Source organism: Candidatus Zixiibacteriota bacterium (assembly GCA_019038695.1).
Taxonomy (GTDB): Bacteria; Zixibacteria; MSB-5A5; order GN15; family FEB-12; genus B120-G9.
The window spans coordinates 1-51,411 of sequence record JAHOYZ010000053.1 but is presented as its reverse complement, the minus strand read 5'-3'; the positions used below and the strand labels follow the sequence as shown (position 1 = coordinate 51,411).

Sequence of the window (51,411 nt, the reverse complement as noted above, 5' to 3'; positions counted from 1 at the left end):
ATACTGCTGGGCAATGGCGACGGAACCTTCCAAAGTACGGTTAATTATGCCGTCGGAGATCACGCAGTATCTGTTTTCTCGATTGATTTTGACGACGATGGTAACAATGATCTGGCGACTGCGAACCAAAAGTCTGACAATGTTTCGATACTGCTGGGCAATGGCGACGGAACCTTCCAGTCTGAGGTGAACTATGCCGCCGGAGATGGCCCTATCTCTGTTTTTTCGATTGATTTTAACGACGATGGCAACAATGATCTGGCCACTGCGAACTGGTACTCTGACAATGTTTCGATACTGCTGGGCAATGGCGACGGAACATTCCAGAGTGCCGTTAACTATGCCGTAGGAGATTATCCTCGCTCTGTTTTCTCGATTGATTATAACGGTGATGGCGACAATGATCTGGCCACTGCGAACTGGTACTCTGACAATGTTTCGATACTACTGGGCAATGGCGACGGAACATTCCAGAGTGCCGTTAACTATGCCGTCGGAACTTGGCCTGCCTCTGTTTTCTCGATTGATTTTAACGGCGATGGCAACAATGATCTGGTGACTGCGAACAGAAACTCTGACGATGTTTCGATACTGCTGAACACAACCATAACGGACACCGATGGCGATGGGATAAGCGACGACGATGATAACTGCCCAACCGATTACAACCCCGGACAGGAAGATACTGACGGTGACACAGTAGGTGACGCTTGTGACCTTGACGACGATAACGATGGTGTCGAAGACCTTGTAGATTTAGACCCTTTTGATCCCAATATTTGTGAAGATTTAGATAGCGATGGGTGTGATGACTGCTCCATAGGCACAGATGGTTTTGGACCACTTGCGGACAACCTTCCCAACAATGATGGCACGGATACAGACAGTGATGGTATCTGTGATGCTGGCGACAACTGTCCTGACTCAGTCAATACTGATCAGTCTGATGTAGACAGTGACACGGTAGGCGATGTTTGTGACAACTGCCCTGATGATCCGAATCCCAATCAACTCGATACCAATGGTGACGGAGTTGGGGATATATGCTGCTGCATTGGCTTGCGTGGCAATGTCGACTACTTATTGCCCGATGAAATCAACATTGCTGACCTGACTTACCTGGTGGCCTATCTGTTCACAGGAGGGGCGGAGCCTCCGTGCTTTGAAGAAGCTGACATAGATGGTAATGGCGAGATCAATATCGCTGACTTGACCTATCTGGTTTCGTATTTGTTCACTGGAGGTATACCGCCGGTGGCATGTCCGTAGGCTCATGGATCCCACAGCAAGCTGATGGGCCACCCAGTCTACAGGACTGGATGCCGGATCAAGTCCGGCATGACAAGTATTTGTAGGTCAGGACCCCTTGCGGTCCTGATACTTCGAGATGGCGGAACCGCTAAGAGGGTTTCGCCCTACAAGAATAATCATGCCCAAACAAGTTTGAGCATGCCACCCGGGGCTCCTGCACTACCAGAAACAGGCGATGCCTGCATGCCCAAACAAGTTTGAGCATGCCACCCGACGGGGAGATCAAGTCCGGCATGACATATGGTTAGGGCAGACGGGGGCGTCTGCCGCCCATGGCAATATGGTTAGGGCAGACGAGGGCGTCTGCCGCTGGCGGGAGCGCGGGGCTCTTGCCCTACCAAAGACTCATCCCACGGAGGTGATAAAGAGGGTAAATTACCCCCTACCAGCCGAGGATTTGTTCGAGATTGGTGTTGAGTTTCTCGATCCGTCCCTGGTAATCTGATTTTTTGGTCTTTTCCCGTTCGATGACATCAGCCGGAGCGTTGGCCAGGAAATCGGCGTTAGCTAGTTTTTTAGAGACCTTTTCAAGCTGTTTGGTCAGATTGGCCAGTTCTTTCTGAAGGCGTTTTTTCTCGACCTCAATGTCGATCAGACCTTCCAGCGGGATGAAAATCTCCGCTCCGGAAATAATAGCCGAGGCAGCCAGGGCAGGTTTCTTGATGTCAGTATCGGTGTACAGGTTCTCTACTCGTACCAAGGATCGAAAATACTCAAGGTGATCTTGAAGCAGGTCACCAAGAGCCTTATTGTCAACTCGAATGTACAGATCGGACTTTTTCCCCGGTGGAACATTCAACTCGGCCCGCACCGAGCGCACGGCTGTGACCACTGTCTGAATCTGGCTGAGGTCGTGCTCCAGGGCATCATTCTTGAAATGCCCATCGGTAGTTGGCCAGGCACTTGAGGACAAAGTTGTGCCGCTGGTTTCGTCCAGCCCCTGTATTTCAAGACCGATTTTCTCGGTGACAAACGGCGCAAACGGGTGTAGCAGGCTGATGATTTTCCACAGTACGTAAGTGGCGACGTTTAGTGATCCCTCGCGAATCGGCTCGCCCGGAGAGTCCGGTTTGATCAGTTCAACATACCACGAACAGTAGTCATTCCAGATGAAGTTGTACAGATTCTTGGACGCATTCGAAAGCTGGTAATTATCGAACGCCTTATCCGTAGTTTCGATAGTCCTATCCAGCCGCGATAAAATCCAGCGGTCGAAGATTACGAGGTCATCTTCATCAACTTTATCAATAACAGCCGGCCGACCATCGAGACGCATCATGACAAACCGCGAAACCTGGTGCAGTTTATTAATGAAATTGCGCCCCATCTCAAATGTGTTCTTGCCTATCCAGGGGTCCTGGCCGTCGGGAGTGGCCAGCACCATCGAGATACGCAAAGCATCGGTGCCGTACTTATCAATTATCTCCAGGGGATCAATACCATTGCCGAGAGATTTGGACATTTTAACGCCATTGGCGTCGCGCACGGTGCCATGGATATAGACATCACTAAAAGGAGCTTCGCCCATGAATTCGTAACCCGACATTACCATTCGGGCAACCCACAGGAAGATGATCTCTGAGGCGGTTACGAGCACCTTGGTTGGGTAGAAATGCTCCAGCTCGGCAGTTTTGTCGGGCCATCCCATCGTGGAAAATGGCCAGAGCCAGGAAGAGAACCAGGTATCAAGAACGTCTTCGTCCTGCACCAAAGTTTCCGGATCATACCCCGGGCAATCCTTGGCGGTGGGACGGTCGGCGGATACAAACATGGTGCCGTCCTCAGCATACCAGATGGGAATACGATGTCCCCACCAGAGTTGCCGTGAGATACACCAGTCGCGAATATTTTCCATCCAGTGGAGGTAAGTCTTGGACCAGTAATCGGGATGAAACCGAATCTTGCCGGTCTTGACGGCTTCGATAGCTGGAGCGGCCAACTCGTCCATTTTTACAAACCACTGATTAGACAAGTACGGTTCTATCACCGTATGGCAACGATAACAAGTTCCAGCGCTGAGTTGGTACTTTTCGGTCTTCTCCAGCAAGCCTTTCTTTTCGAGCTCCTCAACCACTTGTTTGCGACCTTCGTAGCGATCCAGACCCTTAAATTTACCGGTGTTACCGTTGAGGCTACCGTCGGTGTTGAGGATATTGATTTCCTCCAGGTCATGACGTCTCCCGATTTCGAAATCGTTGGGATCGTGGGCCGGAGTGACTTTGACTACGCCCGTGCCGAACTCAGGGTCAACAAAGTTGTCGGCCACAATCGGGATTTCCCGTTCAAGAATGGGGAGGATAACGGTTTTACCTACATACTTCTTGTAGCGGGTATCCTTGGGGGCGACGGCCAGAGCAGTATCACCCAGCATTGTTTCGGGCCGGGTGGTGGCAACGGTCAGGAATTCATCGGAGCCTTTGAGTTTGTACTTGATGTACCACAGAAAGCTATCGCTTTCTTGGTGTTCGACCTCATCGTCCGAGAGGGCTGTCTGGCACGACGGACACCAGTTGACGATACGATGTCCGCGATATATCCAGCCTTTTTCATACAGGTGTTTGAAGACCTCAAACACACCTCGCGACAAACCTTCATCGAGGGTGAATCTGGTCCGGCTCCAGTCACAACTACAACCGATCTTTCTCAGTTGGTTGAGGATTTTGTCTTTATTACCGTAAGCCCACTCACTGGTTCGTTCGAGGAATTTCTCGCGGCCCATTTCGCGGCGGGTAGTGCCCTCTTTGGTGAGCTGTTTTTCGACCATTACCTGGGTTGCAATGCCGGCATGGTCCGCGCCCGGAATCCAGACTGCCTCGCAGCCCTGCATTCGGTGACGCCGGATAAGAATGTCCTGGATGACGTTATTAAGCGCGTGGCCCAGATGCAGCACATCGGTGACATTGGGGGGCGGAATAACAATTGAATACGGTGGCCGACTGGATCCGGCATCGCCGGTGAAAGTGCCCATTTCGAGCCATCGTTCGTACAGACGGTTCTCAATTTCGGTGGGCGAGTATGCCGCCGACTTCTTTGTCTTGGTCTGGTTTTCCTTGCTCATCCTCAGTTCTTTCTATACCATACACGAACCAAAAAAATAGGCTCGGTCAGTGATAATCGAGCTTTTAATTATAGACCAACAACGTCGCTTTGTCAAGTAGGCAGCCCACGACCTTTGGGGCGACACTGACAGGTAAGAGTACTATCGTCACGTATGACTGATTTCAAGAGCAAAGTTCTGGACCGCAATGTCCCACCTATTGAGCGTTTGACTACCCTTATGGCTTTCCTGCGGTCGTCGGAGGGCTGTGCCTGGGACCGCAAGCAAACTCACAGCAGCCTCCTACCTTATCTTATCGAGGAGGCTTATGAAGTTGTAGAAGCGGTTGAATCGGGCGATTTTGGAGCTCTCAGGGAGGAATTGGGGGATCTTCTGTGTCAGGTTGTATTTCATGCTCAGTTGGCTTCGGAGGCGGGGTATTTTGTTCTGGATGATTCCATCACGCAGTTGGTTGAGAAGCTGATTGCCAGACACCCGCATGTCTTTGGCGACAAGAAGGAGCTATCGCCCCAGGAAGTCCGCGACCAATGGGAACAGATCAAGATCGAATCTGAGGAGAAAAAATCTGTCCTGGGCGGAATTCCACGCGGTATGCCGGCTCTGACGATGGCCTATCGAATCGGCGAAAAAGCTGCTGGGATTGGATTCGACTGGAAAGAAGCGACTGACGTAGTGGAGAAACTGGACGAAGAGATCACCGAGATAAAAGAGGCGCTGGCAGCGGGGGATACAGATCAAGCGATTGACGAAGTTGGCGATCTGTTGTTTGCGGCTTCATCCCTGTCTCGAAAGTTGGGGACCGACCCGGAGTTGGTGCTCAAGAAAGCCTTGAACAAGTTCCACCGGCGTTTTGAGAGGCTTGAGGAACGGGTACGCCAGTCTGGCAAGCGTTTTCAAGAATTGAGCCTGGAACAGCTTGAGGCGATTTGGCAGGAAATCAAGTAGTAAGCGGGATTTCGGTTCGTCATTTTTTTGTTGTGTTGAATTTCCCCCTCCTGTAGACTTGATTTGATCATGCGATGAAAACCGTGTGGTATTGTCTGTCTGAGGTTGGATGTGAAAATAAAATTCGAGTCGCAATAAATATAGATGTTAGATATGATAGTTGACAGGATGTCACTTGACACCAAGGAGGATGCCAATGGCTTGAATGGAGCCAGGCAACTGTCTGGCTGGCACAGGTTCCACGGGGGAACTGCGAGATATTGACCACCAATTTATATAGAGGATGAAACACGATGAAGAAGATGATAACAATTTTTTGTGTGATGATGCTGCTGATGTCATCTATGGCATTTTCTGAGACTCGGCCGCTGACAATGGGTGACAACAATAATGTGATGCTGGATGACGCCAATATTTGGGTCTACCCCTCGCGCATCAATGATTACCCCAATATCGCTCGCGGTGAGTTTGGTTGGGACGGAGGAGACGGAGAGTTCTCCAATTTTGGTATTCACTGGCAGTTCAACGAGGACAATCCCTGGGTGCTGGGAACATACTTCTCAATACTTCCGGCGTATGTCCCAATGGATCTGTTTGGAAACGACCTGGTACCGTTTGGTGACCTCTTTGATGAGGGTGAAGGTAACAATAATCGTCGAATCGATCTGCTGTATGGACGGCGTTTAGGGGCATACGATTTCGGTTTCGGTTTGTCATTCCTGCATTCCAGTATGACCACTGATGCCCCGGGTGATCAGTCCAAGGAAGCTTTTGGCTACTACAAGTTCTCCTTCGGTCTGACTCCGGACAACGGTGTCTGGGACCTTGCTGCAGTTATAGGCATGGGTTCCTGGACCGATGAGAACGGTGCTGGCGAAGCCGAGACGGAGAAAGACGGTTTCAGCGATCTGGCTCTCAAGGGTAGATATTTCTACCAAATGAACCCGACTTGCACTTTCATTCCTCACGTTGGATTGGCTCACAGCAAGCGTGGTCTCAAGAACAATGTGATGGATGGCGTTGGAATCGCTGGCAATGCGAGTAGTTTGGACTACACTCTTAGCGATAAGAGCACGATGATCGATTTGGGTGTTGGGCTCAACTATACTCCCGCGAATAATGTATTTGGAGTCTTTGACTTTGGCTTCATGCTCAGTAAGCAAAAGCGTGAGATGGATACTACGGCTTCTTTCGTGGCGGATCCAGGCTTCACATATGTGAACGAGCAGGATATCACTACCTGGTTCTTCCCGTATCTCAAGATCGGTCTTGATGCTGATATTTTCAAATGGCTCGATATCCGTATGGGTGCCACCAGTTACTGGACGAGTGAGAGCGACGAAATCGGTGTAGCCAAAGTGAATGCCCGCTATCCCGAGAATGCAACTTATCTCGGCTTCGGGTTCCATTTCAACCGTCTGCATATTGACACGCAGGCCGATCCGGAACTGTTCCTAAATGGCTTCAACTTCATCTCTGGTGAAAACAAGGCGATGAACTTCCGCATCTCGGCGACTTATGAAATGATGTAGACTACTGATCTGTAGTTGATAATAAAAGCCCGGCCGTATTGGCCGGGCTTTTTCTTTGGGCCTGATGGAAATTCGGCAGGAGCTGCCCTACAACGACTTTATCCTACTTAATCTCCCGGTCAGGAGGACCGTCATATTCGAACGGAGGTGGACCAAGCTTACGCATAGGTCGTTCACGCGTCATTTCTTCGTAGGCATGAGCCAGCAATCCCGGTACGCGAGAAATGATGAAAAAGCCTTTCCCCAGACGCCAGTCAAAGCCCATATCGGAAATCACAGCTGCGATGGCTCCATCGACGTTGATCGGCAGTTTCTTTCCCAGTTTCTCAGCCAGCGCTGTTTCAATTGCTTTGCACAGCTCTATGTGCTGGCCGCTGTAGCCATGACGGGCAGCGATCTCAAACAGTTTGCCGGTGCGGGGGTCAACATTGTGCAGACGGTGGCCAAAACCGGGCATGCGTTTTTTGTTTTCTTTGAGCCAGGCAACAAGTTGTGATGCCAATTCAGCGGGATCGTCATCTTTCTTAGCCCATTCCTGCATTATTTTAGCTGATTGCTCAATCGCACCACCGTGAGTATCGCCAATTACGAGCACACCACCCGCAATAGCCGCATTGAGCGAATTGCCACCGGACATGACTGTCCGTGTGCCCAGGACCGACGGAGGAGAAGAACCGTGGTCAATCGAAGCGACCAGAACAGCATTCATCAGTTCTGCTTCTGCTTTGGAAGGCAGTTCCCCTTTGAGAATCAGGAATACAGTCTCCGCATAGGAGAGGTTTTCCATGATATCAGTGATGCCGTAGCCGCGAACATTGATCTTGCCGGGTCCTATGTCGGTGATAGCTGTTTTCCAGTTTTGGTCTGCCATAATAGGCCTATCCTTCCTGTTCCAGTATATATCGACGATAGCCTGCGGTATCGAGTTTGGCTGCCTCTCCAGACATCTCCAGCCACTGTTCCTGAAGACTATCGAGTGAAAGATCCAGCATGTTTCTCACCTCATCTTCAAACGAGCGTTGGCTGAGATACAGGGAATCAAAAGTCTTGATACCATATGTGTAAATAATGTAATCTACAAAAGACGCACTCATGGCCGATTCGTAACGTTCGGTGTCGCTATTTACATTAATAGTTACAGCCAATTCAGCCAACGGAATGAAACGGTCCGTGTGAATGTGTCTGGCTGTGGATGTATGGTAGTTCTGGCCTGAGAAATCCAGCAGGGCAATGAGTCCGTGTTTGAGGAAAATATGTCGCGGTTCCTCCGGATGCCAACGAGGTATGAGATATTGCATGAGGGTCGGGCCGTAAAAACTTGGGAGCCAAAAGAAAATGGTGTCCCCGGTGGCATAAGGGTACTCGTGTCCCGTCAACTCACGTCCCTGCCCAAAACCGGTGTGATAGATGATCCGGAGAGTATCGCCAGGGACATTGATGTGTAGAAGACCGCACGCACGTTTTATCATCGTCTGATAAACTCGTGAGATATCTTCAAAAGTGCCCTCTTGCAGATGCCCGACCGGGTAGCGTATTTCTATGTTTTGATAGGAGTAAGTTTTCCAGTCATCATATGGCGTTTTGAGTTTGGAGGATGACTCCTGCTCTTCTCCAGAGCAGCCCCACAATAACACAACGATCATCAAGGTTGCCGCAAATTTCATTATTAAGACAGTGTTTTTCATACAAATCACATCCGAGAAAATACTAGTGCTGTCCGGCTAACTTCAAATACGAAAAGAATATAATTACCACTATCTGGGGTGTCAAATCGAATCATTAGTTATTTTTTTCACAAAGATCACTCTTGACTTACTGTCCGTCGAAGGGCATATTTCAGTCGAAATCATACGACTCATGTAAAATGGGGTCGATTTAGTATTGTTTGTAACCGTTCCGGCAACTTCGCTGGATGTTTGCATATATCTGAGCATCATAAGTGACGACTATTTCGATGGTTAAAGAGCCCATATCTTTCAAATCCCCGGTTTTTTCAAAGCGGGTGCTTGTTATTGTGGGTGGGTATGGTACCGGCAAGTCGGAAGTGTCGGTGAATCTGGCCTGTCTGCTGGCAAGCAAACGCGAAGATCCGGTGGCAATTGCCGATTTGGATATCGTCAATCCGTATTTTCGATCGCGGGAAGCGGCCGAACAATTGACGCAACTCGGCGTCGAATCCATCCATCCCCCGGGTAGTCAAGCCTATGCGGATCTTCCCATAATCATTCCCCGGGTTAAATCGGCGATTGAGGGGTATGAGGGAACGCTGATTCTCGATGTAGGTGGTGATGATGCTGGTGCCCGGGTTCTCAGTTCGCTGGCGGGGTCATTCCCTATCGATGATCACGATGTGTTGTTTGTGCTGAACGCCAATCGACCGTTCAACACCGATGTAGACAGTTGTCTTCAGATGATGCGGAAGATAGAGGTTGCAGCGCGTCTTCAGTTTACCGGTATCATTTCCAATACCCATATGATTGAACATACGACTGATCAGGATGTTCTCAAGGGTTTGGACCTGACCCGGAAATTAAGCAAGACGACTTCGTTGCCGGTATCGTTTGTGGCCGCGATGCGGTCCCAGTTAAGAGAAATAGATCCTGAGAATATTGATGTGCCGATCCTGCCGCTGGATCGACTCCTGCTAAGACCGTGGGAGAAGGCCAGCGACGATGGAGCGCCATCGGCACCAACAGAGGAACAGTGAATGCCGGGAATACTGATAGATAAGAATCACTGCAAAGGATGCGAGATGTGTGCCCAGGTGTGCCCGCAGAAGATTATATCAATGTCCAAGGATATCACAGTCCGGGGTTATTACTACGCCCAGGTTCATGATCCTTCGCGGTGTATCGGTTGCCAGCTGTGTGCGATAATGTGTCCCGATATTGCTATCGAAGTACACGTACACGGAACGATTTTCAACCTGGTTGACTATCAAGGGATTGGAAAAAATAGCTAATGGCAAGAATACTAATGAAGGGTAACGAAGCTATCGCCGAGGCCGCTATTCGAGCCGGAGCCGAGGGTTATTTCTGCTATCCGATTACTCCACAATCCGAAGTGGCGGAATATCTCACGAAACGGATGCCTGAGGTGGGAGGGGTTTTTCTGCAGGGTGAGAGCGAAGTAGCAGTCGGAAATATGCTTTTTGGCGCAGCCTCAACAGGCAAGCGTGTATTTACTACTTCATCCAGTCCCGGAATCTCGCTGATGCAGGAGGCTATCTCATATATGGCTGGAGCCCATTTGCCGGCCGTTCTGGTGAATATCATGCGTGGCGGACCCGGGCTTGGCGGAATCCTTCCCGCCCAATCAGATTACTTTCAAGCGGTCAAAGGAGGAGGGCACGGTGATTATCGGTTGCTGGTACTGGCTCCCTCGACCGTTCAAGAAGCCGTTGATCTCATGGGATTGGCTTTTGACCTGGCCGACAAGTATCTCAATCCGGTTATGATGATCGGTGACGGAATGATTGGCCAGATGATGGAAGCGGTCGAGTTTCCCGAAGGTGATGTGAAGCAAAATCGTGTCAATCCCGAAGACCGCGCCTGGGCTGCAACCGGGGCTAAGGGACGCAAACCGGTAATAATCAAATCTCTCTTTCTCGACCCGCACCAACTCGAAGATAATTCCTGGCTGCTGGACAAAAAATATGAGCAGATGAAGAAGGAAGAGGTACGTTTCGAGCATTACAAGGTCAGTCCGAAAAACAAGCTTCTCATCGTTTCCTATGGAACGATGGCTCGTATTTGTCAGACCGTGATTGATGATCTCGAAAGCGAAGGGGTTTCCGTCGGGCTGTTCCGGCCGATTACCCTGTTTCCGTTCCCGGAGAAGGAAGTTCTTCGCGAGGCGAAAAAGAAAAACATCAAGACTGTATTAACCGTCGAAATGAGCACAGCCCAGATGGTGGAAGATGTTCAGAGGGCGGTTCTGGGTGTGAAACCGATTGAGTTCTTTGGCCGCACGGGAGGTATTGTTCCTACGCCTGAGGAGGTTCGGGATGAAGTGCTTAAGCTAATTCGGCCAAAGAAGAAACGTTCCACCTCCGGCAGGAAAGGGAAGTGAGGTTGTTATGACGATAAGCAGTACGACGTTATTTTCCCGGCCGGAATCAATGCAGGAGACAGTTACTCACTATTGTCCCGGTTGTACGCATGGGATAATCCACCGACTGGTAGCTGAAGCCCTCGATGAGCTTGGAGTCCGCGATCGGACCGTTGGAGTAGCTCCGGTGGGTTGTTCTGTCTTGGCTTATAACTATTTCAATTGTGATTTCATGGAAGCTCCACACGGTCGTGCACCGGCGTTGGCGACCGGGTTCAAGCGGTTGCGTCCCGATATGATGGTCTTCACTTACCAGGGGGATGGAGACCTGGCTTCGATAGGGATGGGTGAGATTGTCCACGCTGCTAACCGTGGTGAGAAGTTTACGACAATCTTTGTCAATAATGCCATTTATGGTATGACCGGCGGGCAAATGGCTCCCACCACTCTCCCTATGCAGGTCTCGACAACTTGCCCCATGGGTCGCGATGTCGCCCTGACAGGGCACCCGATACGGATGGCCGAACTGCTATCGTCCCTGGTGACTCCGAGCTATATTGAACGAGTGGCGGTGCATACGCCACGACATATTATCAATGCGAAAAGAGCAATCCGCAAAGCGTTCCAATATCAGGCTGAGGGGCGATGTTATGGAATGGTGGAAGTCCTGTCAACCTGTCCCACCAATTGGGGAAAGACACCGGAAGAGTCGAACAAGTGGCTGGATGAACAGATGACAGCTTACTATCCGATCAAGTGTTTTAAGGACCCAGCCCGGGAGGAGAGCAAATGACAGGGCAGTATGAAGTTACTTTTGCGGGTTTCGGAGGACAGGGCATAATGACCGCCGGGCAACTGTTGGCCTACGCCGGTATCCGCGAGGAAAAACAGGTTGCCTGGATACCCTCCTACGGTCCTGAGATGCGCGGTGGTACCGCCTACTGTACGGTAGTAGTGTCGGACAAACGGATTGGTTCTCCCATCGTGACTACGCCGCAATGCATTTGTGTTTTCAACCGTCCATCGTTTGACAAGTTTGGCCCAACAGTCAGACAGGGTGGTTTGTTTCTGGTGAATAGCACCTTGATCAATGTCACCAGTGACCGAACCGATTTCACCCAGATGCTGATCCCGGCCAATGAGATGGCGCTAAAGGCCGGCAATGCTAAAGCGGCCAATGTCGCTATTCTGGGAGCGTTTATTGGTGCCTCGGGAATCGTTGACATCAAGACAGTCTCCGAGACATTGAAGGAAAAACTGGGTAAGAAGAAAAGTATGCTGGACCTGAATCTGCAAGTGCTCAAGGAAGGCTACAAACTGGGCTGTAAAATCATCCGACAGAAGGACAGCGCATGAATCACGACATGAGTAAGCTGCCGGAGATTTTCGGTCGCTACCCCCAGACACCGCAATCGCTGATTGCGGTTCTTCAGGACATTCAGAAGGAGTTCAATTTCCTTCCTTGCGATGCGCTCAAGCAGACGGCCGAATATCTGAGCGTACCGATGAGCAAGGTGTTTTCGGTCTCGACTTTCTATAACGCATTCAGTCTCAATCCGAAAGGTGACCGTGTGATCCGGGTCTGTATGGGCACTACCTGTCACATCCGGGGGGCGGGGCAGATTCTCGAACAACTGGAGACCAGGCTCAATATCAAGTCCGGCGAAACTACACCTGATCTCAAGTTCACGGTTGAAGTCGTCAACTGTGTAGGCGCCTGTGCGATGGCTCCGGTAGTCATTGTCAACGAGAAGTATTATGGCTCGGTCAAAGTCACCGCGACCAAGAAACTGTTGAAGGGAGGTTGAGATGCGAGTCAATAAACCTGCCCAATTAACCAAACTTCGCAAGGAACTGGTCGCGGCTGAGAAGAAGCACGCTAAGAAAATCATGGTCTGCTGTGGACCGGGATGTCTGGCCAACGGCGCGGCCAGGATAGTTGAAGAGTTACACAAAGTTCTCAAGAAGAAACGGATCAAGGGTTTTAAGGTAGAGGCTCTCAAAGAAACCGGCTGTCATGGTTTCTGTCAGCAAGGCCCGATGGTTGTGATCGAGCCGAAAGGCACTTTCTACACGCATGTGAAGCCGAAGGATGTGGAAAAGATAGTCGATATGTCAATCCGCAAAGACGAAACGATCAAGCGGTTACTGTACGATGATCCGTCCAACGGTCACAAGATCGAACGCTATCACGACATTCCTTTCTACGCCCGTCAACAACGCATCGCTCTGCGTAACCTGGGGCAGATTGATCAATACAAAATTGAAGAATACATCGTAGTTGGTGGATACAAAGCGCTGGCTAAGGCACTAACGAAGATGAGGCCGGAGGATATTGTGGCCGAAGTCACCACCTCCGGACTACGCGGTCGGGGCGGGGCTGGCTTTGCGGCAGGACGCAAATGGTCTACCTGTGCCAAAGCAGAGGACACTCCCCATTACGTTATCTGTAACGGTGATGAGGGGGACCCCGGAGCGTTTATGGACCGCTCCATTATGGAGGGCGATCCGCATTCGGTGCTGGAGGGAATGGTTATTGCCGCCTTTGCCGTTGGAGCGCACGAGGGCTACATATATGTCCGTGAGGAGTATCCACTGGCTGTTGAGAACCTGAAACTGGCTATCCAGCAGGCGACAGAGTATGGGTTCCTCGGTGAAAACATCCTTGGTTCCGGCTTTGATTTCACATTGAAGGTGAGTCGTGGGGGAGGGGCATTTGTTTGTGGCGAGTCATCCGCTCTGATGAAATCTATTGCGGGCGAGGTGGGCGAACCTCGGGCCAAATATGTTCGCTCGGTATTGAAGGGTTATCTTGATAAGCCAACGGTTCTGAATAATGTTGAATCATACGCCAATGTACCGGTGATTATCGATAAAGGCGGCAAATGGTTCGCTGGTATCGGTACGAAAAAGAGCACCGGCACCAAGGCTTTCTCGTTGGTTGGCAAAGTCCGTAACACGGGTCTCATCGAGGTGCCGATGGGCACCACTCTGCGCGAGATAATCTATGAAATAGGTGGTGGGATTCTCGACGACCGACCCTTCAAAGCAGTGCAGACCGGGGGGCCATCGGGCGGCTGTCTGCCGGAAGATAAACTTGATCTGCCGGTCGATTTCGATACACTCACGGAAGCCTATTCCATGATGGGTTCGGGCGGGATGATTGTCATGGACGATCAAACCTGCGTAGTCGATGTGGCCAAGTATTTCCTGGCTTTCCTTGTGGAAGAATCCTGCGGCAAATGTGTTCCCTGTCGGGAAGGGCTTTTTCAGTTGCACGGGTTGGTGCAGAAAATATGCGACGGTCAAGGTAGCGAGGAAGACCTTGAAAAGATGGAGAAGCTCTCGGATGTCATTATGGCCGCCTCGTTGTGCGGGCTTGGGAAGTCGGGTCCGAATCCATTTATCAGTACGTTGCGATATTTCCGGGATGAATACCTGGTCCATATCCGTGACAAGAAATGCCCGGCCAAAGTCTGCCGGGAGTTGATTCGGTTTGATATCATAGATGAGATGTGTGATGGCTGTATGGCCTGTTTGCCGGCGTGTGCATTTGATGCTATCACGGGCAAAAAGAAGAAAGTTCACGTCATCGACCAGGACAAATGTACCAAGTGCGGCGCCTGTAAGGTTGTCTGCACTCGGGATGCCATTGAGGTTTTATAGGAGAAACGAATGGTTCATCTGACAATAAATGGACGGGTCGTGCAGGCATCAGAAGGCGAGATGCTGCTGGATGTGATCAAGCGACTCGGTATTGATGTTCCGGCCATCTGTCACCACGATTCGGTCGAGCCATTTGGGTCGTGCCGACTTTGTACGGTGGAGATTACCCGGGCTGACTGGGATGGTTGGAAGAACTACGTGACTTCCTGTCTCTACCCGGTGGCTGACGGACTGATCGTAAGCACCCACTGCGAGCCAGTCAATGAGATTCGCAAGACACTGCTTGATCTATATCTGGCACGTCATCCGCATTCACTATTCATTCAGAAACTGGCGGCCGAGCATGGTGTGCCAACCACAAGTTACGCAGAAGTACCGGACGGTGATGATTGTATTCTTTGTGGCCTTTGTACCCGTATCTGCGAACGGATGGGGTTTTCGGCCATATCTACCATTGGTCGCGGCCATACCAAGCAAATTGCCCCTCCACTCAAGGAAGCGCCGCCTGACTGTGTGGGTTGTCTGGCGTGTGCCCATTGTTGTCCCACCGGTTTTATCAAGTACTCTGAAAGGGGTCCCAAGCGTAAGATCTGGGGCAAGCAGTTCGAAAGGATCGCCTGTTCCCAATGCGGCAAATTGACCCTCACGACCGAATTCGCTGACAGTCTCTCAGTGACACGCGATATTCCACGCGAATATTTTGACATTTGTGATGATTGTCGTCGCATGGAAATCGCGGCGACTATGGGGCGTCTTTCCCAATGGACCAGAGAGGAGGAGACAGCATCATGAAATCCCAACTGATCGTTACTCCGAATCTCTGTATCGGGTGCCGTACATGTGAACTGGCCTGTTCATTCAATCATGCCATTAGCGGCAAGCCCGGCCGGTCACGCATATTTGTTCTGGACGGTGGTTTTAAGGATCTGTGGGTATCAGTCGCTTGCTTACAATGTGACGATCCCGCGTGTGTGAAATCATGTTTGGTCGATGCTCTGCGACTGAACGAGGAAACGGGCGCGATAGAACTCAACCAGGACAAGTGTGTCAAATGTATGGCCTGTACGGTAGCTTGTCCGTTCGGGTGTAGCGTGTATGATGCCACTCAGGATTTGGTGGTCAAGTGTGACTTGTGTGAGGGTGATCCGGCTTGTGCCCGTTTTTGTCCAACGAAGGCGCTCGTATACAAACCTGTGGTCCAGCCCAGGGCTGTTGTGCCAAAGGTCAAAGTCGCCGGATAAGGCAGTAATGTTGCACATAGGATCATGATTTCATCCTTAAGAATCTAACGTTATCCGGAGCCGATTCAACAATCGGCCCGGTCCTCGATTCGGCTATCAGACCTCCACTATCAAGTTTAACGGGTCATTGCCCGTAGAGGACAGCAGAATCGTGCGTCAGGTCAAGTGGGTCGAGTTCAATTTGCCCCAAAATCTTCTTGACTTGATTCAAAAACAGGCTTTCTTGTCGCTTCTATATATGTGAATTCGGTCACAATACGGCCGATGAAGGATGGAAGGTCCTGTAGACGATATGTCTGAGTATTTGGCGGTCCTTTGTTTCATTCTGGCTGGCACCGGAATCGTTCTTTTTACTTTTTTTCTGGCCCGACTGATTCGCCCCCGTAACCCCTACAAGGAAAAAGGCATTCCCTACGAATGCGCTGAGCTTCCTGTTGGTGATTCCTGGTTCAAGTTCAATAACCGGTTCTACATCTTTGCTCTGCTGTTCGTGATATTCGATGTGGAAGTTGTATTCCTGTTCCCGTGGGCGGTGGCTTTTGGTGAATTGGGTCTGTTTGCCTTGATCGAAATGGTTGTTTTCATATTGATTCTGTTCTTTGGCCTGTTCTATGCCTGGCGTAAGGGAGTCCTCAAATGGGTATAATTAAGAAGCTCCCAGTCTACGGTGAGAAATTCCCCGGTGGTGCGTTTGTAACCACTTCGGTTGAGATGATTTTACACCAGGGTCAAGCCAAGTCGCTTTGGTACCTACTTTTTGGGACAGCCTGTTGTGCAATCGAGTTGATGTGCACCGGAGCTTCCCGCTACGATTTCGACCGCCTGGGCATGATATTTCGTGCTTCGCCTCGTCAATCGGACCTGATTATTGCGGCGGGAACGATTACTAAGAAGATGGCTCCAAGACTGCGCCGTTTGTATGACCAGATGGCTGAACCTCGTTATGTGATCGCTATGGGCGGCTGCACAATTAATGGTGGTCCGTTCTACTATGATAGTTATGCCGTCGAAAAAGGTATCGACCATATTGTCCCGGTCGATGTCTATATACCCGGCTGTCCGCCCCGACCTGAATCTCTGATGGAAGGTTGTATCCACCTCCAGGAGATTATCAAGAAGCAGAAACTGTCGAGATGGCAGGAGAAATAGCGTGACCCGCGACGATCTCAAAACCTACATCACCGAACACTTTGACGGATTGCTCAAGCCGCTTGAGACGGGTAAGTATGACCCTCTTTACGAAGTCGCGGCAGACAAATTGCTCGAAGTGGCGCAGGCTTTGAAGAACGATGAGAATCTCAAGTTTGATTTTCTGTGCAATCTTGGCGGTGTCGATACCGGTGAGCACTTCGAGGCAGTCTACAACATTGCTTCCATAACCAATAACCTGCGCCTCGATTTCAAGGTCATTATGCCGTACGATGGGGCTGAAGTTGAATCATTGCAGGAAATCTGGCCCGCCATCAATTGGTACGAACGGGAGATGTGGGAACTGTACGGCATCAATATCAAGAATCACGATAATCTGACCCGATTCCTGCTGCCCGATGATTGGGATCAGGGTCACCCGATGCGGAAAGACTGGGATGCGCCCGACTTTGAGCGCATGCCGGAACCATAACTATGACTGAGCTTCGTACCGAAGAATACATCATCAATATGGGCCCGCATCACCCGTCTACGCACGGTGTGTGTCGGCTGGTCCTTACGATGGATGGCGAGAAGATCGTCAAGATCGAGCCAGTCGTCGGATATTTGCATCGGGCCATTGAGAAAATCATGGAGAATCGAACTTATTCGCAGTGCATTCCTATGATGGATCGCGTTGAGTACGTCACCTCCATGTCCTGTGAATATGTATTTGCCCTGGCTACCGAACGCATTGCCGAGATGGAAGTCCCCGAACGGGCTGAATATCTTCGGGTCATCATGCTCGAACTTAACCGGATTGCCTCGCACCTGATTTTCTACGGTGTGACAGCTATGGATATTGGAGCGCTCACGCCGTTTCTGTACGGTCTGCGAGAGCGCGAATCGATTATCGATCTGTTTGAGATGACCTGCGGACAACGTCTGACCTACAATTATATTCGGGTCGGAGGTGTAGCCAACGATATTCCCAAAGGGTTCGTGCCGAAATGCCGCGAGGCAATCAAGATAATCGGCGAGAAGCTGTCCGACTACGAAGGTCTACTCAACGAGAACCCGATCTGGCTGCGCCGTACGAAAGGCATTGCGGTTCTTCCGAAGGAACTGGCTATTGCCTATGGAGTATCCGGTCCGTCGCTGCGTGCTTCGGGAGTGCAATACGACCTGCGTCGCAACGATCCATACTGTGTATACGACAAGTTTGATTTCGATATTCCGGTGCGTCATAACGGTGACTGCTTTGATCGGTACTTGCTTCGCTTGGATGAAATAAGACAATCCATTCGAATTATCACTCAGGCACTCGACGGACTTCCAGAGGGTGATATCAGGCACAAAAAGGGCCGGTTGACGTTCAAGGCACCGGCAGGTGAGGCATACGCGCGGATTGAAAACTCGCGTGGCGAACTGGGTGTCTACCTGATCTCTGATGGTGGCAAGAAGCCTTTGCGAGTCAAGACTCGTGGTGCGTCTTATAATCATGTCCAGGTATTGCCGCACTTTGGTACCGATATGCTGATTGCTGATCTGGTAGCCAATTTTGCGACGCTTGATGTCATTATGCCGGAGGTTGATCGATGAACTTCTGGCCGATAGCTGTACTTGAATTGGCACCTCTGTTTACCTGGCTGTTTGAGAAGCTTCAGGCTACCGGTCTGCCCGAATCGTGGTTGATGCCGGTGAGCTATCTGGTTCTCGGAGGGGTGGTTTTCGGAACGCTGTCGATTTTGGCGCTGTTTCTGGTCTGGTGGGAGCGGAAAATCGCTGCTCATATCCAACAGCGTTTCGGCCCCATGCGCCATGGCTGGCACGGTTGGTATCAGACGTTGATGGATGGCCTCAAGCTGCTCCAAAAAGAAGATGTGGATATTGAGCAGCGCGACAAGGTGGTCTTTTTCTGGGCACCGGTGATCTGTTTTGTGGCCGCATTTTTAGCTTATGTTGTTATGCCCTGGGGCGATGGTTTGATTGTCGCTGATCTCAGTATTGGTATTCTCTATGTTATGGCCGTGACAACTTTCACGGTTATCTCCCTACTAATGGCCGGTTGGGGCTCCAACAACAAATATGCCCTTCTGGGCGGTATGCGTTCAGCGGCTCAGGTGGTTAGTTACGAAGTTCCGATGGTAGTATCGATACTGACCATCGTTTTGTTTGTCGGTTCGATGTCAATGGTAGACATTGTCAAAGCTCAAAGTGGCTGGGCCTGGAACTGGTATCTTTTCCGGGTGCCGTTTGGCCCGATTGCTTTCATAACGTACATCATTGCCGCCACAGCTGAGGCCAACCGTACCCCGTTTGATATTCCCGAGGCGGAGCAAGAGTTGGTGGCGGGATATAATGTAGAGTACTCAGGGATGAAGTTCGCCATGTTCTTCCTGGCCGAATTTGTCAATCTGTTTACAGTCTCAGCAATTGCGACGACACTGTTTCTCGGTGGCTGGAATGGATTTGAGTTCATCCCTTCATGGATTTGGTTCCTTGTCAAGACTTTAGGCGTGGTACTGTTGCTTATGCTATTTCGCTGGACCTATCCGCGTTTGCGGGTGGATCAGTTGATGGAGTTTGCGTGGAAATTCCTAATTCCGCTTACATTCGCCAATCTAATTCTGGCCGCAGTTTTCAAACACTTCGGATGGTACTGGTAAGATGCAGTTGCTAAAAGACATCAAGGCCTTGATTCAGGGTCTCGGGATTGCCGGCAAACATCTTGGCCGCCATGCCATCACTCTTCAGTATCCCGAAGAGAAATGGGATATGCCCGAGTGCTCTCGTGGTATAGTAGTGCTTCTGTCGGACAAGAAGACTGGCGAACTCAACTGCACTTCGTGTCTGTTGTGTGAGAAAGCATGCCCTTCGGCGGCGATCAGAATCGTTGCTCCGCGTGACCCGGAGACGAAGAAGAGGGATTTGCAATCATTTGATATTGATTTTGGGTTGTGTTGTTTCTGTGGACTGTGTGAGGAATCGTGCAATTTCGTGGCTATCAAGATGGCTCCGATGTATGAACTTTCGACTCCCAACAAGAGCGATTTGAGTTGGGATATGAAGAAACTCCAGGAGATGGGGCGCGACGTGCCATATACTCCTAAGCCTAAGAAGAAAAAGAAACCGGTGGTTAAGAAAACAGAGGCCAAGGGGGATGAGAAGCCGGTCAAGAAGGAAGCGACCGAAGAAGCACCTGCTCCGAAGCCGCCGGAGGCGGTCGAAATGAAAACGGAAGCGGAGAAGCCGACACCAACCGAAGCTGACCAGCCAGAGGGAGAATCTGATAAGACTGGTGATGCGGGTAAGGAGGACAAGTCGTCATGAATGATGGCTCGCAGGTTGGAATAGTGTTCTGGATACTGTCTTTCGTGATCCTGGTGTCAGGATTCATGGTGGTCAGTCTCAAGAATATTTTCCATTGTGCTCTTTTTCTGGTTCTGTGCCTGTTCAGTGTGGCCGGCATTTTCATCTTGCTGGAGGCGGAGTTCCTGGCTGTAGCCCAGGTGCTGATTTACGTAGGTGCGGTCGCCATCCTTATGATCTTCGCCATCATGCTGACCTCAAACATGGCTTCCAAGAGGATACGGCAGAGCAACCACAACGTGACTATTGGTTTGTTTGTGAGTCTTGTTTTTGCGATGTCCACGATTCTGTTGGTTGACAAAACGTCCGTCTGGCGCTATCACGAACAGACCATCTCCGAGGGAGCGATTGTTGCTTTGGGCAAATCCCTGATGACTCAGTTTGTACTTCCCTTTGAGGTCGTTTCGGTGTTGTTGGTGGCTGCCTTGATTGGGGCCATAGTTCTGGCGCGAAAGGAGCGTTCCTGATGTTCCACTATCTGGCGCTGGCGGCAATTCTGTTTTCGGTTGGACTCTTTGGTGTTATTACCAGACGCAACACGATCGGCATACTGATGTCGCTGGAGCTAATGTTTAGTGCGGCGACCATCAATTTTGTTACTTTCAATAAGTTTGTCGCGACTGAGGCTCTGGTGGGTCAGATGTTCGCTATCTTTATCATAGTAGTCGCGGCTGCCGAGGCGGTTGTCGGTCTGGCTCTCGTATTGCTGATATACCGCAACTGGCAGGGTATCGACACAGATAACTACAGCGTGATGAAGTGGTAGGGCCAAGAGATGACTGAATACTCATTCCTCATATGTCTGCTTCCGGCACTGTCGTTTGTGATGATTATCTTCTTCCTGCGCTGGAATGAAAAGCTGGCCGCGGGTTGGTCGATAGCAACAATACTGACATCCTGGGTTATGTCGATTCTGGTTCTCATTGAGACTCTGGGGCGATCTGGCCAGGCGTACGAGGCCTTCTATAAATTCCTTAACTTCCCCGGCATTAATCTTGAAATAGGTATCCTTATTGATCCGCTGACGGCGGTTATGCTGGTGGTAGTGACGACGGTCGGGGCGTGTGTAGAGATATACTCGGTCGGCTACATGCACGGCGATCCGCGTTTCAGTCGCTTCTTCGCCTACCTGTCGTTGTTCCTGTTCTCTATGCTGGGATTGGTTCTGGCCAACAACTTCTTTATGATTTTCATCTTCTGGGAGTTGGTCGGACTGACGAGTTATTTGCTGATCGGTTTCTGGTTCGAGAAAAAATCAGCCGCCGATGCCTGTAAGAAAGCATTCCTCACTACACGTATTGGCGACCTGGGTTTCCTGGTCGGACTTTTCCTGATTGCGTTCTACTGCGGGACATTCAACTACGGTGATGTGTTCGACAAACTTACGACAGGTGTGATGCCACTTGGCATTCTCACGTTGACTGCGATCCTCGTTTTCTGCGGTGCAGTTGGCAAATCGGCGCAGTTCCCTCTGCACGTCTGGTTACCGGATGCGATGGAAGGTCCTACGCCGGTTTCGGCTCTGATCCACGCCGCCACAATGGTTGCCGCCGGTGTTTATTTGGTCGCGCGTTCGATGCCCATGTTTATCGGTACTGCTGACGGCTCGATGGTGGTAGCAATCATTGGATTGGTAACATCGCTACTGGCGGCGTGTATAGCTCTGACTCAGAACGACATCAAACGCGTACTGGCTTACTCAACAGTCAGTCAACTTGGATACATGATAATGGCGCTCGGGCTGTATGGTTATGATACTGCTCAGGGGCATCATTCTGTAGGATTTTTCGCCGGTACATTCCACCTGATGACCCACGCTTTCTTTAAGGGGTTGTTATTCCTCGGGGCCGGGTCGGTCATTCATGGCATAGGCACCAATGACATCCGCGAGATGGGCGGGTTGTATCCCAAGATGAAAACAACCGCCGTTACGTTTATGATAGCGTCACTATCGATCTCCGGTATCTTCCCGTTGGCCGGTTTCTGGTCCAAGGATGAGATTGTCGCGACTACTATGCACCATCCGGTATTTCTGGTTCTGACGCTGACTATCGCTTTTATGACCGCTTTCTATATGTGGCGGTTGTGCTTCCTGACCTTTTTCGGCGAGCCACAGGATCAGGAGCGTTTCGACCATGCTCATGAATCCCCGCGTGTAATGACCTGGCCGTTGGTATTTCTGGCCGCTCTGGCGGTTGGCGCCGGTTGGGTCGGACTTCCGTGGCTGCATAATGGATTCTCATCGTTCGTATATTCCGGTGCTCATGCACCTGAGCATCACGCACCATCATATGCGTTGATGATTATCTCGCTCTGTGTGGCTTCTTCCGGGATTGGGCTGGCTTACTTAATGTATTATAAGAAGTCAATCTCGGCTGACAGGATTGCTGAGCGTGTTAGCTTGCTGTACAAGCTTTCCTACAACAAGTTCTATTTCGACGAGATATATCATATCATACTCATAAATCCGATCATGGCTATTGCCCGCTTCTCGTGGAAGTTCGATGCCGTCATTATTGACGGCGCTGTCAACGGGATAGCCTGGCTTACGATATTGTGGTCAGATATCAAGGAGTGGTTTGATACATGGTTTGTTGATGGGGCTGTTAACGGGGCTGGATGGATTGTAAGTCAGCTCGGGAACGGGTTGCGCTTCCTTCAGACCGGTCGAGCACAGGGCTATGCGTTGGCTATTAGTGTTATGATCGTGGTGTTGGGATTGGCCAAGTTTGAACTTGCATTCCTGGCCTGGGGCTGGCCCACTATGACCTTGATATTTGTTTTAGGCATTATGCTTTTGTTCCTGGTGTCGCGCAGCCTGGTTGCCCGACAGCAGGCAGGTAGTGATATTTCCAGAGAAGATAAGACGTGATAGAGGAGGATAGATTGTAGCATGTTGCTCAGTTCACTGATATTCGTTCCGTTGTTGGGAATGCTGGTGGTGATGTTCATGCCCAAGAACTCTGATCGGGCAATTAAATGGACAGCAACCCTCATTAGTTGCATTCCCATGATCACGTCCTTCTGGCTTACCTGGGACTACTTCGTCAATCATGCCGGTTCGGCTGCAATGGCTTACGTGGAGGGGCCATTCGAGTGGATACCGACTTTGAATGTTCAGTATTATCTGGGCGTTGACGGAATCTCGGTGCCGATGTTGTTCCTTACGGGTTTGCTAAGTACGATTTCGTTGCTGGCCTCATTTGGAATCAACAAAAGGGTCAAGGAGTACTTCGCCTTCTTCCTGTTACTGGAATGCGGCATGATGGGCGTATTTGTGGCGCTTGATTTCTTCCTGTTCTATGTGTTCTGGGAGATCATGCTGGTCCCGATGTACTTCCTGATTGGCATCTGGGGAGGACCACGCAAGGAATACGCTGCGATCAAATTCTTCCTGTACACGTTGTTTGGGTCGATCTTTATGCTGGTGGCAATTCTGATTCTATATTTCACTTCGGTACCGCATACGCTCAACATGATGACTCTCATAGAGACATCACCCGGTCTTACGCATTCGCTTCAGATGGTCTGTTTCATCTTTTTCTTCATTTCTTTTGCCATCAAGGTTCCGGTGTGGCCGTTCCATACCTGGCTCCCTGATGCTCATGTCGAGGCTCCTACAGCGGTGTCGGTCATCCTGGCCGGAGTGTTGCTTAAGATGGGAACTTACGCCATGTTGCGTATCAGTTGGCCTATGTTCCCCTCGGCATTGAGGGATTTGTCCTTGTGGATAGGGATTTTAGGTGTAATCGGAATAATCTACGGTGCCCTGGTTTCGATGGCTCAGAAAGACCTGAAGAAACTGGTGGCATATTCGTCCGTCTCGCACATGGGCTTTTGTATGCTGTCACTGGCGGCGTTTTCATCGGTGACGGCGATGGCTGGCTGTATGTTCCAGATGGTATCACACGGACTTATCACCGGCGCACTATTCCTCTTGGTGGGTGTGCTTTATGATCGAGCGCACACCCGCGAGATTGCAGCCTTCGGTGGGCTGGGTGCGAAGATTCCAGTGTACACCGGGTTAATGGTTTTCTTTGGCATGGCAGCTCTGGGTCTGCCGGGGATGTCCGGTTTCGTCTCCGAGTTCATGATCTTTGTAGGTGCCTTTGGTGGATTCAATAAGGTTCTGGTTGGCATTGCTGTTCTCGGCGTGGTGCTGGGTGCAGCCTACATTCTTCGTATGGTACAGAATGTATTCCTGGGAGAGTTCAACGAGGACAAGTGGGGCCACCTAACCGAGATTAACGTTCGTGAGATTATCGCGGTTGCTCCCCTGGCGGTGCTGACGCTGTTCATCGGCATCTATCCTAAGATGCTGGAGACGCTGATGTCTGCCACGCTACAAAATCTTGTAAATCTGATGGCTCGATAGAATGGATTTCGCGCTCCCTGAATACGATTTGCGGCTGATGGCCCCGGAGATATTTCTCTTTCTCTGGGCATTGCTGGTCATTGCCTACGATGTACTCGTCAAGCGCAAAAGTGAAACAGCCGTCGGTTATCTGACGCTGACCGGCTTGATGATCGCCGGATTGCTCCTCGGTCTGACCGGCAATGGTCACGGGTTCGGCAATATGTTCGTTAGTGACACGACGGCCAAGTTCTTCAAGATGATCTTTCTCGGATCGGCCTTTATGGCTGTCGGCAGTTCGTTTAGCCTTATGCGCGAGAAGATAGTGAATCATCGGGGCGAGTTCTACGGACTGATCCTGTTCTCGACCGTTGGTATGATGTTTCTGGCTTCTTCGAACGAATTGCTATCGCTTTACATTGGCTTGGAGTTGACCACCATCCCACTCTTTGTACTGGCGGCATTCTACAAGGATGACAAGCTGTCGGTTGAAGCCGGTATCAAGTATTTTATTGTTGGTGCGTTCTCGTCGGCTTTAATGGTATATGGGATGTCATTCCTTTACGGGTTGTCCGGAACCACCGATCTGGTGCAAATGAAGATAAATCTGGCCATAACACATCTGTCGTTCCAGGACATAGGTGTTATTTTGATCCTCTCAATCGTACTCATTGTGGCTGGAATAGGCTTCAAACTGGCGCTCCCTCCGTTTCATCAGTGGGTACCGGATGTCTATCAGGGTTCGCCCACGCCGATTGCAGCCTTCTTGTCAGTGGCATCCAAGGCGGCTGGATTGGTTGCCTTCGCTAAGATTTTTGCTAATGGATTGTATGCCTTCCATCATCCTGTTATGGCTCCCAATGACTGGGGGGCTATGGTCGCCCTGATCGCAGTGGCGGCGATGATATTGGGCAACACCGTAGCTATTCGCCAGACGAACATCAAGCGCATGCTAGGCTATTCTTCGATTGCGCAGGCTGGTTACATCATGATCGGTATCGTAGCGATGAATGAGTTTGGGATGGCCTCGATGGGCTTCTATATGTTCGCTTATATGTTTGCCAATATGGGTGCTTTTGCTGTGGTGGCTATTATCGAACACAAGACCGGCTCATGTGAGATTGCCACTTATTCCGGGCTATCCAAAACTTCGCCCCTTATGGCCGGGACGTTATCGGTGTTCCTGTTGTCTCTGGCCGGCATTCCACCGCTGGCTGGTTTCCTGGCCAAGTTCTATGTCTTTGCCGCAGGTATCCAGGCGGCTCAGGCTGACCCTGATCTCTATTGGGTTTACTGGCTGGTGGGAGTGGGGTTGCTGACGACCGTCTTTGCACTTTATTATTATGCCAATGTCATCAAGCAGATGTATTTCGCCAAGGAACCATCACCGTATACGGTGACATTTGATATCCCGGCTCTAAGTGTGGTTCTGATCGCTACGATGGGGCTGTTCTTGTTTGGGCTGTACCCCGAGCCGGTTCTGAATTTTGCCTCCGGAATCGCTCGATCTCTTGGCGTCATGATGTAGTCTGTTCTTCATTCCGGTTGTACTTGACATGGCTCGTCCCAGCAGATAACATCCCTTTAGAGGGAAATTGGTTGTCGTCTGGAGCGGAGTGGATATGAGGAGTATGGTCGCCATCATCAAACGCTATTTTCTATCGGGCGTATTGATCGTCGTTCCGCTCATTCTGACCTACATCGTTCTGAAGTTTCTCTTTGAGGCAGTCGACGGCATTCTTCAGCCGACTATCCATAGCATTTTAGGTTACTTCATTCCCGGACTGGGTGTGATTACTACAATTTTGTTGATCATTCTGGCCGGTATTCTCACGCGCAACTATCTTGGTGGTCATATCTATCGGATAGGCGACCAGCTCTTGATTCGCCTGCCTATAATCAGACCTATCTACTCGGCGGCTAAGCAACTCCTGGAGGCGATAACAATTCCTTCAAGCAATTCATTTAAGGAAGTTGCGTTGATTGAATACCCTCGGCGCGGATCATGGGCATTGAGCTTTATCTCCAATCGTTTCACGATTCTGATTGATGGTGAAGCGCGCTCGTGTGCCTCCGTTTTTGTTCCTTCCACTCCAACGCCCATCTCAGGCATGGTGGTAGTATTACCTCTCGATCAGATTTACCCGGTAAATATGACTGTGGAAGAGGGGGTCAAGTTTCTTGTATCCGGAGGTGTTGCCGCACCGGAATTAATTGAAGAAAAAAAAGACAATCGGACTACCCCAGAGAGTGAGGATATTGTCAGTGAAGCTCGCTAACCTTTTGATGGATCGCCGAATCAACATAGACCTCAAGGCTCGTACCAAGGATGAGGCCATAATTGAACTCATTGACATGATTCGAGCCGAAGGAGTCGCACTGGATTACAACCGGGTTCTATCATCCATTCGCGAACGGGAAGAGATTGACAATACTTCCTATGGTCATGGCTTTGCCTTTCCTCACGCTCGTACCGATGCGGTCCATGAATTATATATTCTGGTAGGAATATCAAGGAATGGCCTTGGTGACGGTACACCCGACAATATCCCTCTGCATTGTATATGTTTGTTATTGACGCCTTCGACTATCGCCAAGTTGTACCTGCAAACTCTCTCCGGAATGTCTGCGTTTGGTCGGATGGAAGGTGTGCTGGACAAACTCCGGAGTATCGACCACGCTCGGGATCTCATCAAGCTGGTGGCTGATGCCAACGTCAGCGTTGACAAGGAGTTGATGGTCAAAGATGTGATGCGCCATAATGTGGTCACGGTCAGGCCGGATGACACTCTCAAGCGAGTCGCCAACGAGATGTTTCGTAACCGGCTCTCTGCTCTGGCGGTAGTGGATGATCAAAACCGTTTGCTGGGTGCTATCAGCGACCGCGATCTAATCAAAGCCGCCCTGCCTGACTACAAGACCCTCATTTCTAATCTCAATTATTCGATGGATGTAGAACCCTTTGAGGAGCTACTGAAGCGCGAAGACAAGATCAAAGTGTCCCAACTCTATCGCGAAGATTTCGAAGTGACTACTCCTAACACCCGAATTGTCGAAGTGGCAGCCTTGATGATTTTCAAGGATGTTACCAGAGTCTTCGTTACTTCTGAGGACAATTTGGTCGGGATTCTTTTGCGCAAAGATATCGTCAACATGATTATCAGGGGCTAAACGACCGCCTGCGGATTCAAAGCCATCTAAGCGAGGTTTCAGACTAAATGGAAGAGCAGCATCAGCGTTACACTATTAACCCCGGTTCCTATGTATTTGTAGCAGTTACCTTCCTGATCTCGTTGCCGGGAGCGTGGTTTGGACTGACCCATTTTCATATTGCCCCGCAGTGGGGGATCCTGATCTTTGGCCTATCGGTTTTTTGTGCCGCGTTTATTCTGGCATGGGCGGCTGAGGCGGCCCAGGTTGACATTTCGGAGTCTTTGGCGGTGGCGATCCTGGCTTTGTTGGCAGTGTTGCCGGAATATGCGGTAGATTTTGTTTTCACCTGGAAAGCTGCCCATGACCCTTCTCAAGCCCATTATGCCATCGCCAACATGACCGGTGCCAACCGGCTGTTGGTCGGTTTTGGTTGGCCGCTTGTGCTGATGCTTTTCATCTTCGCCAAGCACAAGACGAAGATTATCCTTGGCAAGGATCAGCGGGTTGAGATTTTCTATCTGGCTATGGCAACGATCTATTCCTTTACGATTCCCCTCAAGGGAAGCCTCACCCTGATTGATACCGCTATTCTGGTAACGATGTTCGTTTTGTACACCAGGCGCGTGGCTGGGATGGAGACAATTGAACCGGAGTTGGTCGGACCGGCCAGGATCGTAGCCAATCTCGGGAAGATACCCAGACGATTGACGACTACATCGCTGTTCCTCTATGCCGGTGCCGTGATTTTCTTCGTGGCGGAGCCGTTTGCCGAATCGCTGGTAGGGGCCGGCGCGGTATGGGGTGTCGACGAGTTCTTTCTGGTACAATGGCTCGCTCCGCTGGCTTCGGAATCACCGGAGTTCATTGTAGCGGCCACTTGGGCGTTGCGGGGTCAGGCAGGGTCGGCCATGAAGGCTCTAATTTCGTCAAAAGTGAATCAATGGACGCTATTGATTGGCACTATACCCCTCGTTTTTGCCATCTCGGGACAGGCTATACGTCCCTTTCCTCTCGACACTGTGCAGTCACACGAATTGTATCTCACAGCGGCCCAGTCGCTCTTTGGTGTGGCGGTGCTTGTTAACCTGAAATTCGACCGGGCCAATGGAATACTATTGTTGGTGCTTTTTCTGACTCAGTTGATTATCGCTGAGATTCGGATGGAAGTAGCCGCTATCTACATGGCGCTGGGGCTTGTGTATACCATTCTACATCGCCGTGATCTGATTCCGGCTTGGCGAACGGGGCTGGGGTTAAAGGAGAAGGGTTAATGATTGGAAGGGTGAGCTTGTGTTATGACCATTGATAAAGATCTACTGATGATTTTCGAATCGTCAGGATTGGGTGAGGGGGAAATTGATCTCGGCGAGAAGCTGATGTCATCATTCCTGGACACATTGAGCGCATCGGATTCATTACCGGTCCGGATACTGTGTGTCAACAGCGGTGTGTTCCTCTCTACCGAAGGATCATTTGTCGAGAAATCAATGAAAGCTCTGGAGTCTCATGGAGTAGAGATTCTCTCTTGTCTAACGTGCTTGAAGTACTACGAGAGAGAAGATCAATTGATCGTTGGCAAACCAACCAATATGAAAGAAACAGTCGACGCGATGCTTTCATACAAGAGAGTACTTCGACCCTGAGATTTACACCGACGTCGAGTCGACGATAGCATACGAATTGTTCCTGATGTACGTGATGAACGGCGTCGGGAAAGTCTCTTATACCTGTTGCCCGAATGGTACGACGGGCTCTGAACCAAAACTCAAATAAAATCATGTCCGGGACAACCTTCTTGGCAAGCCGACGTATATGACTATTAGCGGACCGTAAAAAGAGGGCGAACGGCTGAATAAATGAGTGATTGTCTGGACAGAGTCCGGCGATTGTGTAGTGGTATGATACATGTGCGAGGCGGCGCGGAAGTTGTGCGTTGCCTCGTAAGTCGTTTTAACGGAACTTGTTTCAACGGAACTTGTTTCAACGGGACTTGTTCCTGGAAAGGATTTGTCGTATGAAATTGATTAATAATGTACTTCTATTTACTCCAATTATGAGAGCGGCCATCATTCTGCTGGTGGTGTCTTCGGTTGCTTTGGCAACTACTGGCTTTGAACCAACATTTCAGCCGACTATGATCACGGTCGAAGCTTTGGGCGAAATCAAGATTGATGGTGATCTGAGTGATCCCGGTTGGAAGGGCGTCGGCCATGCTTCCAGTTTTGTCGAAATATCTCCCGGAGAGAATATTAGACCGGAGGTCCGGACCGAGGCGTTTATCACATACGATGACGAACACCTGTATATTGGTTTTATCTGCTACGACAATCCCGACGAGATACGGGCCACAATGAGTCAACGGGATGAATTTTACGGAGACGATGTGGTCGGAGTACTAATCGACACCTATGGTGAAGCATCCTGGGCCTACGAGTTGTTTGTAAACCCACACGGCGTGCAGAAGGATCGACTCTGGACTATGGTGGGGGGACAGGATAGTGGTTTTGATCTAATCTGGCAGTCGGCCGCACAGGTCACGGATTCCGGCTACACTGTGGAGTTCGCAGTGCCGTTTGCCAGTATGCGGTTTCCGAGTAAAGATGAACAAACATGGCGAGTCCAATTCCGTCGCGATCGTCCACGCGACAGCTACTATCAGTATACATGGGGAGCCAACGATCGTAATGAACCCTGCGAGGCCTGTAAGTATGGGACTGTGACTGGTATCAAGAACGTTCGGCCGGGCAAGGGGTTTGAAATATTACCGACGGTTGTTGCTCGCCAGTCTGGCTTTCTTTCCCCACAGAGTGCTGCGGCATCTTTTGAGAACGACGATCCGGATGCTCAACTAGCGTTACAGGGCAAGTATTCTATTTCTTCTTCAATGACGCTTGAAGGTTACTATAATCCGGATTTCTCTCAGGTTGAATCTGATCAGGCCCAGTTGGATGTGAACTCGACGATCCAACTACTGGTTTTCGAAAGAAGGCCATTCTTCCAGGAGGGAGCTGATCTTTTCAGGACGTATTTCAATTCGTTTGATACACGCACTGTTGAGACTCCAAGGTATGCCACCAAATTCACCGGCCGGACAGAGAAGTTTGGCATCGCCTTTATGTCAGCGCTCGATGAAAGCTCACCTTACACTGTTCCGCTTGAAGAGCGAGGTGAGGTGACTGATGTCGGCGAGAGTTATGTCAATGTCCTACGCGGTCAACGATATTTCGGCAATGGTTCGCAGGTTGGGTTCATGCTTACTGATCGACGATTCGATGGCGGTGGCTATGGATCTATTGCGAGTCTTGACACGCGAATCCGATTGTCTCGTACCCTCAGTGTGATTGGTCAGATCGTTGGTTCGCGGACCGAAGAGCCGGACTATTTCAATCCGTTCCTCGATTCATTGTTGGATGCGACGCCAAGTAACCAGGTTTCGCACGTCCGCGACAGTGTCCTGGGTGCACAAGAGTTGTTTGATGATGGCAAACACACGGCTGTATTGGATGGTGAGAAATTCAATGGCCATGCCCTTATCGCTGAGCTAAGAAGGTTCGGTCGCAACTGGTCTATGATTCTCGACTACAACGAAGTTGCGCCGTCATATCGCACCCAGACCGGCTATGATCCGTGGAACAACCAGAGAAACTCGTTCATTTATGGTTCCTACACGTTCTATCCGGAGGGTACTATATTCCAGCGGATATCTCCCCAGTTCAATGTTAATGCTCGATGGAATTATGGCGGCCAAAGAAAATGGCGTCATGCCACAGTGTCGCTCAACACCAGTTTGCGGGTGGCGCAGACTTATCTGGAAGTCTCCTTCGATCGAGGCGAAGAATTGTGGGGAGGTATTTTCTACGACAACCTGTGGAACGTCCGGTTTGCATCCAACCACCGGTTAAATGACAAACTGGGTTTCGGGGTTAACGTCAGCACCGGAAAAGGTCCGGCTCTGAGTGTGGATGTGCAGGGTGACGAGGTGGCGTTGTCTGCATTTGCGGATTTGAAGCCGATCGATCGCCTGACTATCGAACCCAATGTACGCTATGTCAAGAGCACTTATGTCGAGGATGATACAGAGTTGTTCCGACAGTTCATTGGTCGAACTCGTTTGCAGTTACAGGTGAACCCCCGGTTATCTCTGAGGCTGGTTGTTCAATACAACGAGTTTGAAATGAAATACAGGTTCAACGGGGCGGAGGAATGGCCGGTCGCGAGCTTACCGATCTATGAATCAAGGCAATGGGATGTTGATCCGTTGATCACATATCGGATCAGTCCATTCTCGATGTTCTATATCGGTACGACGCATGACTATCGTGATCTGAACCGTAATTCTGAATCACCTTCAGACTGGAAAATGACCGAACGGCATTTCTTCATGAAATTGCAATACCTGTTCCAGACCTGATTCTTGTAAGGCGGGCTTGTCTTCAAACCTGCCATTGATCTGAAGTTTTCGTAAGGCGGGACCCATTCGCGGTTCCGCCTTTTCTTATTGGCTGTCATCCAGAGCGTAGTCGAAGGGTGACACTTGCTATGGGATCAGTGGATGATTAGATTGGATTAATAATCGGTGGGCCAACGGGCTTATGAAATGGGGAGGTATACTATGTTAAACAGAGTGAGATTGATCATTACTTCGTACTTGTTCTTACGAGTACCGATATTTCTATTAGGCATCTTTCTATTGTCTTCATCTACTGTGGTAGGTGAACATTACCCGGGAGTGGTTGGGTTTAAGACAGATCGATCAATACTTCTGATTCCTCAAGAGTTAGTTGGTGTTGTGTTTGACACTGCCGCCTGCGAGGAGCATCTCGATAGTACTTTGGACTGGAGGATGATCGGTGATCTGCTGGTTGACAGTGCTATGACCTTTCGTCCTGACTCCGTGAGATACGTATCAACGGTTGTTAGTGATTCGACTCAAATTCAGGGCATAAGAGTGTTCTCTGCAGAATTGCAGGAAACACTGGAAATGATCAACCCGGTCATGCTGCGGAGACGATTTCCCAGAGCGAGCTTTGACACGTCGCCGAGATGGGACAAATACCGAGAACGATGGTATGAACCGTCAGACTTGTCTCCATTCTTCAGGATGACCTTCTCAGACACGCTGTCGGTCGAAGAAGTAGTGAAATGGCTCAAACAGGTCCCCGGCGTAGAAGAAGTCACACCCATGATTCTGCCTATGCCTCGCGAAAGCGATGAGATCGAAGAAAACATTGAGCCTTAGGAAACAGAATCATAAAGGGGCAGACGAGGGCGTCTGCTGCCCACGGAACTCCGGTACTTTGTAAAAGGAAACCACCATGCGTGCGATGGTTCTGGAAAAACCGGGAGAGCAGCTGAAGCTGCGGCAAGTTGCCGACCCTAAGCCGGGTAAGGGACAAGTGCTGATACGTGTCTCCGTATGTGGGATCTGTCGCACCGATCTGCACGTTGTTGATGGTGACCTCACCGAACCTAAACTACCAATCATCCCCGGCCATCAAATAGTAGGACGAGTCGAAGCCATCGGAGACGTAGTCTCTTCTTTGACCGTTGGTGATCGCGTTGGTGTTCCCTGGTTGGGGGGAAGCTGTGGGGCTTGCTCTTTCTGCGAATCCGACCGCGAGAATCTTTGCGACAACGCCAAGTACACCGGTTATCAAATAGACGGCGGTTTCGCCGAACTATGTGTCTCCGACGAACGATTCTGTTTCCCGATTCCCGACGAATACCCTGATCTTCAAGCCGCGCCGTTGTTGTGCGCCGGTCTAATAGGTTATCGCTCCCTGCGTATGTGCGGCGATGCCGCATGCCTGGGGTTTTATGGATTTGGTGCGGCGGCACATATTTTAATCCAGGTTGCCAATTATCAAGGTCGGGAAGTGTACGCTTTTACACGACGTGGGGACACGGACGGACTTGAGTTTGCCAAATCACTCGGAGCGAAATGGGCCGGATTCTCCGATGAAACACCGCCAGAGAAACTTGATGCGGCGATTATTTTTGCCCCCGCCGGTGAGCTTGTCCCGGCTGCACTGAAGGCGGTCGATAAGGGGGGGATTGTTGTTTGCGCCGGTATTCACATGAGCGACATTCCATCCTTTCCGTATTCCCTTCTCTGGGAAGAACGGGTCGTGCGCTCAGTGGCCAATCTGACCCGTCGTGACGGTGAAGAGTTTCTGGCTCTTGCTCCAAAAGTCCCGATCAAGACCGAAGTTACGCCCTATCCGCTGGAACAGGCCAATGAGGCTTTAGATGATCTCCGCCACGGGCGCTTCAACGGTGCGGCGGTGATTGTCGTGGATCAGGCGACCTCGTAGGTCGGGTTCCCAGGGAGTGTAGCGACCGCGAAACCAGACAAACTGTCTGCGTCCCCAAGGCTCAACCAACCCACAAAAGTACCGATAAAGATAAGAGTGAGTCAGCCGGCATCGTGCCGACCGAATTCGTAAACAGAGGAATTAGGTATGAGTTTGACAGGCTTTTTGGCCAATATCGGGCAGAATTTCCGCGATCATTATCTCCGTATGACGAATGATCTCTACGCTAATCGGACCCCGAATCACTATTACAACTCATCACCGGCCTATGATCCCAACTCTGTAGAAGTTGCTGCTCCAGAAAAGGATCGCTGGGAGCCATCATCAGCGCAACCAACGACGGATAAGGCTGTGCCACAGGAGGCAACAGACACCGCATCGACAACTACCGGTGCTGATACAACCCCATCAGCTACTGACACTGTACCCACTGATGTGTATGTACTTGGTGGCGATGTTCCGTCTGATTCGGGTAGTGAGACACCGGCTGTGATCCCGGATGGCACTTACACGTTCATGCGCAACGCTCATCTGGAATACAAGCTCGATCTTGAGTTTGATCTGGCCGCCATTAGTCGTACCGCTCGATATCTTTCCGGTGGCGACACGACCGGTGTGGATCAACTATTCGCCGGTGGTTTTGGCCTTTCGGCCGATTTTGCTCTAAAAGGATTTGAAATATCGAAGTCTAACCTGCCCGACGCCGAAGAGGGAGCGGGAAATCTTCAAGCTCGCGGAATGAGTCACGCTGCTTCTCGACAGGCCGGGATGTTCCAGGCCAATAGTCGTGATTTTGCTCTGGAATCATTTTTCCGCGAAGCAACCAATCAGCAGCGATCGCAAAACGTTCTGGTCCGCGATGGTTACCGTCGTTCAGTGAACAAGTTTGCTTTCCGTTTCAAGATGGACAGTCAATTTAGTTTTGCCAATTTGCAACGTTTTAATGTCCAAACTCGGAACGTCGCCGAGCAGATGCCTGATTCACTGGGGAAATACATCAGCACTGCAGGTGATGTAGCTCAAGGCGGCACCAACGATATGATGGCGACTTTCTTTGATTCCGTCGACGCCTATCTCAATCAGGCCGAGGAACAGCTTCTGGCCAAAACGGTAGGAGCCTTCGAGCAGGCTGCCGAAGAACTTGGGTTCACTGGAGCTATGGTGGATGTCGCGCGGGATCATCTGACCGACTCGATAGAGAGCTTCTTTGGTCGTGTAGACACTGCGATGTCAGATATCCGCTCGCAATTTGCGCCGGGAACTATTCCGCAGCCGGAGATTCCCACGCAGGAACCACTACCGATGCCGGGTACTGTCACCGATATGGATCGCTTAAGTGAGCCGACTCAGCCAATGCAAGCCTGACCGAAACCAACTTCATTGTAGACAACGAGCGGCGGGCCTTGTGTCCGTCGTTTTTTTCTATGCGGTCGGCCTTGAGTATGTTGACTACAATGGACAATGCAATCTCCAATCCGTGCTGACAATCCTGTCTTTTTCCTTGCCCCAAACGGTTAGTGCCTGCTTTATGCTGGTGGAAAGATGAAAGAGAAAATAGCCCAAAACATCGCCCGGACACATGCGCAGATCGCTGCCGCTTGTGAACGCTACGACCGCGACACCGATGATATCACGATAGTAGCAGTTACCAAACGACAGCCGACGCCTATGGTAAGTATGGCGGTTGCAGCCGGATTGCATAATATTGGTGAGAGTCGCGTGCAGGAGGCGGACAAGAAAATCGCCGAGCTGGGTCAGATCGCCCGGTTTCACATGGTGGGGCATCTTCAGACTAATAAGATCAAGAAAGCTGTCCAGTTGTTCGATGTTATCCAGTCGGTCGATTCATGGAGAGTTGCCGAGGAGATTGACCGTCAGGCTGGCTTGACAGGGCTGAACATCGAATGTCTCATCGAGGTCAATTGTTCGGGTGAGAGCCAGAAATATGGTGTTATGCCGGACGATTGTCTGGATTTGGTAAGACGGGTGAAGCCGCTGGCGAACATTACTCTGGCCGGTCTGATGACGATTGGTCCGCATACCGATGACGAGGATGCTATCAGGGCGGCTTATGCCCGGGGGCATGATCTTTTCAAGCAGGGACGGGAGATAGTCAGGGATCAGTTCGACACGTTATCGATGGGTATGTCGGGTGATTTTGCCCTGGCCATTGCCGAAGGCGCGACGATGATCCGTCTGGGTACATCGTTGTTTGGTCCAAGGCCGGAGTAGCCATTTCAGTCATAAGCCAAGGGCATAAGCCCTGTGCTCTTGCCAAATCCTGAGTAGGTCGACACTGTCTTCAGTTTCGACAATCATCCCACCCCTACGGACACGCCGCCGGTGCAGGTCCTCCAGTGAACAAGTACGAAACCAGATAGGTCAGGTCGCCTATATTGATCTCGTCATTGCCGTCTACGTCAGCCTCATCTATACACGGTGGCTCCGACCCTCCGGTAAACAGGTAGGCGACAAGGTAAGTCAGGTCAGCAATGTTGATTTCATCGGGCAATACATAGTCGACATTGCCGCGCATGCCGTCACCATTGCAGCAGGTGTACGGACCAGTTAGATTGAGAAGTATCGAAATATTATCAGAGTCACGGTTCGCAGTCGCCAGATCATTATTACCATCGCCGTTGAAATCAATCGAGAAAACAGAGAAAGGGCCATTTCCGGTGGCATAGTTAACCGCAGACTGGAATGTTCCGTCCCCATTGCCCAGCAGTATCGAAACATCGTCAGAGCCTACGTTCGCAGTCACCAGATCATTATGACCATCGCCATCAAAATCAATCGAGAAAACAGACCAAGGTTGATCTCCGGCGGCATAGTTAATCGCACTCTGGAAGGTGCCGTCGCCATTGCCCAGCAATATCGAAACATCGTCAGAGTTATAGTTTGCAGTCGCCAGATCATTGTCGCCATCGCCGTTAAAATCAATCGAGAAAACAGAGGTAGGGCCGCCTCCGGCGGTATAGTTATCCGCAGACTGGAATGTTCCGTCTCCATTGCCCAGCAGTATCGAAACATCCTCAGAGCCTTGGTTCGCAGTTGCCAGATCATTGTAGCCATCGCCGTTAAAATCAATCGAGAAAACAGAGATAGGGCGAACTCCAGCGGCATAGTTAACTGCAGTCTGGAAGGTTCCGTTGCCATTGCCCAGCAGTATCGAAACATTGTCAGACTCACGGTTCGCAGTCGCCAGATCATTGTCGCCATCGCCGTTAAAATCAATCGAGAAAACAGAGAAAGGACCATCTCCGGCGGTATAGCTAACCGTACTCTGGAATGTTCCATCCCCATTGCCCAGCAATATCGAAACATCGTCAGAGTTCCAGTTCGCAGTCGCCAGATCATTGTAGTCATCGCCATTAAAATTAATCGAGAAAACAGAACGAGGATAATCTCCGACGGCATAGTTAACCGCACTCTGGAATGTACCGTCGCCATTGCCCAGCAGTATCGAAACATTGTCAGATAAGTAATTCGCAGTCGCCAGATCATAGTTGCCATCGCCATTAAAGTCAATCGAGAAAACAGAGTAAGGGCCATCTCCGGTGGCATAGTTAACCGCGCTCTGGAAGGTTCCGTCGCCATTGCCCAGCAGTATCGAAACATCGTCAGAGTATGCGTTTGCAGTCGCCAGATCAGGTATGGTATCGTCGTTAAGATCAATCGAGAAAACAGACCAAGTGCCATTTCCGGCAACATAGTTAACCGCAGTCTGGAAGGTACCGTCTCCATTGCCCAGCAGTATCGAAACATTGTCAGAGCTTACGTTCGCAGTCGCCAGATCATTGTAACTATCACCGTTAAAATCAATCGAGAAAACAGAGGAAGGATCATCTCCGGCAGCATAGTTAACAGCAGACTGGAAGGTACCGTCGCCATTCCCCAGCAGTATCGAAACATTGTCAGAGTACGCGTTCGCAGTCGCCAGATCATTGTCGCCATCGCCGTTAAAATCAATCGAGAAAACAGAACGAGGATCATCTCCTGTGGTATAGTTAACTACACTCTGGAAGGTTCCGTCGCCATTGCCTAGCAGTATCGAAACATCGTCAGAGTATCTGTTCGCAGTGGCTAGATCATTGTGACCATCGCCGTTAAAATCAATCGAGAAAACAGAGATAGGGGCATTTCCGGCGACATAGTTAACCGCACTCTGGAATGTTCCGTCCCCATTACCCAGCAGTATCGAAGCATCGTCAGAGTAATAGTTCGCAGTCACCAGATCATTGTGACCATCGCCGTTAAAATCAATCGAGAAAACAGAGTAAGGACCATCTCCGGTGGCATAGTTAACCGCAGACTGGAATGTACCGTCTCCATTGCCCAGCAATATCGAAACATCGTCAGACGTATAGTTCGCAGCCACCAGATCATTGCAGCCATCGCCGTTAAAATCAATTGAGTAAACAGAGAGAGGGGCAATTCCGGCGGCATAGTCCATTCTGGCGTCAAACATATCCTGTGAGAAAGCACTAATACTTGATAGTGTCACCAGCAAGGCAACTAAGATGCAACTTCTGAATAGTGTTAGAGACTTCATGTTTGTAATCTCCTTAGAAGTAGTATGTGAGTACTCCTTGAGAGTCAATATAGCACAAAAGAGGCTATGAACAAGGGGTTTCGGTTGTGGGTGTCTGCCTTGTTAAGTCCGTCTTTCCGGCGAACGCCGGAATCCAGTCTTCGAATCTGGAACTGGATACCGGATCAAGTCCGGCATGACAAGTATTGCCTGTCGAAACTGAAGACAGCCCACAGTAGGGAAGAACCCCTTGGTGGTTCTGCCGCATTCGGCAGGAGCAATAAGGGCTCCTGCCCTACCAAAAACAGGCAATGCCTGTCAAACAAGTTTGAGCATGGCACACATAACCCTTCGACTCCGCTCACTGGCATTGCCAGGTTGGGTGACTTGAAAGACAACATGTTGCAGTTTGTCATGCTGAGCGGAGTCGAAGCATGTTTCAATTATCTGGGTTTATCAATAGTCCCTAAATGATGGGCCACCCAGCCTAGACTAGGTTTTAACCACCTTTCGTTCTACTCGGTCCTCATCTCACCGTGTACTCAATTCTAAGATAGTACTTGCTGAATTGCGGAGCGCCGATGTCATCCGAGTCGTAGATCTCAGGGGTTTGTTCAAAAAGGTAAGGTGTTTCTACGCCATCCACATCTGTAAACGTGGTGTCTGATGCAAACGGTCTTCGGTGAGGAAAGATCACCAGTCCCCAATCGGGACGATATACTTCGGCACGGCAATCGAGTTTGCCGTCTGGCCATCGGTCGGCCAACAGATCATTATACTGGTCCAATCCCAGGAGTTTGAGATATTCATCGTCGGTGGAGCCGCCACTTTCCAATTGGTAGGATAGGTTCGAGTCAGACATCTCCGTGCCGTAGTCTCCACGAAATATACGTAACCCAATAACTTCGCACGCCGCATTCTTGGGAGTAACATATGCGTTACGCCACATCAGGTCCCATGTCGCATAGGTCGGATTCTGCTGCCCAGAGTAGATCATTCTCAGATCAGCGACGGTCGAATCAAGTTGTCCCACCTCATACACAGTGCCGTCTGACCGTGCAACTCTCATCCAGATACCCAGGGACAAGTCCCATTGATTTTCACGAAAGATGATATTGTACTGGTTCAGAGCCGGTATGCAGAATATCATAAATTCTTCAGGGGGAATCAAATCAACACCTTCGTACCCTGAAGAATAATCCTCGTTCTGCCCTTCTCCAATATCCTTGTTGTTGGGATCAACCCAAAGCATGGCGTAGATCGCCGTAGGGGGGCGCTCGTCCTCCTGGATTCGCTGATACACTTGCAGTTCGACCACGCTGTCACCGATGCCAAATTCATCGGGATGACCCAGGTCAAATATTCGTCTCTTAACGTACTCATTGTCTCGAGTGAAATACTGTACAGTGCTATCTGGAGTGTTAGACTCGGTTGGGGCTTTTTCGTCTTCGTCACACGAAATTGTCATCAAAAAGGCTATAACAATGGCTAAGCAAGTGCATTTCAAGAAGTCCACATTATCCCCTTACATGTGATGCATGGCAGGACCAGAAGTCTGCAACAAAGTAAGTGTACAATTCACTACCCTGTATTGTTTCTCCGTTTGATTTGCAATATAGGGACCAGAACCCTCATTTGCAAGAATGTATGTTGCAGCCTACCTTGCCGTGGCTGAAGCCGTCTCGACCAATTCTCAAATTTTTTTCCATCCCCCAACTTCCACTGACAGTACCTGTCAGTGGTCCATCCGATATTGTCCACGGGGACAGCAGTGGTCCGGGCGCTGTCATTGCTCTTAGGCGCCCAATGCACGGGAGTTGGGGCCGCCGAAAGGCGGCCTCAACGGGGACACACCCCGTGTGAACACGCCTGGCGTGAATGTGTGTGGTATTACGAATAGAGCACTAACAGGTTGTTGGTAAGTACAGCAACCAGCCAAGGGAAAGGACTAGTACCATGTTGTCAAAGATCTTCTCAGCATCAACACTCGGGGTCGACGCTTACACGGTTGAAGTCGAAGCTGATATTCAGCAGCAACTTCCCGCGTTTGTGACGGTCGGCCTGCCGGAAGGGGCGGTGCGTGAATCCAAGGAACGAGTCACCGCTGCTATTAAAAACTCCGATCTGGTGTTTCCGTCGAAACGAGTCACAATCAATCTTGCCCCGGCGGATATCAAGAAAGAAGGAGCCGCCTTTGATCTGCCTATTGCTGTTGGAATCCTGGCTGCTACCGGTCAGATTCTGCGAGAGCGTTTCGATGAGTATGTGATGCTGGGCGAGTTATCATTGGATGGCGCTCTAAGGCCTGTTCCGGGCGTGTTACCGATGGCGATGCATATCAAGCCGGAGAATGGCATCAAAGGGATAATCGTACCGCGCGAAAACGCCAGGGAAGCAGCTATGGCTCAGACAGCGCCAGTGTTTCCAGTGCAATCGCTCATGGAAACCGTTCATTTCCTGGAGGATGAAAGCAGCCTGCGAGAGTTCAGCATCGATATCGACTCGGTCTTCAAGGAGGCGCTTAATTACCCGGTCGATTTTGCAGATGTCAAGGGGCAGGAATCAGCCAAACGTGCCCTTGAGGTGGCCGCTGCTGGGGGACACAACATTGTCATGATCGGACCTCCGGGTTCGGGTAAGACGATGTTGGCTCGGCGTATGCCCACAATTCTGCCGGACCTGAGTATTGAAGAGGCGCTTGAAACGACCAAGATACATTCGGTCGCCGGTCGAATGTCGGCAGGCTCGGCGTTGGTGGCGACACGTCCATTTCGCACGCCGCATCATTCAGTATCGTATGCCGGTCTGATCGGTGGTGGACGGATACCCAAACCGGGTGAAGTGTCGCTGGCGCATCATGGCGTCCTGTTTCTCGATGAGTTCCCCGAGTTCAAAAAAGACATTCTGGAGATGTTGCGACAACCAATGGAAGACAACGAAGTAACAATCTCTCGCGCTTCCATGACTCTGACCTACCCGGCTTCGTTTATGCTTGTGTCGGCTATGAACCCGTGTCCCTGCGGCTATTTCGGCGACCCGGCTCACAGTTGTCATTGTTCCGCGAGCGAAATCCAGCGCTATATGTCGCGTGTGTCGGGACCGTTGATGGACCGGATCGACATCCATATAACTGTCCCTTCGGTGAAGTTCAAGGACCTTGCCTCTGATACATGCGGAGAGCGGTCTGGGACAATCCGAGAACGTATCAACAACGCCAGACAGCGACAACTACGACGATTCAAGGGAGAATCGAAGATCTTTTGCAACGCCCACATGGAATCGAGTGATATCCGCAAATATTGCCGGATAGATGACAAATCACAATCGTTGTTGAGTCTGGCCATAACCAAGCAGGGGCTTTCGGCCCGTGCTTATGACCGGATTCTCAAGGTGTCGCGTACAATTGCGGACCTGGTCGATGCTGACACGATTGATATGGGTCATGTGGCCGAGGCGGTGCATTATCGTACGCTGGATAGGCAACTCTGGCTGTAGAAGGTTGTTAACAACACTGCCCTGACTGAGCCATTACTTCTCCAACTGCCCTTTCGGAGCGATCAACGTCTATCGTCGGCAAGGCTCAAAACGGTTGATTTTATCACCGGAAGGCCAGATATTCCCAACCATCGACAGTGCCTGTCCGGGACGAAGCAAGTGGTCGTCCCGGTGTTCGTTACTCTATGAGGTAAACTCAGATGAGTTGGCTGCAACGCCTTCTTCGACGTCGTCATTCCGAGCCGGATGTTTCCCTGCACAGGGTTCAGGAGAAGTTCCGTCAGTTTCGGTCACTGCTCGACCGCCATGACCAGGCCATGCGAGCCATCAGCGACATGGAAGAGAAATCGCACGGGGATTACCTGTTTGATCTAAATTATATCCGATCCAGTTTGAACAATATCAAATCATGGATGGTGGAGGCGGTTGAATTGATGGTTGCCCTGGGCGGGGATAGCTATACACCTCTGCGGCGAAGATTGGAAACAACATTTTCAGAGATCGAACAGATTCTGCCTCTTTCAAGCACGATCGAAAAGGACACGCTGACGATTCCATTCGAAGCATTGAGTAGGGATCGAGCTCGATCGGTAGGTAGCAAGAACGCGCAATTGGGCGAGATGAAAACAAAGTTGGGTCTGCCGGTTCCGGAAGGATTCGCAATTAGTGCCTGGGCTTACAAGCGTTTTCTCGACAGCGGGAATCTTCAGGAACGTATAGGTGAGCGCATCAATTCGCTCAACATCAAAAGACACGACGATCTGGTCGCTTGCTCAGAAGAGATTCGCGATTCGATTCTGTCGCATAGGGTCCCTGAAGATATTGTTGCTGCGGCGAAATCTTCTCTCGCAGAGCTAACTGATCGCTATCCGGCCAAGCGGTTTGCTATGCGATCCAGCGCTATTGGAGAAGACACGCTTTTTTCATTCGCCGGTCAGTACGCTTCGTTGCTGAATGTCCCGCCGCGTGGCCTGATTGATGCCTACCGGGAAGTACTAGCGAGCAAGTTCACTCCGCAGGCAATCTACTACTACCTGAGCCATGCTCTTAAGGGGTCCGGATTGGCTATGAGCGTTGGCTGTGTGGCTATGATTGATCCGGTGTCAGCCGGGGTTGTATATAGTCGAAGTCCTGTTGATCCGGATGATGACTGCGTTGTTATTAGTTCGATCTGGGGACTGGGGAAATATCTTGTGGATGGCCGCCTGACCCCCGATACATTCTGGATATCTCGCGGTGACAAGACCATTGTCAATCAAACCATTGCCCGCAAAATGGTGCGACTGGTGCCCGACCTGGAGCGTGGTACAATAGAAGAAGATGTCCCCGAAGCCGATCAGACCAAGCCATCAGTAACCACCGAACAATTGTGCCAACTCGCAATCTATGCCCTGAAGCTGGAGGAGCATTATGGCTCGCCACAGGATGTCGAATGGGCTGTCGATCGCGAGGGGCAGATATTTCTACTGCAAACCCGACCGCTTCAGATCGCGCGGGTGTCGCAGAACCAGATGAATGTGGATACGGTCAAGCTCAAAAGGCTCATCAATAATGGCACTACAGTCAGTCCGGGAATTGGATCAGGACGGGTTTGTCATGTCTCATCAGTCGAAGACCTCGCCGATGTTGGGGTGGGGACGGTGCTCGTTACACCAAACTCATTTCCCGGCATTGTGACCGTGATGACAAAAGTTAACGCCATCGTGACTGAAGTCGGTGGAGTAGCCAACCACATGGCCACCATTGCCAGGGAGTATCGGGTGCCGACTCTGGGTAATGTTCGCTCGGCGCATCAATTGCCGGCGGGTGAAGAGGTCACAGTCGATGCATCCCATGGGGTCGTCTATGCGGGTGCTCAGCGCGACCTGATTAAGGTGCGAAAGGCCGAGTATGAGCTGTTTAGCGATATGGTCATAATCAACACATTGCGCAAACTGCTGGAGTCCATCTCGCCCTTAAACCTGCTTCACCCTCGCGCCTCGGCCTTCAGAGTCGACAATTGTGAGACAATCCATGATATTTGTCGGTTCATTCATCAGAAAGGAATCGAGGAGATGTTCAGAGCCGCTACTGGGCTGGGCAAGTCCCGTGGTGGTTTGAGATTGATAACCGACATGCCATTAGAAGTGAGACTGATCTATCTCGACCGGGAAAATGCCACCATGGGTGGACGTGGTCAGCTTGGCGTCGATCAGCTCGATTCGATCCCGATGGAGGCATTTTGGAAAGGCATTGCCCAGGAGGGCTGGCCCGCGTCATCACCTTCTCCCGATCTCGCCCGCGTGGAGGGGGCGGTGAGTGATGATGACGACAGGAACCCTCGCTATCGTAAAACCAGTTTTGCTATGTTGAGCCACGAATACATGATTTGCAATTTACATATGGGCTATCACTTCACTACGGTCGAAGCGATGTGTACTGATGACCCCGACCGCAATTACTGTCGCGTACAATGGGGAGAAGGGGGTGCACAACTAAACAAACGGGTGCGACGAATCAGCCTCATAGCCGACGTTGCCAAACGTCTGGGTTTTGAGAATTACAGTCATGCCGATTTCCTCGATGTACTCCTCTCATACCTTCCCCGCGAAGATATGTGTGAACGCCTGACTTTGTTGGGTCGATTGACTATGATGACCAAGCAACTCGATATGGCTCTGTCCAACGATGACATAGCCCTATGGTATAAAAAGGATATTATGAAACGTCTCGGACTCTCCAGTGATGAAGGAAGCGACGCATGAGCCCGGTCCCGGATCGGAAGCAACTTCAGGACCGTAAGATAAAACGGATTAGAGGATTGATGTGGTTGAGCACAGCTTCGATCTTCTGTATGCTGTGCCTCGGATTGTACATTGTCTATTATGATGCAGGGTTGATGCGTAGTCGCGTTACGGATGATTTCAATCGCCAGCAACTAATGCTCGCGCGGGTTGCCGCGGCGCAGATTGGTACGCGCTTGCAGGATGCTCAAATGGGGCTGAAGCAGCTGTCAACATATGATCTCAATCGTATGGGATCGGATGAGATCACGAAGGTTATGCAGCATGTGGTGCATGCCGGAGCGTCAAGAGGGATATTGGAAGCGGGTCTGTATTCTGATGTCGGTGGATTGGTGGCTCGTTATGCAGGTTCTGACCTGACCCCGCTACCCTACAATTTGCTCAAGGCTAAGCACAGCCTGCATAGTGAACGATTGATTTTCTTAGCTCCGATGACATCAATCGATTCTGTTACTACGTCTTTTCGTATTGAAGGTTTGCTTTGTATGCAGCTGGAAGCCGACCACGAGGGAGGTATTCTCTACCTGCGGCTTGATCTAAATCGTCTGGTCGGTGATTTAGATAGTGATATGCAATCAGAGTGGTCAGGTTACACCTGGATTATTGATGACACTGGCCGGTTTCTCTTTCACCCGCATAGCAAGTTCATTGCTCTGAATGCTTCGGCTGCACATTCCAAGGCATCTCCGGGCAGTGATTTCTCGAAGATCGACAGTGTCATCGTGCAGAGGATGTTGGCCGGAGAAGCTGGTACGGATATCTATTCCGGCCTGAGCCGCAATGACTGGCTAACTCCGATTCCCATGCTCTTAGCCTTTGCTCCCGTGAAGAGTCCGCTATTGCCTGAGGAGAGCTATTGGTCGGTCGCTGTAAATACTCCGGAGAGTGACGTTGTCAAGGCTATTGAGAGTACTACTGTGCGGCACATTACTGCTGAGGCAGCGATCATTCTGGGTTTGTGTCTGCTGGGTCTTGTGGTTGTAATCTATGAGCGCCGCATGGCCAAGGCTCTGTTCCGTAGGGTAGTGGAGCAGGAGGAGTACCTTTCGAGTATCATGAGGCATTCGGTAGATGGCATTATTCTCATGGACAACGACAGCCGTGTACTCGTCTGGAACCATGGGGCTGAACTTATCTTCGGGTATACCGAGAAAGAGATGATAGGGCGAACTCTACACCGGATCATACCGCCTGAATTCGATGCCGAACGGGAGTTAGGGCGGATGCGGGACGAAGTTCTCAAACACGGATCCATTCGTAACTACCGGACCCAGCGAGTTACTGCCGATGGATGTCGAATTTGGGTGGATATCTCAAGGGCGGTAGTGCGGGAACGTGATGGTGAGATTATTGGCAATGTTGGTATTACCAAGGATGTCACCGAGGAAGTTGCGGTTGAGCAGCACTTGTATGGCACTGAGAAGCTGGCTTCGATTGGGACCCTCGCCGCCGGTGTGGCACATGAGATAAATAATCCTCTGGGTGTGATCCTTGGGTTTACCGATCTTCTCAAGGAAAAATTTCCTAAAGGCTCTTCCGAACGGGAGGACCTGAAGATAATTGAAGAGAATGCGGAGAATGCCAAGAAAACCGTGGAGCATTTACTGGGATTCGCTCGTGTCAGTGAGGGGGAGCAAACGAGCGTTGATGTCAACGACAGTCTGACTTCAGTATTGAACATCGTGAGTACTACCCTGGATAACAAGAAAGTACAAGTTGTTGTCGAAGTAGCTGATGATTTGCCCAGGGTCGCAGGCGATCCGCGAGAGTTCCAGCAAGTCATTTTTAATCTCATCAATAACGCTCTGGCGGCGATGAAGGAAAATGGTGGTATGCTGACGCTTTCGGCCTGGATCGAATCGCGACGGGTTTGTGTTCGTGTGACCGACAACGGGTGTGGTATCCCTGATAGGGTGAAGGCGCGCGTTTTCGACCCCTTCTTCACTACCAAAAAAGTCGGCGAGGGGACCGGATTGGGGTTGTCGTTATGCTATGGGATGGTCAATAAATCTGGTGGCTCGATTGATTTCTTCAGCCATTCAACCGAGGACGATCCTGATGAGCCGGGTGGCACATCATTTACCGTAACCCTGCGAATCAGGGATGCCAAACAAGGTCAGGAAGGTAAGACCAAATGAAACTCAAGATTCTCGCCGTAGATGACGAACCTCACATGCTGAAGCTGTTGGAGCGGATCATCAGGGAAAAGACGCAGTACGAAGTCACGACCATTAGCAATTCTCTCGAAGTGGAAGATGTGCTCGGCGATCAGCGGTATGACCTGATCATCAGCGACCTGAGAATGCCCGGTATGGACGGAATGGATATCCTTCGCTTTGTTAGGGAGCATCAGCGCGATGAACTTGTGATCATCATCACGGCCTTCGGTTCGTTGGAATCAGCTACCAGGGTGATGGAACTGGGTGCTTTTGATTACATTACCAAGCCCTTCAAAAAAGAACAGATAATTTACACCATCGACCGGGCGATGAGGTTTCAGGCCATGCGCAAAGAGGCTCACCAATGGGAGGAGATTACCGGTCGCGAACCATTTTCTGCGGCGGTGGCGGAATTCGAGGTGGCGTATGTTCGTCGTCTGGTTATTCGGTGGAATGGTGACCCCGAAAAAGTCGCCGAGGTTTCCGGGCTGCCTATTGACCGAATAAAAAAGATTCTTGAAGAGAACTAAGGGGGTCGAGACAATTATCGTGCCACCAAACTTCTTGACATGAAGGTAATACAATGTAATAATTCAAGAGAGAGGTTACACACTATTATCTTGGCAAGGATGTTACGTGGTGAAGCGAAAATCTGAGATTGTGACTTTCAAGGTTGATGAGTCATTGTTGGAAGCACTCAAGGGTATCCCCAACCGATCCAGTTTCATTCGCTCGGCATTGTTGGCGGCGCTCGATAGCACCTGCCCTTTGTGTATGGGGACCGGTATTCTGACTCCAAGCCAGCGAGATCATTGGGATCAGTTCAATGAGAGTCATCAAGTGGAAGAGTGTAGTGACTGCCATGAACTGCACCTGGTCTGTTCGCGCGAATCTGCGCCACGACTGCAAAAGAACAAATGAGCGCATGACAAACAAGATGAGTAGAATCTGCTGTCTCTGGGTGGTGACAATTATGGCCATCACGTTGTTCCTGTCCTCTTTCATCTGGGCTGGTGAACACAGGCCAACAGGGAAAACACTTGTGTTTGTCAGTATTTCCCCGCAGGCATATTTTGTAGAGCAGGTTGGGGGATCGCAGGTCACAGTGGAAGTACTGATTGGATCGGGTCAATCGCCGGTTACCTACGATCCTACTCCGCGTCAGATGTCCTGTTTGGCAGAGGCTAGTATCCTATTCACAGTGGGGCTTCCCTTCGAAAAACGATTGCTTGAGAAGATAAAATCCGGCTTTGACAATCTTGAGATAGTCGATACTCGTAGAGGAATCGAGTTGCTCGCAATGGACCATGACGATCACGGTCACACACACGCTGGCAATCATGATCCTCACATCTGGCTTGACCCGTCGTTGGTAAAAGTGCAGGCGGAAAATATCTGTAAGGCACTCTCGGTGTTGCTGCCGGATCAACGGCCGACGTTTGAATCAAATCTGAGATCGTTCCAGGGTCAGCTTGATTCAATTGCAGCGACTATCCGCCAGGAGCTATCCGATCTCAAGCGGCGGACAATCTATGTCTTCCATCCGACCTATGGATATTTCTGCAATGCCTTTGATCTGGAACAGGTCGCCATCGAGATGGACGGCAAAGAACCGTCGGCCCGGCAATTAGCCGAATTGGTCGACAGCTGTCGGAAAGACTCAGTGCGAACGATTTTCGTTCAACCTCAATTCTCCAGAAAAGCGGCCCAAGCTGTCGCCGAGGCGATAGGTGGCGAGGTGATCCCGCTCGATCCACTGGCTCGGAACTACATTGATAATTTAGTCGAAATCTCAGCCAAAATAGCAGCGGCTCTGGGAGCCCGCGCAGGGGACAAGTAGCCGTGGGAAAGGACACAGACTCAGCAGGCGATAGAAAACCGATCATAGAAATCGACGGCGTGTCATTTGCATACAATGGCCAAACGGTTCTCCAGGATGTCAACCTGACAGTCTATGAGCGCGAGTTTGTCTGGATCGTCGGCCCCAATGGCGGTGGCAAAACGACACTGATGAAAATCATGCTGGGTTTATTGGCTCCCGCTCGGGGTTCGGTCAAGTTATTGGGTGTTGCCCCACTTGAGGCGAGGTCTCGTATCGGATATTTGCCTCAGCATGTAGATACCGACCGACAGTTTCCGATCAGTGTTCTGGAAGTTGCTCTTATGGGACGGTTGCGCCGGGGTATGAGGTGGGGTCCGTTTCCGGCAGAAGATACCAGGGTTGCGCTTGACGCACTGCAACAGGTTGGTTTAGCCGAGTTAGCAGAGCGACCGGCAGGAGAGTTGTCGGGAGGACAGCACCGACGTTTGCTGATTGGTCGTGCGCTGGCTGCCCAGCCGGAACTGTTGCTTCTTGATGAACCGATGGCTAATCTTGATCGGCAGGTGGAAAAAGAACTGCACGAGCTACTCCAGCAACTTAATAAGCATCTGACCATTGTTATGGTGTCTCACGATCCTGCCTTTGTCTCTGATTTTGTCAAGCAGGTAGTGTGTGTCAATCGGACGGTCGCGGTCCATCCGACCTCCGTCATGGAAAATGAATTCGTCGGCGAACTGTATGGATCGGGGATGCGTGTTGTACGCCACGACCAACATGATCATCACCATAGTGAAGATTTGTAATGGAATTCATTGATGCCATAATTCATCATTCCTTCTTGCAGAACGCACTATTGGCTGGCCTGCTGGCAAGCATCGCGTGCGGAGTGGTGGGGTCTTTCGTTGTTGCCCGGCGCATAACCTACCTGGCCGGAGGGCTTGCCCACAGTGTATTCGGCGGTTTGGGTGTGGCTCACTATCTTTCCGTGAGTTGTGGCTGGACATGGCTTCAACCCTTGCATGGTGCGGCGGTGGCCGCTTTGCTTGCGGCGGTCGTTATCGGCTGGGTCAGTCTCCGCGCTCGTGAACGTGAAGACACAGCTATCGGGGCTGTATGGGCGGTGGGTATGGCGGTGGGAATCGTGTTCATTTCCCGCACGCCCGGATACAACCAGGACCTCATGAGCTACCTGTTCGGCAACATACTCATGGTCGGGACAGGCGACCTCTGGCTGATTGCGATACTCGACGTTCTCATTCTGCTGGTCACGTTTCTATTCTTCAATCGTCTCCAGGCGGTATGCTATGATCAGGAGTTCACCCGTGTAAGACGGGTCAATGTGGAGTTCTTCTACCTGTTGTTGCTGAGTGTGACGGCGTTGACGGTTGTGATACTAACTACGGTAGTCGGTATTGTCATGGTAATCGCTATGCTTACTCTACCGGCGGCGATAGCTTTGCGTTTCACTCGATCATTACGACAAGCGATGTTGGTGGCGGTTCTCCTGAGTGCATTGTTCTCGACGGTTGGTTTGGGAGTGAGCTATACGCCTGACTTGCCGGCGGGCGCAACGATCATTCTTGTAGCGGGCGTTGCCTACGGCCTGGCGGCGTTGTGGGGACGATTCCGCAATACGAACCGTGGATAATTGCTTTCGGTCCAAACAAAAGTATGGTAAGCTGGAACCCTCTTAGGCTGGGTGGTCCATCAGTCTTGTAGGTCGACACTGTCTTCAGTTTCGACAATCATTATAAGTGGGCGGCAGACGCCCTCGTCTGCCCATTAGGTGCCCCACGAAATCATCCCAACCCTACGGGCACACCACCGGCGGTATACCTCCAGTAAACAAGTACGAAACGAGATAAGTCAGATCGGCGATATTGATCTCGCCATTACCGTCTATGTCACTTTCATCTATACACGGCGGCTCTGCCCCTCCGGTGAATAGGTAGGCCACCAGGTAAGTCAGGTCGGCGATGTTGATTTCATCGGGCAATAAGTAGTCGACATTGCCGCGCAAGCCGTCGCCGTTGCAGCAGATAGTCAGATTCAGCAGTATCGAAACATCGTCAGAGTCAAAGTTCGCAGTCGCCAGATCATTGTCGCCATCGCCGTCAAAATCAATCGAGAAAACAGAACGAGGGCCACCTCCGACGGCATAGTTAACCGCAGACTGGAATGTTCCGTCGCCATTGCCCAGCAGTATCGAAACATCGTCAGAGTATCCGTTCGCAGTCGCCAGATCATTGTTACCATCGCCGTTAAAATCAATCGAGAAAACAGAGCGAGGGCTATATCCGGTGGTATAGTTAACTGCCGACTGGAATGTTCCGTCGCCATTGCCCAGCAGTATCGAAACATTGTTAGAGTAAAAGTTCGCCGTGGCCAGATCATTGTTGCCATCACCGTCTAAATCAATCGAGAAAACAGAGAAAGGGTCATCTCCGGCGGTATAGTTAACCGCAGACTGGAAGGTTCCGTCGCCATTGCCCAG

At 50.6% G+C, this 51,411-nt stretch carries 46 protein-coding genes; 40 read left to right on the top strand and 6 right to left on the bottom strand.

Annotation, left to right across the window (positions count from 1 at the left end):
- A partial coding sequence (locus tag KOO62_13445) for a VCBS repeat-containing protein (protein ID MBU8934985.1) occupies window positions 1-1,269 on the top strand: 1,269 nt, incomplete at its 5' end.
- A gap of 424 nt (window positions 1,270-1,693) precedes the next feature.
- On the opposite strand, the gene KOO62_13440 is transcribed toward KOO62_13445, so the two are convergent.
- Window positions 1,694-4,369, bottom strand: a complete 2,676-nt coding sequence (locus KOO62_13440) for a valine--tRNA ligase (GenBank protein ID MBU8934984.1) — start codon at window positions 4,367-4,369, stop codon at window positions 1,694-1,696.
- A gap of 153 nt (window positions 4,370-4,522) precedes the next feature.
- On the opposite strand from KOO62_13440, the gene mazG reads away from it, so the two are divergent.
- Window positions 4,523-5,314, top strand: a complete 792-nt coding sequence (mazG, locus tag KOO62_13435; GenBank protein ID MBU8934983.1) for a nucleoside triphosphate pyrophosphohydrolase — start codon at window positions 4,523-4,525, stop codon at window positions 5,312-5,314.
- A 293-nt stretch (window positions 5,315-5,607) separates the two neighbouring features.
- Window positions 5,608-6,846 (top strand): hypothetical protein, encoded by a 1,239-nt coding sequence (locus KOO62_13430; GenBank protein MBU8934982.1) that lies wholly within the window; start codon window positions 5,608-5,610, stop codon window positions 6,844-6,846.
- Between the two features lie 103 nt (window positions 6,847-6,949).
- Here KOO62_13430 and KOO62_13425 read toward each other — a convergent pair whose 3' ends face one another.
- On the bottom strand, window positions 6,950-7,717 hold the full coding sequence (locus KOO62_13425; GenBank protein MBU8934981.1) for a citryl-CoA lyase: 768 nt from the start codon (window positions 7,715-7,717) through the stop codon (window positions 6,950-6,952).
- Window positions 7,718-7,724: 7 nt separating this feature from the next.
- Window positions 7,725-8,531, bottom strand: a complete 807-nt coding sequence (locus tag KOO62_13420) for a hypothetical protein (protein MBU8934980.1) — start codon at window positions 8,529-8,531, stop codon at window positions 7,725-7,727.
- Between the two features lie 269 nt (window positions 8,532-8,800).
- Here KOO62_13420 and KOO62_13415 point away from each other — a divergent pair, with 269 nt between their 5' ends.
- The 29 genes from KOO62_13415 to KOO62_13275 all read left to right on the top strand — a co-directional run bounded on the left by KOO62_13415 (window position 8,801) and on the right by KOO62_13275 (window position 36,356).
- A complete protein-coding gene (locus tag KOO62_13415; GenBank protein ID MBU8934979.1) occupies window positions 8,801-9,553 on the top strand; it encodes a hypothetical protein in 753 nt (250 codons plus the stop codon).
- A complete protein-coding gene (locus KOO62_13410) occupies window positions 9,554-9,808 on the top strand; it encodes a 4Fe-4S binding protein (GenBank protein ID MBU8934978.1) in 255 nt (84 codons plus the stop codon).
- A complete protein-coding gene (gene vorB, locus KOO62_13405) occupies window positions 9,808-10,917 on the top strand; it encodes a 3-methyl-2-oxobutanoate dehydrogenase subunit VorB (protein ID MBU8934977.1) in 1,110 nt (369 codons plus the stop codon). Before KOO62_13410 ends, vorB begins: the two co-directional genes overlap by 1 nt.
- Window positions 10,918-10,924: 7 nt before the next feature.
- Window positions 10,925-11,689, top strand: coding sequence for a 2-oxoglutarate oxidoreductase (locus KOO62_13400; protein MBU8934976.1), 765 nt, complete (start codon window positions 10,925-10,927; stop codon window positions 11,687-11,689).
- Complete coding sequence (locus tag KOO62_13395; GenBank protein ID MBU8934975.1) at window positions 11,686-12,252, top strand: 2-oxoacid:acceptor oxidoreductase family protein; 567 nt, start codon at window positions 11,686-11,688, stop codon at window positions 12,250-12,252. Before KOO62_13400 ends, KOO62_13395 begins: the two co-directional genes overlap by 4 nt.
- Before the next feature lie 8 nt (window positions 12,253-12,260).
- On the top strand, window positions 12,261-12,704 hold the full coding sequence (locus KOO62_13390; GenBank protein ID MBU8934974.1) for an NAD(P)H-dependent oxidoreductase subunit E: 444 nt from the start codon (window positions 12,261-12,263) through the stop codon (window positions 12,702-12,704).
- 1 nt (window position 12,705) lies between these two features.
- The gene (locus KOO62_13385) at window positions 12,706-14,562 is read left to right on the top strand and encodes an SLBB domain-containing protein (GenBank protein ID MBU8934973.1); all 1,857 of its coding nucleotides are present in this window, start codon (window positions 12,706-12,708) and stop codon (window positions 14,560-14,562) included.
- A gap of 9 nt (window positions 14,563-14,571) precedes the next feature.
- Complete coding sequence (locus KOO62_13380; protein ID MBU8934972.1) at window positions 14,572-15,354, top strand: (2Fe-2S)-binding protein; 783 nt, start codon at window positions 14,572-14,574, stop codon at window positions 15,352-15,354.
- A complete protein-coding gene (locus tag KOO62_13375) occupies window positions 15,351-15,803 on the top strand; it encodes a 4Fe-4S dicluster domain-containing protein (protein MBU8934971.1) in 453 nt (150 codons plus the stop codon). Before KOO62_13380 ends, KOO62_13375 begins: the two co-directional genes overlap by 4 nt.
- A gap of 292 nt (window positions 15,804-16,095) precedes the next feature.
- Window positions 16,096-16,449 carry an NADH-quinone oxidoreductase subunit A gene (gene ndhC, locus KOO62_13370; protein MBU8934970.1) on the top strand — a complete coding sequence of 118 codons (354 nt, stop codon included), beginning with the start codon at window positions 16,096-16,098 and terminating at the stop codon, window positions 16,447-16,449.
- Window positions 16,440-16,952: an NADH-quinone oxidoreductase subunit B gene (locus KOO62_13365; protein MBU8934969.1), complete on the top strand. Its 513-nt coding sequence runs from the start codon at window positions 16,440-16,442 to the stop codon at window positions 16,950-16,952. The genes ndhC and KOO62_13365 overlap by 10 nt, the downstream gene beginning before the upstream one ends.
- 1 nt (window position 16,953) lies before the next feature.
- A complete protein-coding gene (locus KOO62_13360) occupies window positions 16,954-17,424 on the top strand; it encodes an NADH-quinone oxidoreductase subunit C (protein MBU8934968.1) in 471 nt (156 codons plus the stop codon).
- Window positions 17,421-18,533, top strand: a complete 1,113-nt coding sequence (locus KOO62_13355) for an NADH-quinone oxidoreductase subunit D (protein MBU8934967.1) — start codon at window positions 17,421-17,423, stop codon at window positions 18,531-18,533. The genes KOO62_13360 and KOO62_13355 overlap by 4 nt, the downstream gene beginning before the upstream one ends.
- 92 nt (window positions 18,534-18,625) lie before the next feature.
- Window positions 18,626-19,600, top strand: a complete 975-nt coding sequence (gene nuoH, locus KOO62_13350; protein MBU8934966.1) for an NADH-quinone oxidoreductase subunit NuoH — start codon at window positions 18,626-18,628, stop codon at window positions 19,598-19,600.
- A 1-nt stretch (window position 19,601) separates the two neighbouring features.
- Window positions 19,602-20,264, top strand: coding sequence for a 4Fe-4S dicluster domain-containing protein (locus KOO62_13345; protein ID MBU8934965.1), 663 nt, complete (start codon window positions 19,602-19,604; stop codon window positions 20,262-20,264).
- A complete protein-coding gene (locus KOO62_13340; protein ID MBU8934964.1) occupies window positions 20,261-20,770 on the top strand; it encodes an NADH-quinone oxidoreductase subunit J in 510 nt (169 codons plus the stop codon). The genes KOO62_13345 and KOO62_13340 overlap by 4 nt, the downstream gene beginning before the upstream one ends.
- On the top strand, window positions 20,770-21,069 hold the full coding sequence (gene nuoK / locus KOO62_13335) for an NADH-quinone oxidoreductase subunit NuoK (GenBank protein ID MBU8934963.1): 300 nt from the start codon (window positions 20,770-20,772) through the stop codon (window positions 21,067-21,069). Before KOO62_13340 ends, nuoK begins: the two co-directional genes overlap by 1 nt.
- 9 nt (window positions 21,070-21,078) lie before the next feature.
- Window positions 21,079-23,175, top strand: a complete 2,097-nt coding sequence (nuoL, locus tag KOO62_13330; protein ID MBU8934962.1) for an NADH-quinone oxidoreductase subunit L — start codon at window positions 21,079-21,081, stop codon at window positions 23,173-23,175.
- A gap of 21 nt (window positions 23,176-23,196) precedes the next feature.
- Window positions 23,197-24,678, top strand: a complete 1,482-nt coding sequence (locus KOO62_13325) for an NADH-quinone oxidoreductase subunit M (GenBank protein MBU8934961.1) — start codon at window positions 23,197-23,199, stop codon at window positions 24,676-24,678.
- A 1-nt stretch (window position 24,679) separates the two neighbouring features.
- The gene (locus KOO62_13320; GenBank protein ID MBU8934960.1) at window positions 24,680-26,185 is read left to right on the top strand and encodes an NADH-quinone oxidoreductase subunit N; all 1,506 of its coding nucleotides are present in this window, start codon (window positions 24,680-24,682) and stop codon (window positions 26,183-26,185) included.
- Between the two features lie 94 nt (window positions 26,186-26,279).
- A complete protein-coding gene (locus KOO62_13315; protein ID MBU8934959.1) occupies window positions 26,280-26,936 on the top strand; it encodes a DUF502 domain-containing protein in 657 nt (218 codons plus the stop codon).
- Window positions 26,923-27,828, top strand: a complete 906-nt coding sequence (locus KOO62_13310; GenBank protein ID MBU8934958.1) for a CBS domain-containing protein — start codon at window positions 26,923-26,925, stop codon at window positions 27,826-27,828. The genes KOO62_13315 and KOO62_13310 overlap by 14 nt, the downstream gene beginning before the upstream one ends.
- Window positions 27,829-27,875: 47 nt before the next feature.
- Window positions 27,876-29,081: a sodium:calcium antiporter gene (locus KOO62_13305; GenBank protein ID MBU8934957.1), complete on the top strand. Its 1,206-nt coding sequence runs from the start codon at window positions 27,876-27,878 to the stop codon at window positions 29,079-29,081.
- Between the two features lie 24 nt (window positions 29,082-29,105).
- Window positions 29,106-29,453: a sulfurtransferase-like selenium metabolism protein YedF gene (gene yedF / locus KOO62_13300; protein MBU8934956.1), complete on the top strand. Its 348-nt coding sequence runs from the start codon at window positions 29,106-29,108 to the stop codon at window positions 29,451-29,453.
- 371 nt (window positions 29,454-29,824) lie between these two features.
- Complete coding sequence (locus KOO62_13295; GenBank protein MBU8934955.1) at window positions 29,825-32,221, top strand: hypothetical protein; 2,397 nt, start codon at window positions 29,825-29,827, stop codon at window positions 32,219-32,221.
- Between the two features lie 201 nt (window positions 32,222-32,422).
- Window positions 32,423-33,049, top strand: a complete 627-nt coding sequence (locus tag KOO62_13290) for a hypothetical protein (GenBank protein ID MBU8934954.1) — start codon at window positions 32,423-32,425, stop codon at window positions 33,047-33,049.
- Between the two features lie 76 nt (window positions 33,050-33,125).
- A complete protein-coding gene (locus KOO62_13285) occupies window positions 33,126-34,124 on the top strand; it encodes a zinc-dependent alcohol dehydrogenase family protein (GenBank protein ID MBU8934953.1) in 999 nt (332 codons plus the stop codon).
- Window positions 34,125-34,271: 147 nt separating this feature from the next.
- Window positions 34,272-35,489 carry a hypothetical protein gene (locus KOO62_13280; protein ID MBU8934952.1) on the top strand — a complete coding sequence of 406 codons (1,218 nt, stop codon included), beginning with the start codon at window positions 34,272-34,274 and terminating at the stop codon, window positions 35,487-35,489.
- A gap of 177 nt (window positions 35,490-35,666) precedes the next feature.
- Window positions 35,667-36,356 (top strand): YggS family pyridoxal phosphate-dependent enzyme, encoded by a 690-nt coding sequence (locus tag KOO62_13275; GenBank protein ID MBU8934951.1) that lies wholly within the window; start codon window positions 35,667-35,669, stop codon window positions 36,354-36,356.
- 94 nt (window positions 36,357-36,450) lie between these two features.
- Here KOO62_13275 and KOO62_13270 read toward each other — a convergent pair whose 3' ends face one another.
- Both KOO62_13270 and KOO62_13265 read right to left on the bottom strand, forming a co-directional pair.
- Window positions 36,451-38,679, bottom strand: a complete 2,229-nt coding sequence (locus tag KOO62_13270; protein ID MBU8934950.1) for a VCBS repeat-containing protein — start codon at window positions 38,677-38,679, stop codon at window positions 36,451-36,453.
- A gap of 505 nt (window positions 38,680-39,184) precedes the next feature.
- Window positions 39,185-40,129: a hypothetical protein gene (locus KOO62_13265; protein ID MBU8934949.1), complete on the bottom strand. Its 945-nt coding sequence runs from the start codon at window positions 40,127-40,129 to the stop codon at window positions 39,185-39,187.
- Window positions 40,130-40,614: 485 nt separating this feature from the next.
- Between KOO62_13265 and KOO62_13260 the strand changes: the two genes are divergently transcribed.
- From KOO62_13260 to KOO62_13225, 8 genes are all read left to right on the top strand, one after another.
- Window positions 40,615-42,153 (top strand): YifB family Mg chelatase-like AAA ATPase, encoded by a 1,539-nt coding sequence (locus tag KOO62_13260; protein ID MBU8934948.1) that lies wholly within the window; start codon window positions 40,615-40,617, stop codon window positions 42,151-42,153.
- Window positions 42,154-42,353: 200 nt separating this feature from the next.
- On the top strand, window positions 42,354-44,897 hold the full coding sequence (locus tag KOO62_13255; GenBank protein MBU8934947.1) for a hypothetical protein: 2,544 nt from the start codon (window positions 42,354-42,356) through the stop codon (window positions 44,895-44,897).
- Window positions 44,894-47,074: a PAS domain S-box protein gene (locus KOO62_13250; GenBank protein ID MBU8934946.1), complete on the top strand. Its 2,181-nt coding sequence runs from the start codon at window positions 44,894-44,896 to the stop codon at window positions 47,072-47,074. Before KOO62_13255 ends, KOO62_13250 begins: the two co-directional genes overlap by 4 nt.
- On the top strand, window positions 47,071-47,625 hold the full coding sequence (locus tag KOO62_13245) for a response regulator (GenBank protein ID MBU8934945.1): 555 nt from the start codon (window positions 47,071-47,073) through the stop codon (window positions 47,623-47,625). Before KOO62_13250 ends, KOO62_13245 begins: the two co-directional genes overlap by 4 nt.
- 106 nt (window positions 47,626-47,731) lie before the next feature.
- Window positions 47,732-48,016 carry a ribbon-helix-helix domain-containing protein gene (locus KOO62_13240; protein MBU8934944.1) on the top strand — a complete coding sequence of 95 codons (285 nt, stop codon included), beginning with the start codon at window positions 47,732-47,734 and terminating at the stop codon, window positions 48,014-48,016.
- A gap of 16 nt (window positions 48,017-48,032) precedes the next feature.
- Window positions 48,033-48,935, top strand: coding sequence for a zinc ABC transporter substrate-binding protein (locus KOO62_13235; protein MBU8934943.1), 903 nt, complete (start codon window positions 48,033-48,035; stop codon window positions 48,933-48,935).
- Between the two features lie 2 nt (window positions 48,936-48,937).
- Window positions 48,938-49,720, top strand: coding sequence for a metal ABC transporter ATP-binding protein (locus KOO62_13230; GenBank protein MBU8934942.1), 783 nt, complete (start codon window positions 48,938-48,940; stop codon window positions 49,718-49,720).
- Window positions 49,720-50,565, top strand: coding sequence for a metal ABC transporter permease (locus KOO62_13225; protein ID MBU8934941.1), 846 nt, complete (start codon window positions 49,720-49,722; stop codon window positions 50,563-50,565). The genes KOO62_13230 and KOO62_13225 overlap by 1 nt, the downstream gene beginning before the upstream one ends.
- A 162-nt stretch (window positions 50,566-50,727) precedes the next feature.
- Here KOO62_13225 and KOO62_13220 read toward each other — a convergent pair.
- Window positions 50,728-51,411: VCBS repeat-containing protein (locus KOO62_13220; GenBank protein ID MBU8934940.1), on the bottom strand; the 684-nt coding region annotated here is incomplete at its 5' end.

Coding starts and splice junctions, on each gene's coding strand:
- KOO62_13245 (MBU8934945.1), top strand. CDS start 47,071: ATGAAACTCAAGATTCTCGCCGTAGATGACGAACCTCACATGCTGAAG.
- KOO62_13270 (MBU8934950.1), bottom strand. CDS start 38,679: ATGAAGTCTCTAACACTATTCAGAAGTTGCATCTTAGTTGCCTTGCTG.
- nuoL (MBU8934962.1), top strand. CDS start 21,079: ATGACTGAATACTCATTCCTCATATGTCTGCTTCCGGCACTGTCGTTT.
- KOO62_13400 (MBU8934976.1), top strand. CDS start 10,925: ATGACGATAAGCAGTACGACGTTATTTTCCCGGCCGGAATCAATGCAG.
- KOO62_13390 (MBU8934974.1), top strand. CDS start 12,261: ATGAGTAAGCTGCCGGAGATTTTCGGTCGCTACCCCCAGACACCGCAA.
- KOO62_13385 (MBU8934973.1), top strand. CDS start 12,706: ATGCGAGTCAATAAACCTGCCCAATTAACCAAACTTCGCAAGGAACTG.
- vorB (MBU8934977.1), top strand. CDS start 9,808: ATGGCAAGAATACTAATGAAGGGTAACGAAGCTATCGCCGAGGCCGCT.
- KOO62_13260 (MBU8934948.1), top strand. CDS start 40,615: ATGTTGTCAAAGATCTTCTCAGCATCAACACTCGGGGTCGACGCTTAC.
- KOO62_13290 (MBU8934954.1), top strand. CDS start 32,423: ATGTTAAACAGAGTGAGATTGATCATTACTTCGTACTTGTTCTTACGA.
- KOO62_13315 (MBU8934959.1), top strand. CDS start 26,280: ATGAGGAGTATGGTCGCCATCATCAAACGCTATTTTCTATCGGGCGTA.
- KOO62_13425 (MBU8934981.1), bottom strand. CDS start 7,717: ATGGCAGACCAAAACTGGAAAACAGCTATCACCGACATAGGACCCGGC.
- nuoK (MBU8934963.1), top strand. CDS start 20,770: ATGTTCCACTATCTGGCGCTGGCGGCAATTCTGTTTTCGGTTGGACTC.
- KOO62_13305 (MBU8934957.1), top strand. CDS start 27,876: ATGGAAGAGCAGCATCAGCGTTACACTATTAACCCCGGTTCCTATGTA.
- KOO62_13275 (MBU8934951.1), top strand. CDS start 35,667: ATGAAAGAGAAAATAGCCCAAAACATCGCCCGGACACATGCGCAGATC.
- KOO62_13285 (MBU8934953.1), top strand. CDS start 33,126: ATGCGTGCGATGGTTCTGGAAAAACCGGGAGAGCAGCTGAAGCTGCGG.
- KOO62_13250 (MBU8934946.1), top strand. CDS start 44,894: ATGAGCCCGGTCCCGGATCGGAAGCAACTTCAGGACCGTAAGATAAAA.
- KOO62_13320 (MBU8934960.1), top strand. CDS start 24,680: ATGGATTTCGCGCTCCCTGAATACGATTTGCGGCTGATGGCCCCGGAG.
- KOO62_13340 (MBU8934964.1), top strand. CDS start 20,261: ATGAATGATGGCTCGCAGGTTGGAATAGTGTTCTGGATACTGTCTTTC.
- KOO62_13380 (MBU8934972.1), top strand. CDS start 14,572: ATGGTTCATCTGACAATAAATGGACGGGTCGTGCAGGCATCAGAAGGC.
- KOO62_13295 (MBU8934955.1), top strand. CDS start 29,825: ATGAAATTGATTAATAATGTACTTCTATTTACTCCAATTATGAGAGCG.
- KOO62_13255 (MBU8934947.1), top strand. CDS start 42,354: ATGAGTTGGCTGCAACGCCTTCTTCGACGTCGTCATTCCGAGCCGGAT.
- KOO62_13235 (MBU8934943.1), top strand. CDS start 48,033: ATGAGTAGAATCTGCTGTCTCTGGGTGGTGACAATTATGGCCATCACG.
- KOO62_13345 (MBU8934965.1), top strand. CDS start 19,602: ATGCAGTTGCTAAAAGACATCAAGGCCTTGATTCAGGGTCTCGGGATT.
- KOO62_13415 (MBU8934979.1), top strand. CDS start 8,801: ATGGTTAAAGAGCCCATATCTTTCAAATCCCCGGTTTTTTCAAAGCGG.
- KOO62_13420 (MBU8934980.1), bottom strand. CDS start 8,531: ATGAAAAACACTGTCTTAATAATGAAATTTGCGGCAACCTTGATGATC.
- KOO62_13225 (MBU8934941.1), top strand. CDS start 49,720: ATGGAATTCATTGATGCCATAATTCATCATTCCTTCTTGCAGAACGCA.
- KOO62_13280 (MBU8934952.1), top strand. CDS start 34,272: ATGAGTTTGACAGGCTTTTTGGCCAATATCGGGCAGAATTTCCGCGAT.
- KOO62_13430 (MBU8934982.1), top strand. CDS start 5,608: ATGAAGAAGATGATAACAATTTTTTGTGTGATGATGCTGCTGATGTCA.
- yedF (MBU8934956.1), top strand. CDS start 29,106: ATGACCATTGATAAAGATCTACTGATGATTTTCGAATCGTCAGGATTG.
- KOO62_13365 (MBU8934969.1), top strand. CDS start 16,440: ATGGGTATAATTAAGAAGCTCCCAGTCTACGGTGAGAAATTCCCCGGT.
- KOO62_13395 (MBU8934975.1), top strand. CDS start 11,686: ATGACAGGGCAGTATGAAGTTACTTTTGCGGGTTTCGGAGGACAGGGC.
- nuoH (MBU8934966.1), top strand. CDS start 18,626: ATGCCGGTGAGCTATCTGGTTCTCGGAGGGGTGGTTTTCGGAACGCTG.
- KOO62_13440 (MBU8934984.1), bottom strand. CDS start 4,369: ATGAGCAAGGAAAACCAGACCAAGACAAAGAAGTCGGCGGCATACTCG.
- KOO62_13325 (MBU8934961.1), top strand. CDS start 23,197: ATGTTGCTCAGTTCACTGATATTCGTTCCGTTGTTGGGAATGCTGGTG.
- KOO62_13410 (MBU8934978.1), top strand. CDS start 9,554: ATGCCGGGAATACTGATAGATAAGAATCACTGCAAAGGATGCGAGATG.
- KOO62_13375 (MBU8934971.1), top strand. CDS start 15,351: ATGAAATCCCAACTGATCGTTACTCCGAATCTCTGTATCGGGTGCCGT.
- ndhC (MBU8934970.1), top strand. CDS start 16,096: ATGTCTGAGTATTTGGCGGTCCTTTGTTTCATTCTGGCTGGCACCGGA.
- mazG (MBU8934983.1), top strand. CDS start 4,523: ATGACTGATTTCAAGAGCAAAGTTCTGGACCGCAATGTCCCACCTATT.